We start from the raw sequence: 57,671 nt of genomic DNA on the forward strand, positions 1-57,671 counted from the left end.
CAACTTTTACTATTCATTTTTCATCTTTGAGTTGAATTTTAAAACACATATACACATAACTATGTGAAAATGATTTGTCATTTATTTTTATCTTAATCAAAAGAAGAAAAACCTATGTATCTATGTGTTTAAAAATATGCTCAATCCAATTTTATTCCAATAAAAAAGGTTTGACTTTCGCCAAACCTTATTTATATAAATCATAATCTTACGATTACAACAAAGCGTCTAAACTATCTGCGTAGGTTTGTTTAGGAGCAACTCCTACTTGTTTTCCTACTACTTCACCGTTATGAAAAACCAAAACGGTTGGTATGTTACGCACACCATATTTTGCAGCAAATTCCTGGTTAGCATCTACATCTACTTTACCAACAACTACTTTACCTGCATATTCTTCGCTCAATTGGTCAATGATTGGACCAACCATTCTACAAGGACCGCACCATGCTGCCCAAAAATCTACCATTACTGGTTTATCTGATTTCAAAACTACTTCATCAAAAGTAGCATCTGTTATTGCTAATGCCATAATTTCTTGTCTTTTTAAAATTATTGTCTGAATTGTTTCGTTTCAAACTAGACCACAAATTTAAAAATTAAATACAAATGAAACACCATAACCAAATTAGTTTTCATTATAAATGTATTGTCAATAATTATATTAGTCAGAAAATTAGTAATTATAAGCTTTGCCCTACAGATAATCTAAAAGTCAGTTTTTTACCTTATCTTTAATGATCCAGAAAATTCCACGAGATGAAAACAACTTTACTCCATATAAAAAACTTCTTTCAATCCGTACATTTTAAAAAATATGCCAGGCGTTTTGGTTTTTTCATTTTAGGACTTATTGCCTTACTATTAATCGCTTGTGGCGGATTGTCGATTTATTTTAACCGAAACAAAACCGAAATCATCACTAAGATCAACACCAAAATCAATGAAAACATCAACGGTAAATTTCATATTGGCGATTTTCATTATAAATTTCTAACCGGTTTCCCAAACTTTACTTTAGCCTTAAAAGATGTCGAACTCAAAGACAATCAATGGGCAACACACAAACACACTTTACTAAAAGCCCAGGAAATCGAAGTCCGTTTGAACGTTTGGAGTTTACTGCACAATGAAATCAACATTCATAAAATCCTCATTAACGACGCCGATATTTATGTTTATAAAGCCGAAGATGGTTATTCGAATGCCAATATTTTTAAACCCAAAACAAAAAAATCTCCCGAAGACAAATCCAATAGAGAAACCACTGTTGACCAAATCGACCTCAACGATGTTCATTTTATTTTAGACAATCGTTTGGGACACAAATTGTTTGACTTTGATGTCGCCAGTTTAAAAACAAAAGTAGATTATGATGGAAACGACTGGCAAACCGATGTTTTTCTGGACACACAAATCAAAAGTTTAGCGTTTAATACCGTACACGGAAGTTTTGCAAAAGAAAAAGAACTCAAAGGAACGTTTAATGTTTCTTATTCATCTGCAAAAGAAAAAATTGACGTTGTTACTAAAAATCTTAAAATAGGAACAGATTCTTTTGACATCACTGCTTTTTTTAATTTAACCAAAGGGAATGCGCTTTTTGGAATCAACATTGGCACTACTATTTTATGGCAAAATGCCTCAAATTTATTATCCGGAAACATCAGTTCTAAACTAAACCGTTTTAATTTAAATAAACCAATTGATGTAAACTGCGACATCAAAGGCGATTTTAATGCCGAGGGCGATCCAAGAATTGTCGTTCAGGCAATCATCAAAAACAACGAGCTCAGTATTCCCGACGGATTAATTAAAAACTGCCATTTTAAAGGCATCTTTACCAATAATTTCAAACCAAAAGACGGTTATAACGATGCCAATTCGGCAATTATTTTAACCCGATTTGCGGGTGATTATGAAAACATTCCGCTTACGATTCCGCAATTAACCATTAACAATCTTGAAAAACCGCTCGCTACCGGAAACGTAAATTCTGATTTTGATATCGAAAGACTCAACGAAATCAGCAACGACAAATGGATTCAGTTTACAGCCGGACATGCCAAAGCCAACTTACAATTTCAGTTTGATATTGTCGATTTATACATTACCAAACCCCGTTTTATTGGCAAAATAGATGTCGATGATGCCTCATTTCATTATATCCCGAAAAATGTTCACGCTGTAAAAACCAACATTCATCTGGACTTTACCGAAAAAGCTTTGCTCATCAAACAAATCGCTTATAAACACAATAAGAACACGATTTTCATCGAAGGAAAAATTGACAACTTCCTGAATCTCTATTATGATGCTCCCGAAAAAATGATTGTAAACTGGAAGATTTATTGTCCTAATATCGATCTCAAACAATTTCTGGGTGTTTTGGCGACTTCGCAAAAAACCAAAGCAACGGCCAAAACCACCAAAAGACCCACAATTTCGAATCATTTAAGAACCGTTATTGACAAATGTGCTGTCGTTATCGATATTAAAGCTGATAAAATCAATTACAACAAATTAACCGCGACCCATACAACTGCAACCGTACAAATGATCGATTCAAGATTGGTTATTAAAAACGGTTCGCTGCAAACTTCGGGCGGAAGCATCACTTTTAACAGCGAAGTAAAACCAAGCGGAAAAAACTTTGCTTTTAGCTCAAACGCACAGGTAAACCGGGTTGATATTGCGAGTTTTTTAAAGTCGTTTAACAATTTCGGAATTCAGTCTTTTAGCCCTAGTAACATCAAAGGAAAATTAAGCAGTCAGGCTAATGTAACCGGATTTATCAACAGCAATGGCGAACTCATCACCAATTCTTTGCACGGCAATTTGTCATTCAACGTCAATCAGGGCGCTTTATTAAATTTTGAGCCTATCGTAAAAATTGGCAAGTTTGCTTTTCCGTTCCGCGATGTCAAGAACATTACGTTCAGCGATTTATCTGGTAATCTTAAATTGCGCGGAGAACAAGTCGATGTGAATAATTTCATCATCAGTTCAAGCGTCTTAAACCTCGATGCCGAAGGTATTTATTCTTTTGGACGTGGCACCAATCTCGCCCTCACCATCCCACTCCGAAACTCTAAAAACGACATCAAACTCGCCACCAAAGCCGAACGCGATGCCGTTCGCGACCGCGGAATTGTCCTGCATTTAATTGCACTTGATGACGAAGGAAAAATGAAAATTAAATGGGGGAAGAAGGAGAAGTAGTCAATTTCGAGGAAAGATCTGTTCGCCGCGGCGAAAGCAATCACACTAAAAACTCGCCAAAGATTTGTCACTCTGAGCGAAGTCGAAGAGTCTTTTTAAATTTAAAATTGGAGATTTAATTGATTGAAAGTTTTCAGGGAGCTATTTCCTGCTGTCCACTATATCTTTTGTGGTGAACCCCACCACAAAAGGATGCCGTTCCCATCAGGGCTAGGGGTTTAGGCTTCATGAGAAAGTTCAAGAATTAACTTATAATAATTTGAGAATTTAGATTTTTATAATACTTTCTATAATACTAAATTCCTTTATAAGTAACCGTTTTGCTTCGAATATACAGTCTTTTTGTAACGGTATTCCAAATACAAAAATCATACTTGTAACTTCATTTATTGTATTTTTATACTTTATTGTTTTTACTTCTAATTGATCGGAAGGGTAGCAAAGAAAACCAAACTTACAATCTGTCTTACTGAATGAAGAATAAGCCATAATCTGATGTAAATCATGTCTATAATCATCTTTGAGAGTTTCACTGTTACTAAACTTATTATATAAATTTGATTTATATTTGGCATCAATAAACACCATGAAATCTTCCTTTTGATAAATAGCATCCGGTTCAATATACTTTAATTCCCAAGAATAATGTTTAGAAGTTTTAGAATGAAATTTAGAATTTGAAAATAATCTACCTCCAGTTTCTTTAGCAACTTCTCGGAAAATATATTGAACAAATTTTTCAAAAACATCGCAAAAATCCACTCTCCAAGCAGTACAATCAGTTATATTAAAGCTTAGTACCCTGTTAGCTTGTTCTTTACAAGATTTTACAATTACATTATCAGATGTTTTAACCGTAATGTTATTCGTTATTTTCGGTTTATGATAATATAATTTTTCTTCAATGAAATTTAGCCTTGCTCTTATTGTGTTTTTAATTCTTTGGGGAGTGTTTGGAGAAAGCAACTCACCCTTACAAATGTCAAATACATAGCGTACTTCTGCATACTCACTATGAAACTCGCTTAATATATTTTTTCGGATAGGAAACTTTAATCGATTTTCAATTTTGAATTCATTGTTGATGTATTTATTCCAGTTTATTGGTCCATTTGGTTGATTTGATATTTTTTCAACATTATCAAATTTACACCAAGGCTTAGACAATAAATCTTCAAGGCAAGCAATAAATTTTATTGCTTCTAAATATAAAGGCGGTCGAAAATTTTTACCCGAAGCAAGAGGCAAACTATCAATTACTTCAGGGCTTATTTCTGTACCAAGTAAATTCAGAATTTCAATATAATCTTCAAAACGATCAGTGCCAGCAAATCTTGGCATTACTACAAAATCACCTATTTGTTTACCTGTATCTGGTGCTATTAATGGAATAGCTCCAATGAAGCCAGATGATCGAAAAATTAAAGACGTATTTTGATCAATACCAATTACGAATGGCTGAATACCTAAGAATTTAAATTGAGCTAAATTGTATTCTACAAACTTTTGAAGACTAAGACCAATAACTCTTTTATCAGCAGATTTGAACCATTTTTTTCGCAAAGAAATCCCACTTAACTGTTTGGATTGTTCAGTTAAACAAGGCATTTCAAAAAACACATCTAATAGCTTACTCATTCAAAAAGTGATTGATTTATCCTCGTAGTGAAATAATTATTGAATTCTTCTTTGGCATTTCTAATTAAGCCTTCTTCCAAGTATTCTTTTATTAATGGGAATATCTCATATCTAATCCGGTCCTTCATTTCATCAACATTATTAGCTATAAAATATCCTTGGCCAGGTTGCAGAGATAATTCATTGCTTGTCGCATACCAGTTAAATATTGTACTTATTTTATTGAAGTCTTCAATAAAAAAGTAACTATTCGTTCCTTCTACCTGAATTACTTCTGTGTTATCAATTTTCTTCGAATTACCAGCTATAATTGTCGGTTTTACTGTGTACCAAGCAAATCTTCTTCTTAAAGCAAAATCAACAACTGCTAAACTTCTATCTGCGGTATTCATTGTCGCTATAACATACAAATTCTTTGGCAATTGCTTAATCTTTAAATCTGGTGAAATTTCTATTTTTACGTTTGAAATATCCATTTTATGCTCAAATAGATAAAATATAGGACCTAAAACATTTGCTAAATTTGCTCTATTAATTTCGTCAATTATTAAAAGCACATTTGTATTCTCGTGTTTATTTGCAAATTCAATAGCTTTAACAAACTCCCCTTTAATAATTTCATAACCAATTACATTCGAATTAATCTTCGGTCTTAATCCGCTTATAAAATCTGAATAGCTTGTTTCTGCATGAAATTGAATAAAGAATTTTTCAGCCGTTAATTTTTCACCTAATAGCTTTGCCGTTCTTGTTTTACCTGTTCCAGGAGCTCCTTGAAGAACAATATATTTCCTTTCAGTTATAAGTTTAAAAAGTTCATCAGTTATTTCAGAACTTTTAGATGCTAAAAATGGTTCTAGCGCTTCATCAATTTTAGTTGAAAATTCAGACTTATTATTCCAATTTTTGATTTTTGCATAAATAGCCAAGAAAGCAGATATTATTTTTTTTGTTTCATCTGATTCTAGATCTTCAAGTATTTGTATTGCTGGAAGCACTTTCCCATATCCTTTGCTATTATCTATTGCTTTCTTTAAATGTATAATATCTTTTCTACCGAAAAATTCTTTTGGCAACCCATCTTCTATATTAGAAAAATCCGACTTAATGTACCCATTGTCTGGCTTTATAATTTTAGAAAACAAACGTCTTAAACCTGGATATGATGCTAATTCATAATCATTCTTAAATCCCATTGAACCAACTCCCAGAGCTAGAATCCATGATTTGCCAATATCTCTTGAAGGAAAAATTACAATAGAAAAATCATGATATGGCCCTTGATGTTCTTCTTCTGTGGAAATTATTCCAAAATATGCACGCCCCTTATTAAATGCATCATCTTTTGTGTTATTTCTTTCAATATAATCTTCCCCAATTTCTCCACCGAATTTCTTCGCTTCCTCTTTAATAAATGCTCTTATATTTTCTACGCTCATATTTTATGGTTAAGTAAATTTTTAATAATGAATTGCAATTTTCGTTACGTCTATATAAATTTATTCATCAAATAAGTCTTTTATATTGACCTCTAAAGCTTTAGCTAATCGCTCAACAACTTCAATAGAAACATTTCTCTCTCCTTTTTCAATCGTCGGTAAATAAGTACGATCAATCTCTGCTAGATTGGCTAGCTTTTCTTGAGATAATCCTCTGAGTTTTCTAAGCTCCTTAATTTTGAGTCCGAATTTTTGCTTAATATCCATGTTAACAAAAGTTGCAAAATGTAGACTCTAAAACAACGGAGTATAGTCGGGTTTTTATTTATCTTTGAAATAAAATTCCTATGTTAAGTTTTAATAAAAAGATTCAGCATTTAGAAAATTATTTGTTGCAAGCTCATGAAAATTATGCAAATAACTTAAAAAAAGACATCATTATGTTCATAGATCATTTTACAGATCAAAATAAGCTTTTTTGTCTTTTCTCAATAACATTGACTCTTTAGAAGAAATTGAAAATTGGGTTGATAAATTATGCTTCAGAGTTATTTTCAAGTTTGATTCTGAAGAAGAAGAAATCAACGATTTTATATATGATTATCACAATTTGGTTAATTTAAAAAAAATGATAGAACATTCAATCTTAGAAATCCCAACTGTACTTAATCCACCTATAGAACTTATAGATATAATTTACAATTGTCCTGTTTGTGATTACGAAATTGAAATAGACATGTTTGTAGATGATAATAGTTTTGTAAAATGTGATATTTGCGATCACATAATTAAATTAAAAATTAAAAGAATTTGATTCGTGTATTCTTGAAATTCAAAACGTAATTGCAGAAAGACAAGTTTGATAATTGTTGTAGAGTTACTTGCGGAGATTCCTCATTCTTCGGAATGACAAAGCAGACGGAAAAAGCAAAAAAAATAAAAAAAAGCCACAACAAAGCGGCTTTTATCATTATAAATTATTCAGTATCCAAATAAGGATTTAAAATTTCGGCTAATTCATTGAGCCAATAAAAACCGTCTTCGACTGATTTTGTATCAATTTGCAGCGTTTCACATTCTCGCATTAAAGACATAGCGAGAAGATAATTTACTCTTCGGATTGCTTTTGCGAAACTTTTAGGATCAGTCGCCTGATTGAAAAATTCGTTTAACCGCAATTCTGTTTCTTTTGAAAGGGTGTTTACACTCATAATCTTGCATTTTAGGAAATATAAAACCCGCGCAGGTTAGGTGTCCTACGCTGCAAGAGCGTTGCAGTTGTTTCCAATACCGCCACCATACCACACGGGCACAAAGTTTTTCTGAGATCATAAGTTCTTGCATTTAGGACTGCAAAGATACCAAATAAACATTTTAAAATAGTAAGATTTATCTATCAATTTAAAACATCTTTAATTTTTAGTTTGCTTATTGTTGCGAGCGCTTCGACTTCGCTTTATTTGACAATGTTTATGAGATTTTTTATTGTTTCGTTTGATAAAGCCGGCGGAGCTTTTAGTATGATGGCTTCGTTCCTCGCAATGACAAAAAAGCGCAATTATTTTCTTAATGTTTTATTAACTCACTTGGCTTTTGATTCTAAAAAAGATAGCTTTGAGAAACAATCATTAAATATAAACCGATATGAAAATTCAAATCAACACCGACAAGAACATCGAAGGACACGAAAGATTAGAAGCTTATTTCTCTAGCGAATTAGAAAAAGGTTTAGCGCGTTTTGAGGAAAAAATAACCCGCATCGAAGTACACTTTGGTGACGAAAACGGGGAAAAATTTAGCGTAAACGATAAAAAATGCGTGATTGAAGTTCGTACCGCAAAATTACAACCTGTAACGGTTACAGAACATGCCGATACACTCGAAAAAGCCTTTAGTGGCGCTTTGGCAAAAGCAAAAAAATCTCTTACTACTACTTTCGAAAAAATGAAAGAGTATTAATTTACATACCATCAAATGCAAAAATGGCATTATCTCTAATCCGGATAATGCCATTTTTTATTTCAGCAAAGCGGTCATTTCTTCCCATTGCAATATTTTGACTTTCTCGTTTAATGTGTTTGCGCTATTTACCATGGCTTTGGCAATATCGCTCGCCTCTATTCCTTTGTATTTACTTAAACTTCCCATAAACAACGGATTGATGAATTTAAATATACCTATAAATACTTTTTCCAGAGGTCGGCTTTCTTTTCGGTCTCCTAAAATCATCGATGGTCGAAAAATATAGGTATGATCTAAATTCAGATTGATAATATCGTCCTCCGTCTCGCCTTTCATTTTTGTATAAAATATAGACGATTTTGCATTTGCTCCAATTGCCGAAACTAAAAACACGGCTTTTGCTCCGTTTTCCTTTGCCAGTTTTGCTGCCAGAATGGGATAATCGTGATCGATTTGGTAGTATAGTTTTTTATCGGGCGTTTTCTTTTGCGTGGTTCCGAGTGCGATAAAAACCTCATCGACTGCAATACCTTTTATCGCTTCGGGCAATGAATTAAAATCACCTATTATCGTTTTCAATTTTGGATGCTGAATGTTTAGATCTTTCCTGACCACAATTATTACTTGTTCGTAATGGGTATTATTCAACAAATTTTCGAGAATATGAGATCCTACTAATCCGCTTGCTCCGTATAGAATTGCTTTTTTCATAATAGATAAATTTGTTTCCTCGAAGTTAGAAAATTATCAGCTTACTTTACAATTAACTTTTTAAGCTGAGTTGTTTAAACAGATAGAAACATAGATTTTGGCAGCTTAGAAAATGCATTTTATTTGTTTAAACAAACATCTTGATTTGTATTTAACTCTTTTTTCATTTTACATCCTATGTTTCTATCTGTTTAAATATTTTTTACGCAGATTGCTTCACCTATTCTCTATCACCAGGGTTTGCAGATTTTATCTTCTATTTGTAATTAAGTGTCCCAAACTTTTTGCTCTGAAAGAGCAGTAGCAGTAGCATAGTGCAAAGCACTATGAATGAAATCCAATTGTTGTTTTTAAGCCCTGTAAGGGCGAAAGTCTAATCTCAAAATGTTTTTCTTTTCCGAAAGATATTTTCTAAAAAACATCTATTTTCTTTGAATCCGGATTGTCTATTTGCTTTTGCCCTTTCAGGGCAATTTCTATTTTAATTTAATTCGTAGTGCGTTGCACTACGTTAATGTTTTTAGGCTTTCAGCCTATTTTGCTTTTTTTTTACAGTCTTATAATCTTTTAGTAAATAAACAATCTACAATATATCGCAAAATACGATTAACATAATAATAACGCTTTTTGATATTGTAAGAAGTAATTTTGCTGTCCCAAAAAAGAAATTTGTTTTTTGAAACAAACAAGCTTCTTAATTGAGATTATCCATTACAAATTATTTAAAATGCAATCATGAAAAAGCAACTACTCGTATTATTAATCGCAGTTTTTATAGGTCTTGGTGCCAATGCACAAACAAAACCATCTGAAACCAATGTCCTGGTTTTGATTTATTCTCAAAACGGCGGAACTTATAAAATGGCAAAATCAATTGCCGAAGGAATTCAGGAATATCCAAATACTAAAGCGACTTTAAAGCGTGTTCCTTCTATAAATACAAAAGAGAAACTAAATGCTGATGTAGAGAAATTACCAATTGCTACAATCGAAGAATTGGTTAATTATGACGGAATCGCTTTTGGAAGCCCGGTTCATTTTGCCAATATTAGTGCTGATATGAATTACTTTTTCAGTCAGAGTATTCCGCTTTGGACTTCGAGAGCTTTAGAAGGAAAACCAGCAACGGTGTTTATGTCGGCAGGATCCGGAGCAGGAAAAGAAGCAGCAATTTTATCTTTCTGGAATATTCTGGCTTCGCACGGAATGGTGATTGTGCCAACCGGAATTATGGGAACAGCAACTTTAGACAAAACGGTTCCGCAGGGAAATACGCCTTTTGGAGCAACTTCATTAGCAGGATCAACCGGAACACGTCCGTCGCAAAGCGAACTGAATTTGGCTAAAGAACAAGGAAAAGCTTTGGCAAGAGTAGCTTCGGGATTGAGAAACACAGAGAATATAAAGTCAGCAAAAACCACTTCGGCTGAAACAAAAAGCGATATCAACAAAACTTTAAAAGACAATAACATTGTACTTCCTGAAGCACCAAAACCGGTTGGAAATTATGTTCCGTTTACGATTTCTGATCATAAGGTATACATTAATCAGGTGGCTTTGAAGGACGGGAAGATTTTAAATCCGGGTAAAGTTGGTGCAACAGTTACAGACGATCAGGCAAAAGAAGCGACATATCAAACGATGCTTAATGTAATTGCGGTTCTAAAGGAAGCTTGCGGAGGCGATTTGAACAAAGTAAAACAATGTGTACAATTGACAGGATATTTTAATACAACTCCTGAATATACGCAACATGCGGCACTTATGAATTCGGCTTCGAATCTGGCAGCTTTGGTTTTTGGAGAAAAAGGAAAACACGCGAGAGCAACCATTGGTGCGGCTTCGTTACCGATAAATTCGGCTGTAGAAATTCAGGCGATTTTTGAAATTGAATAAAAAGATATTCTATACTTTACGCTCCTTCGACTTCGCTCAGGATGACAAGAGTACGCTGAGACTGAAAACTGTTTCGCGTGAGGGATAGAGCTAAGCTACCGAAGTAGCAGCGAAAGCCCGACAGCAATAAAAAAGGGGCCGACTAAGCGATTTGCATAGTTGGCCCCTTTTTTTATTGGTGGCACGCCCAGATTATTATTGACGTAAATATTATGATTTTGGTAATGGAGCTCCAACAGCAATGTCACAGCGATGACCTGCTTGTCCGTGTGGAGGGTTCATTCCTTCGGCTACTTTTGCCGGAGTTTCTGTACTTAATAAAGTTGGAACCGCATTGTTATTTGCCGGCGGCGTTACGGTAAAATTTTGTGATACACTTCCGCTTTCTGCTGCATTAGTCGCAGGTTGTTTTGCTGCAGGAGAATTTAAAGGTGCTCCAACCGGAATATCGCATCTGTGTCCCGGTTGTCCGTGTGGCGGATTCATTCCTTTGGCTACTTTTACTGGTGTGGTAGTGGTTGTTGTCACTACATTTTGCTGACCCGGATTTACCTGTACGGTTTGCCCTGGTTGCGCCGTTGTGGTTTGTGTTTGTGTTGGAGCCGAATTTAGCGGTGCGCCAACGGCAATATCACAACGATGTCCCGGCTGTCCGTGTGCAGGATTTATTCCTTTTGTATCGCCCATTACCGTATTAGGATTCGTTGGTGATGCCTGAACTACCGATGGCGTTTTTGTGGTATCTTTTGCTAATCCTAATTTCACCAATTCAGATGCGGGTGTACTTGCCTGTGGTTCTAATTCTTTCTTGCAGGAAGTAAAAATTAGGGAAGTAACAAATATAGAGGAGATAAGTATTTTTGGATTCATGATGTGTCGATTTTAAAGCACTCAAATATACTAAGATTTCACCATATAAGTAATATAAGATTTTCGTTGTTATTTAATCTCGCAAAGGCGCAGAGTCGCAAAGTTTTTTGTTTCACGAAGATTTTACAGAGGAACGCGGAGAATTTATAAATTTTCTGCAATTTACCAGCTTCAATCTGTAAAATCTGCATGAAACCTTCCCTCCTTTAAAAATCATTATTAACTTTAAATCCAAATACAACATACACTATGAAAAAATCAGTTTTACTTTTATTATTCGTTGCAACTTTTGCAAATGCACAAACTTCAGAAAAAGAAAAAGTCAATCAAACTATCGATGCCTGGCATAAAGCTGCCGCTGATGTAAAGTTTGATGCTTACTTTAACTTAATGGCAGATGATGCTATTTTTATTGGAACTGATGCTACTGAGAACTGGAATAAAAAAGACTTTAAAGTTTGGGCAAAACCATTTTTTGACAAAGGAAAAACCTGGAATTTTACGGCTCTTGAACGTCATATCTTTTTTGATAAAACAGGAAAAATTGCGTGGTTTGATGAATTGCTAAATACGCAGATGAAAATTTGTCGTGGCTCGGGGGTTTTGATTAAAGTGGGGAAAGAATGGAAAATTCAGCACTATGTTTTATCCATGACAGTTCCGAACGAAGAAGTTGATGCTGCCATCAAAATAAAAGCACCAATTGAAGATGTTTTGATTACGAAGCTTCGAAAAAAATAAACAATTTCGAACTTTCTTTTTATAATCCTAACTTTTCTAGCACTTTAGCAAGCGAGATAACAAATTAATTATAATACAATTGGCAATTTTAGCTGTAATTTAGAAGTTCAAAATAAGATACTCTCAAAAAAACGGATTGAATATTACAAAATTGACTAAAATAAAAGAACAACCTCTATTTTATTAGCCCTAAAAATCAAAATCTTTATTTTTTTTTAACTTTGACCCCAAAAAAAATAGGGTTAAATAAAGTATTTGAAAAATGAAAATAGAAAAACGCTGGATCATTTCCTTTATTATTATAAGTATTGTTTGTATTACCGGTGCATTTTGGCCAACTGTTACTCAAAATAGCTACGTATTGTCTGAATTTGGCACAACCGATCATATCGTTCCTGCCGATGTTGCCTGGATGTTAACCTCTTGTTGTCTGGTTTTGATCATGACTCCGGGATTATCTTTTTTCTATGGCGGAATGGTAGGCCGAAAAAATGTGATTTCGACTATGCTGCAAAGTTTTATTTGTTTGGGCGTTGTAACACTTTTATGGGTTGTTGTGGCATTTAGTCTCGCTTTTGGTGATCCTGTAGGATTTGGTTCCGGTGATCATTTTTACAGCTTTTTTGGTAACCCGACTACTTTTGCTTTTATGGATTATGTGGGTGTTTTGCCTCATAAGCAACTGGCCAGTACAATTCCGTTTATGTTGTTTGCGCTGTTTCAAATGAAATTCGCGATTATTGCTCCGGCTATTATTACCGGTTCGTTTGCAGAGCGTGTTCGTTTTATATCCTATTTATTGTTCATTAGTTTGTTTACCATATTTATCTATGCGCCTTTGTGCCATTCGGTTTGGTATCCAACAGGAATTTTAGGAAGTTATTTTGGTGTTAAAGATTTCGCCGGAGGAACTGTGGTACATATGAGCTCAGGATTTGCAGCTCTTGCCGGAGTTTTGGTTTTAGGAAAAAGAAAAAACAGTCAGCATATACCAACCAATATTCCGTTTGTATTATTAGGAACAGGAATGTTATGGTTTGGGTGGTTTGGGTTTAACGCCGGATCTGCTCTTGCTGCCAACGGAACTGCCGCAATGGCTTTTGCAACAACAACAACTTCATCTGCTGCTGCAATGTTAACCTGGGTTTTCTTTGACCGAATGAACGGAAGGAAAGTTTCGGCTCTTGGCGCCTGTATTGGCGCAGTTGTAGGATTGGTTGCCATAACTCCGGCAGCAGGATTTATATCGGTTCCTGAAAGTATGTTTTTTGGATTTATAACAGCTTTGGTTTCGAACTCAGTTGTAAATTGTCGTTTATCAAAAAAATTCGATGATACGCTTGATGTTTTTGCCTGTCACGGTGTTGGCGGAATTATGGGAATGATTCTAACCGCAATTTTTGCTCATGGCAAAGATGCAAGTTTACTGCACGGAGGCTGGAATGTATTTGCGCATCATATGATGGCATTGGTTCTGGTTTCTATCTTTACTTTCTTTGGCGCTTATTTCTTATTTAAAGTGACTAATTTTATTATTCCGTTACGTGTTTCTGAAGAAAACGAACATATCGGATTAGATTTATCGCAACATGATGAAACCCTTGATCCAAAATTAAAACCAATTACTGAAGCCCATTACGGGTAAAAAAACATTTATAGTATTAAAATTAGCCCCGAATTCACGAATTTTTCTTCTTCTATTTTGTGATAATAGATTAATTAAAAATTCGTGAATTCGGGGCTAAAAATTTTAAAACCCAATTCAGCTATTTTCATTCGTTTATATTCCTTAATTTTGCTGAAAATTTTTGTAAAAGTGGGAAGTAAAAATAAACTAAAAAGATTCAGAGAAAACGAAACATTTCAAAACGTTTTTCAACCAACCAGAGAAGAAGTTGTAGGCAATTTAATGCCTTTGAGAGGAAAATGGAATTCTGATTTCTTTAAAAATGACAATCCATTAGTTTTAGAATTAGGATGTGGAAAAGGAGAATATTCTGTTGGATTAGCTGAAAAATATCCTAACAAAAATTTTATCGGAATTGATATTAAAGGTGCCCGTTTTTGGAGAGGCGCTAAAACCGCTGTTGAAAACGGACTTCATAATGTTGCTTTTGTTCGAACTCAAATCGAATTAATCAATCATATTTTTGCCGAAAATGAAGTGGATGAAATCTGGATTACTTTTCCGGATCCGCAAATTAAATACAAAAGAACAAAACACAGAATGACCAATTCGGAGTTTTTAAAATTGTATAAAAAAATCCTTAAAAAAGACGGTGTTGTAAACCTTAAAACCGATAGCGAATTCATGCACGGTTACACTCTGGGATTACTTCACGGTGAAGGACATGAGGTTTTATACGCCAACCATAATGTCTACAGAAACGAAGGAAGCCCGGAAGAAGTTACTGCTTTTCAGACTTTTTATGAAAAACAATATTTAGAAATTAATAAGGCAATTACGTATATTCGCTTTAAAATTAAAGACTAACTTTAATTTTAAAAACATATTTCCAACTACATTAAATAACTGAATGGCATTACTTACCCCATTACTTTCAGGTTTTCTTGCCGCTTTCATTGGGATTATTCCACCTGGTTTAATCAATATGACCGCAGCCAAAGTAAATCTTAAAGAAGGAAAAAAGAATGCTTTGTGGTTTGTTGCCGGTGCTATTTTAGTTATCTTTTTTCAGGTTTATGTAGCGGTTTTATTTGCTCAGGTAATTGACAACCGACCTGATGTGGTAACATTGTTACGTGAAGTTGGGTTTGCTATTTTCTCTATTTTAACGATTTACTTTTTGTTTATCGCAAAAGAGCCTAAAGCCAAAAAATCGAAGATTAAAAAGAGCAGTAAAAAAAGTCGTTTCTTTTTAGGAATGCTGCTTTCGGGTCTGAATTTTTTCCCTATTCCGTATTATGTTGTGGTAAGTGTTACTTTGGCTTCTTATCATCTTTTTGTATTCGAAAGCAACATTATTTTTACTTTTGTAATGGGCTCTGTTCTAGGCTCGTTTGCTGCTTTGTACAGCTATATTGGTTTCTTTGGACGAATAGAAAAAAAGACCGATTACTTAATGAAAAACATGAATACCATTATAGGGAGCATCACTGGATTAGTGGCTGTGGTAACACTCTTTAATATCCTGAATTACTATTTCGGGTAAATAATACTACTCCCGATAACTATCGGGATAAAAACATCAAAAGGATTTCTTAAATTAGTTTCACGCAGATTTTGCAAATCCATACAGATCTAAAAGGGAATTTATTTTAATCCGCTTAAATCTGCTAAATCTGGATGAAAATTTATAAATGAGTATTTCAATTTTATGGCTGAAGATAATTTTTTTGAGAGAGTTTATGCAATTGCCAGACAAATTCCGTACGGAAAAGTAACTTCATATGGCGCTATTGCAAAAGCCTTAGGAACAGCCCGTTCTGCACGAATGGTAGGCTGGGCAATGAATGCCTGTCACAATATGGATGATGTTCCAGCGCACAGAGTAGTAAACCGAAAAGGGCTCTTGACCGGAAAACATCATTTTGACGGTACCAACTTAATGCAACAGCTTCTGGAAAGCGAAGGTATTGAAGTTGTTGACAATCAAATTATAGATCTCGAAAAACACTTTTGGACACCTGAGATTACCATATAAGTGATATAAGTTCATTTAAAAGTTCAACTTCTTTCTATTCGTCTAGTTTGTCATCCCGAGGAACGAGGGATCTCCGCAAGAAACTCCGCAAGCAAGATTTTCAATCTTTGTCGAGCTACTAACGGAGATCCCTCGTTCCTCGGGATGACAAAAATGCGCGTAATAACTTTGACAAAGATTCAGAAACTATTTTAAGTCCCAACTAAAATGAACTTACATCACTTATATGGTTTAAATTCTAAATCAAACAAATCACAAAACTCGTTTTATCATCATCAGTTTGGTAGCTTAAATATCCGCCGTGTGCTTCGATGATATTCTTAGAAAGTGTTAAACCAATTCCGGCTCCGTCTTTTCTGGTGGTAAAGAATGGCAGGAATACTTTATCTCTAATTTCGTCATCGATTCCTTTTCCGTTATCCGAAATAATGATAAAAAAGCGATTGTTCTCTGTATAACTAGACAAAAACATCTTCTTTTCTACCTTTTCTTTCAGCGCATAAACACTATTGGTGATTAAGTTAATAATCACTTGTTCCATCTGGTTTTTATCAATCAAAATCGACCTTGAACTATTAATTTCATTGATTAATTCAATATTTTCAGCTTTCAAAATCGGGCTCATAATACGCATACAATCTTCAAAAAGCGCGTTTATTGGCGTCATTTGTTTGTTTGGCGTTGGGAGCATGGCCAGTTTTCTGTAATTCTCTACAAAAACCTGCAAATGGTCACTTCGGTTTATTATTGTCGAAATACTGCTTTTGATGTCATCAAAATCATCTTCTTCGAGTTGCTCCTGATCAACAATTTGAAGTAAATTTTGCGAAAGCGCACGAATTGGCGTTAAGGAATTCATTAATTCGTGCGAAATGATTTTCATCAGATTAATCCAGGCTTCTTTTTCTTTTTTCTCAATCACACGCTGAATACTATCTAGTAAAATGATAAAATATTCTTTATCGTATGTTTTTGTAACCGATGTCTGAAGTACAAAAGTCTGCAAATCCTGACTTTCAATTTTTATCGAAATTGCCGATTTTAATTCGGCAAAACCAGCCTTTTCAATTTCATCACAAAGCGATGGCAAATAATTTTTCAGATATCCCCAATGGCTTACTTTTGGAACTTTAAACAAGTCTGAAAAACAATCGTTCATTAAAAAAATAGCCCAATCATCGTTTTCTTTTTCGAGAATTAAAGTTCCTGTATCAATATTATTCAAAATCGATTTATAGATAAGTTCTCTTGAAGTTTGGTCTTGTTGCTGGTATTTTAAAGTATTATACAAAAGATACAGATTACTGAAATTTTGCTTTTTATACTCTTCCGGGAAATTGGTAGAAAAATCATTTTGCAAAATCGAAAGCAATATTTTATCATAAAACAATGAATGATTTTTGACGAAAAAATACATTTCAAATAAGAGTATGAAAATAAAAAAACCTACTAAGATTGCGTTATAATAAAGTGTTTTATAGATCAGAAAGACGCAAAAGAAAAAGGGTATCATAATAATGAGAACCCTTAAAAACAAAGCGTTGTAAAATTTCCAGTTTTTCATTGTTTAGCTGTTTTTCAGATCGTATTTTTCAATTCTTCTGTACAAAGCAGCCCTTGACAAGCCTAATTCTTCGGCAGCTTTGCTAATGTTTCCATTGTGTTTGAAGAGTGCTTTTTCTACAGCCATTTTTTCCATTTCAGACAACGGGTTTTCATCATTTTCCTGAATCTCTTCAAAGTCCAGAATATCTAAATTGTTTACAGAAATGGTATGGTGATCTGCGAGGATTAAAGCACGTTCGATCTTATTCTCTAATTCACGAATATTTCCTTTCCAGGGATATTTCTCCAGATAAGGCGCAACATTGTCTTCAAAACGCCAATTCTCCTGATTGTATTTTTCGGCAACTTTATCCAGAATAAAATGTGCCATGGGAACAATATCATCTTTTCGTTCACGCAAAGGCGGCAGGTTTATTTCCATGGTATTAATGCGATACAGCAAATCTTCTCGAAAGGTTTTACTTTTTACCTCAGCTTTGATATCATTATTGGTTGCCGAAATTATTCTGACATTTAAAGGTCTTGCCTTACTTTCACCCAAACGAGTCACTGTTTTGGTTTGCAGAACATGCAGTAATTTAGATTGCAGGTGCAATGGTATATTCCCTATTTCGTCCAGAAAAATCGTTCCGCCAGAAGCTGTTTCAAATCTTCCGGCTGTATCTGTTTTGGCATCTGTAAAAGCTCCTTTTGCATATCCGAACAATTCGCTTTCGAACAGATTATCACTCAAAGAACCTAAATCTACATGTACAAAAGGCTGTTCTTTTCGTTCTGAATTTTGATGGATAAACTCTGCAAAAACATATTTCCCTGTTCCGTTTTCGCCCAATATTAAAACATTTGCATCTGTTCTGGCAACTCTTTCGGCAATCGAATAGGCTTGTTTTATTTTAAGCGAATTTCCAACAAAATAGTTCTTTGTGATTTTTTCTTCCACCACTTTTTTATTGTTTTTTCTGCTTTCGATTACCGCTTTATCTATGATCTCAAATAATTTTTCGTTGTTCCAGGGCTTTAAAACATAATCAAAAGCACCAATTTTTATTCCTTCAACAGCCGTTTCAATTTTACCAAACGCAGTCATCAAAATCACAATCGTTTTAGGCGAAAGTGTTTTAATTTCTTTTAGCCAGTGAATACCTTCTCGCCCATCTTCAAAACCAATTCGGTAATTCATGTCTAACAAAACCACATTTATTTCATTTTCATTTAAGATTGAAATGATTTTTTTGGGATTATTTGTCGTAAAAATGGTTTCAAAATGTTTTTTAAGAATCATTTTTGCCGAAAAAAGAATTTCTTCCTGATCGTCAACAATTAATATTTGGGCTTGTTTTTTTCGCATGATTATTATTTTTTGTCCGATAACGAACGGTCAACTGTTCATTATCGAACACTATGTTTTTGGATCATTTTTAAAGCTTCTTTAGAATCAATGCTTTACAGATAATAAATTTTACGGCACAGTATTTACCTATTGACTATCAGTAAATTATTAAAGAAATGGACACAGTAATTCCTCGTAAAAATAGAAAATTTAGATATCTCACAATAGCAATTGGAGTTTTTTTAGTTTTGGCAGCAATTCTCTTTTTTTCATTCAATACCAAAAGAAGCTTGAATGTAAAAGGAGACGAATTAAGCATTCAAAAAGCTGAAAAAGCTTTTTTTGAAGATTTTGTGGTTTTTCAGGCCAAAGTTGAACCTTTGAATGTAATGCTTGTGAATGTTACCGAAGGAGGATCTGTAAAAGAAATTTTTGTCGAAAATGGTGCAATGGTTACCAAAGGGCAATCACTGGCACGTTTGTACAATCCAAATACAGAACTTAATTACCTAACTCAGGAAACCGCTATTATTGAGCAAATTAACAATTTGAACACTGGAAAACTGAACATTAGAAATCAGGAACTAAATTTAACTAAAGACTTGGTTTTAATAGAACATGATTATAATGATGCAAAAAGATTATATGATATGAATGCTAAATTATATGAAAAAGAAGTGATTTCCAGAAATGACTGGAACAACTTTAAAGAAAGTCTTCGTTTTCAGGAAGAACGAAAAAAAACAATTCAGCAAAGTATTCAAAAAGAAAAACAAACCAATCAGATTCAGATTTCACAAATCAACAATTCGATTCAAACCATGGAAAAGAGTCTGGATATTTTGAGAAATAACAAAAAGAACTTTCTAATTATTGCTCCTGAATCCGGCCGATTAACTTCTTTTCAACCTGTTTTAGGAAAAACTTTTCAGGCTGGCGAAAGTATTGGAAAAATAGACTCTAAACAAGGCTACAAATTAACTGCCGACGTTGATGAATTTTATCTTGAAAAAGTACGCGAAGGTCTAAAAGGTCAGGTTGAATTTAAAGGAAAAAATCTTGAAGTGGTAGTAACAAAAGTAATTCCTGAAGTAAAAGGCGGACATTTTATTGTAGAGCTGGCTTTTACATCTAAGGAAAGTATTGTTCTGCAAGACGGATTAAGTTTTGGTGTAAAACTGATTTTATCTGAAAAAAATAAAACACTGGTAATTCCAAAAGGAATCTTTAATCAGGAAACAGCAGGAAAATGGATTTTTGTAGTAAAAGGAAATAAAGCCGAAAGAAGAAACATAAAATTAGGCCGCGAAAACCCTTCGTATTATGAAGTACTTGGAGGCTTAAAAGAAGGCGAATCTGTGATCACTTCGTCCTATGTTGACTATAAAGATGTAGATGAATTATCAATTAGTAATTCGCAGTAAACAGTTTTCAGTCACAGTTCACAGTTCACAATTAACAATTAACAATTAACAACGTTTCAATCATCAATCAAAAAACAATCAATAACAACTAAAATTTTAAAACTATGATAACAATTCAAAATTTAACCAAAGTTTTTAGAACAGAAGAAGTAGAAACTTCAGCTTTAAGCGGAATAACTTTAGAAATTAAAAAAGGGGATTTTTTAACGATTATGGGGCCTTCTGGTTGTGGAAAATCAACTTTACTGAATATTATTGGTCTTCTGGATAGTGCCAGTGGCGGAAGTTACAAACTTTTAGATCAGGAAATGATAGGCCTGAAAGAAAAAGGAAGAGCTGCTGTTCGTAAAGAAAATATTGGTTTTATTTTTCAGAATTTCAACTTAATCGATGAGCTTTCTGTTTATGACAATATTGAATTGCCTTTGCTTTATAATAATGTAAAAGCAGCTGACAGAAAACAAAAAATAGAAGCTATTGCCGAGAAATTAAATATCTCTCATCGATTAAAACACTTTCCGCAACAACTTTCGGGAGGTCAGCAACAAAGGGTTGCCGTTGCCAGAGCTTTGGTAAATGATCCTAAAATTATTTTAGCCGATGAGCCTACCGGAAATCTGGATAGTAAAAATGGTAATGAAGTAATGGAACTTTTAACTGATTTACATGCTAAAGGTGCTACAATTTTGATGGTTACACACTCTGATTATGATGCTTCGTTTTCGCAAAGAACGATCCATATGAAAGATGGTGTTATATTTTCTGAAAAACTAAATCAGAGAAATGTTGATGTTTTTATGGACGCTAAATAAATACAAAATGATAAAATTTATTGTAACAGCAATCGTGATTCTAATGGGATTTGTTTGCAAAGTATTAGCTATGATTTAAAACTTACCTGTACCATAAAACTGTAAGTTAATCCAAAAACGAACTATAATAACTATAAAAAATAAAACATGATTTTTAACTGGTTTAAAATATTTATATATCATTTAAAGCAAAACAAATTGTTTTCGTTTTTAAATGTTCTGGGATTAAGCATTGGTATTGCCGGAGTCATTTTTGCCATTTTATACTGGAATAATGAAAATGCCTACGATCAATGGAATCCGGGAAAAGAAAACACATTTCAGGTTCTGAATAAAATTGGAGCAACAGGAGATATCTGGGCTTCTTCTTCAGTCCCTTTTGGGAAAACCTGTAAAGCAACGATTCCCGAAATTGAGGAAATTAGCTTTTTTAATACCTGGTATAATGATGCTTTGATCAAATCTCAGGGTCAAAACTTTTTTCATAAAAAAATAACTTTAGCAGACAATGGCTTTTTTGACATGTTTCCTTTTCCAATTGTAAAAGGGGCAAAAACAAATATCTTAAAAGATAAAAACAGCGTTGCTATTTCTGAAGAAACTGCAAAACTGCTCTTCAAAAATGATGATCCTATTGGAAAAACTATTAATTACTATAATAAGGATTATGTCGTAAAATCTGTTTATAAAATCATAAGCCCATCGGCTGTAGAACCTAATTATGTTTTTAGCGGTATTGAGCGCGAGGGCGATGATCAAAGCTGGGGGAACTTTAATTACGGCTTAATGATTAAAGTAAAAAAAGGAACTGATGTTGCTACTCTTTTAAAAAAGATGCAAAACGTAAATTATGTCAACAGAACCCTAAAAGATGCTAAGGCAAACGGACAAACTCCTGAACAATATGTAAAAGAAAATGGTGAGATCAAAGTGATTATAGATCAATTGAGCACTGCTCGTTTGCATGGCACAAAATCTTCACAAGGCCGCAATTTCCCTGAAGGCAAAGGAAATCTCCAATTGCTTTATATCATGGTTGGTTTATCTATTTTGATCCTGACTCTGTCGCTGGTAAACTACATTAATTTAGCGACTGCATCAGCCATAAAACGTGCAAAAGAAGTAGGTGTTCGTAAAATTGTGGGGGCAACTAAAAAGCAAATCATTGTTCAGTTTATTTTTGAAACTGCTATAATTGTGATTTTGGCGATTCTTTTTGCTTTGGCAATTGTAGAACTTTCATTACCCTATTACAATACTTTCCTGAAGAAGTCTTTGACTATGAATGGCAGTGAATTTTACCTGCAGCTTATTTTTATATTTGGATTAGTAATCATTCTTGCGGGTATTTTCCCTGCCATTTATATCTCAAATTTTGAAACGCTAAAGGTTTTAAAAGGAAACTTCTCGAGAAGCAAAAGCGGTATCTGGATTCGAAATTCGATGCTTATTTTTCAGTTTGGTATTGCGGCATTTTTTATTATTGGAGCTTTAATCGTGAATTCGCAAGTAGATTATATGATGAATAAAGATCTTGGTTTTAGCGGAAATCAGGTCATCAGAATTCCATTTAACTATTTAGATAACAGCAAAAAAGGAGAAAAATATCAGACTACAAAACAAGAGCTTCTAAAAATATCGGGAGTTAAAGATGTTTCGACTTTTGCAGGTTCGTTTGGAAACAGCACTAATTCAAGTTCCGGTTTTACCTATAATGGTATTTTTGTTCAGCCACGAAATGTCGAAATGGATTTTGGGTTTCTGGATATGATGAAAATAAAGGTGATTAAAGGACGTGATTTATCTCCAAAATTTGCCTCAGACACTATTGATAATTGGTTAATCAATGAAACTCTTGCTAAAACATTAAATCTTAAAAATCCGGTAAATACTATTATCGCTTCCGGTTGGGGAAATGAAAAAGGAAATTTAAAATTCAAAATCGTTGGCGTTGTTAAAGATTTTAATATTACAGGATTGCAGGACAAAGTTCCTCCAATGGTTTTTATCAATCTTAAAACTTTAAAATGGAATAATTTTGATAATGTTTTTGTAAAGGTTTCTCCTGAAAATTTAGAAGAAACTCTATCCAAACTAAAAACCTATTGGCAGAAAAATATTAATGCTGATTATCCATTTGATTATGAATTTGTAGATAAAGGTTTTGCTAAAACATATCGGGAACAAGTACAGCAAAAAAATCTGTTTTTTATCTTAAATCTGGTTGTAATTATCATTGCGATCTTTGGATTGTTTGCTTTAGCCTCTTTTTCGATGGAAAGAAGACTGAAAGAAATCGCGATTAGAAAAACATTAGGAGCAGAAACAGATGCATTATTAAAGGAGCTTTCTAAGCAATATGTTGGCTTTTGTTTACTAGGATTTGTAATTGGCATTATTCCGGCATACATTTTGCTAGAGAAATGGCTGGAGAACTTTGCTTTCAGAATTGGAGTCTCAGTAATCCCATATAGTATCGCTTTGATTTCATTGATGCTTTTGACTTTAATAATAGTTTTGGCAAAAGCCTATCAGGTAACTAAAATTGATATCTTAAAATATCTAAAATACGAATAAACTTGTAGACCATTTTTTTTAAGAAACCCGACAGACCTCCTGAATCTGTCGGGTTTCTTTTTACTTTTTATTTTGCAACAACTGAATCAGAATAAAGCAGTTTATCTAAATTCTCATCGCGGCTGTATACATCCGGGAAAAAATTTATTTCGCCATTGTCCTGAACCCAGGCGGTAAAATATCCTATATAAACCGGAATTTTATGTTTAAGCATACAAGTAGTTTCTTTTTCGCCACTCATCGCTTTATCAATTTTGTCTACTGGCCAGTCCGGATCATCTTTTAAAATAGCGAGTGCCAGATTTTTTGCTTCTTTCACATTAATGCAACCGTGACTGAAAGTACGGTTCTCAAATTCAAACAAACTTTTTGCAGGTGTATCGTGCATGTAAATATCATTTGGATTTGGGAACATAAATTTCACCAGTCCTAAAGAGTTTTTAGGTCCTGGTTTTTGTCTCACTTTCCCTCCATTCCATTCCATATTATGTTCGGCTAAATAGTTTTTATTGCTTGCAATCTGAAGTTTTAATTCGTTTTGAATAATACTATTGGGAACATACCAATAAGGGCTAAAAACAATTCGATCCATATTACCACTGAATATAACCGTTTCACTAAGTCTGTTGCCAACGAAAATATCTGAAACGAGTGCATATTTCCCGTCTTTCACATAAAACATTCTAAACGACGGAATATTCACCATCACATATTCGCTTGCTTTAGACAAATTAGTCGGAATCCATCTGCATCTTTCCATATTCAGCATAATTGTTTTAATTCTTTTACTGATTGGTTCATTCAACTGATTGATATGATCTCTCGTTATGGCGTAGTTTAATTTAAGGTTGTATCTTTTTTTATAATTCAGTACACCTGCCATTAATTCTTCATCATATACATCACTTTTAGAATCGCGTTTAAGATCTCCAACAACAAACAAACGCTGTCTGATTTGTTTTATGGCAACAGCTGTATCATCTGGTCTTAAATCTTTGTAATTAGCACTGTCAATCGTAATTTTCTGCCAAAGATTATCGGTTTCGATTTTTCGATATTTTTTTAAGGCATCTTTTAGTTTGTAGTATTGATTAAATAAAAGATTGTCATCTTCATTCAATCGATTTGTATCGACAATCAGAGAATCTAAAATTTTAGAATAAGAAATACTTTTAGCCGGTAAATACCAGCCAATTTTCTTTAGAGTTGCAGGATCTACACCAGAATAAACATTACTGGCATAGAAAATATACATACTGGTCAGGAGTAATTCTGTTTCTAATTGCGGAGGAGTAATATTATCGGTTTCATTAAACGCCTGATCAATTACTTCCTTATAAGGCATTTTGCTGTCTATTCCCTGATCTTTAAGGACATTTACTTTTTGGTACAATAATGATGCAAATTCAGTGATGCTTTTATCATCATACCAAATCGATTTATATTGTTTGTTTTTATAAACATCCTCAACATCTTTCTGATATTTTTTTAGTTTGGGATATTTTTTAAAAAAAGCATTTATAGACGCCGCATCTATGGTAAGAACCGAAACGTATTTGTGTTTTACAACAGCTTCTTTACTTTCTGTTTTTCGTGAGAATGAATTAAATGAAAATGCAAAAAAGCTGATCGCAATAATAATTGTAGAAAAAGTAAAATTTCGCATATTTTTAAAGTTTAGGTGATAGAAAATAACTTTTTAAAAATTACGGAAAACCCAATAAGCAATCCTAAAAAACAAGTTTTCACATACTTTTTTAATAACTGGAGATCATTGATTTGGGTACTCAAATATAAAGAAGTTTTATGAGAATCTACTTCCAAAAGGAAGAAAATTTATACAAAAAAGCAATCATACCGGAAATTGAAATCTATTGAATTTAAGATTAAATGGTGCAAATAACATTTCCTTATAATTTTGAATAATCTCTACATCAATAATTACAATTCAAAATCGCTTAATTCCGAACTTAATCTGTTATCTTTGCACCCTGAATTCAGTTTAAATAAGCATAATCTTTAAAACTGTCTTTTTAGAACAAAAAATAGTACATCAAAATGAAATTAGATAGAAAAGAAATCCTTAAAGCTCTGGAAACAATCACCATAGCCGGCGAGGGAAAAAATATGGTTGAAAGCGGTGCTGTAGCCAATGTTATTACTTTTGGAGATGAAGTTGTGGTTGATTTAGTTCTTCACACTCCGGCAATGCACATCAAAAAAAGAGCTGAAGACGATATTAAAAAAACAATTCATGAATTAATTTCTCCTGAAGCAAAAATCAAAGTAAACATTAAAGTAGAAACTCCTGAGAAAAACGAAATAAAAGGTCGTGCAATTCCGGGAATTAAAAATATTATTGCCGTTGCCTCTGGTAAAGGTGGCGTTGGAAAATCAACAGTTACGGCTAATCTTGCTGTAACACTGGCTAAAATGGGATTCTCTGTTGGAGTTCTTGATGCTGATATTTACGGACCTTCGATGCCAATTATGTTTGATGTTGAAAACGAAAAACCGGTTTCGATTACTGTTGACGGAAAATCAAAAATGAAACCTATTGAAAGTTATGAAATCAAAATACTTTCTATTGGATTCTTTACTGCACCAAGTCAGGCTGTGATCTGGAGAGGCCCAATGGCTGCAAAAGCTTTGAATCAAATGATTTTTGATGCAGATTGGGGCGAATTAGATTTCATGTTGATCGATTTACCTCCGGGAACAGGAGATATTCATCTTTCGATTATGCAGTCATTACCAATTACCGGAGCTGTTGTGGTTAGTACACCACAGGCAGTAGCACTTGCAGATGCTAAAAAAGGTGTTGCGATGTTTATGCAGGACAACATTAATGTTCCTGTTTTGGGAATTATAGAAAATATGGCGTACTTTACACCAGAAGAATTACCTGACAATAAATATTATATCTTTGGTCAGGAAGGAGCAAAAAACCTTGCCGAAGATTTAGAAGTTCCATTTTTAGGAGAAGTTCCAATAGTACAATCTATTCGTGAAGCAGGAGATTACGGTCGTCCGGCAGCTTTACAAACAGCTTCTCCAATAGAAAAAGTATTTGAGGAAATTACTCGTAATGTGGTACAGGAAACCGTAAACAGAAACGAAAGTTTACCCGCAACTGAAGCTATTAAAATTACAACAATGGCTGGTTGCTCGGCAGTAAAAAAATAATTAGATAATTAAGATAATGTGACAATTAGATAGTTTTAAAGAATTTTCTAATTGTCACATTACCTAATTGACACATTAATATTATGACAACAGAAGAATTAACAAGCAACGTATTATTAGCTCTTGACGAAATCAGACCTTTTTTAAATTCTGACGGAGGAGACATTACGCTAATTTCAATAGACGATGACAAACATGTTACCGTTCGTCTTGAAGGAGCATGCATTAGCTGTAGTGTAAATCAAATGACACTAAAAGCGGGAGTTGAAACTACCATAAAAAAATATGCCCCACAGATCGAAACAGTGGTAAATATAATGTAGCAAAAAACCGACTATTTTAGCTTTTTTAAATTTTGCTTATTAACAAGAATAATAGTGCTTTGAACAGTTTAACTGAAGAATACTCAGAAAAACATAAAAAACAAAGTCTTATATTGTGGATTTAACAAAAAACAACGCAAAGATTTAAGGGTTTTAGTTAAGGAATTATTACTTATTTAACTTAAATTTGTAACATAACCCCAAAATCCGAAACTGATGAAGAATTTTTACGCGCTGTTTTTATTGTTGTTTTGTGTTTCTGCAAATTATGCACAACAAACTACTCAAACCCTAATTGTTGATAAAGCCTGGCTAAATGAGTCTGAAGAATGGTCCGATTTTCAATATGCAGGTCAGATTGTATTTTCGACTAATGCGAATGAGGAAGAAGGAAGCCTGAAAATAGGAAACTATGATTTACTATACGATCTTTGCAGCGGAAAAGCTAAGTTTTCTAATAAAACAACTTATAGTACTGCTCAATTCTCTCATCCAAGAAAAGTATCTGTTACAACAGATAAACAAGGGGTAATGAATTCAACTTACGAAGGCACTTTAGTTTTTCAGTCAGACAAAGATTATTACTCTGTTATCGCAATAGTAACGATACTGGAGAAAAAAGGAAATATTCTTGGTGTAAAAATGCGCCTTAAAGAAGGCAACAAAAAAGAATACGCATTTAGCATCAAAAACAGTTAATATAATTAGGGATTTTTTCACGTTATAGAATCCTAACCAGTAAAATTCCAAATAATTAAAATGGATGTATTAATAAAGATCAAGGATCGAGAAGGAGTTATACACGAGTTACAGGCTCCAACTGATATGGCAATGAATATAATGGAGTTATGCAAAGCATACGAACTTCCTGTTGAGGGAACCTGTGGCGGAATGGCCATGTGTGCTTCTTGCCAGTGTTATGTTCTGAATGATGTTGCATTACCTGAAATGGGAGATGAAGAAGAAGCCATGCTGTCGGAAGCATTTTATGTTAAATCGAATAGTCGTTTAGGCTGTCAGATTCCAATTACTACAGAATTAGAAGGGCTGGAATTAGAACTGGCACCGGAATATTAAGAATAAAAAAAAGCGAGAATCAATACATTCTCGCTTTTTTGTTTTTATTCGTTTTTTAAATGATCTGCAGGATTAAAAGGTTCAAATTCTCTTTCTGAAAATGCCTCTGTTAAAATTCCGGACGAACATAACCAGGTAATTGTTTCTTCGAGTGTATTTCCGGCTTTATAGATCATTTCACTGTAGCGGGGTAAAATATAATATTCGTTTTTTAATACAATAATTTCATCTCCGTCAAAAGTATCTCCAATTCTAATTGAGCTCAATACTTCATCTTTTGTCAAAATATCTTTTCCTTCATCCCAAAACCAATATTCTGCGATGCGTTTTCTCCATTCTTCCAGGGTTACTATTATGGTTTCAGGAAGAAATATCCTTACATATGTTCCGCCCAGAATACCGCTTCCATATTGTGAAACATATTCTTTATAATCTTCATCAAAAAGAACATTTAATGTTTTTTCGCAGGCCAGAATCTCTGCTGCATCAGCTGTAAACAGATCGGTTTTATTGGTCTGATAATTTGGGATTATTTTATAGTTGTCGAAATTCATAAAATCTAATTTTAACTGCTAAGTTAGCAATTAACAAACTATTTTCTCACAAAAAAACCGTAATTACATTACTGCAATCACGGCTCTTTCTTTATAACAATTTTCTTTAATCTCTGATTATACTAAACCTGCCTGAATTAAATATTCGGCGATTTGAATGGTGTTTGTTGCTGCACCTTTTCTTAAATTATCTGCAACAATCCACATGTTTAAAGTATTTGGCTGGCTTTCGTCACGACGAATTCTTCCCACAAAAACATCATTTTTACCTTCTGCATATAATGGCATTGGATATGTAAAGGTGTCTAAATTATCCTGTACCACTACTCCATCTGTATGGTGCAAAATTTCACGAACTTCATTTACATCAAAATCGTTTGTAAACTCAACATTTACGGCTTCGCTATGTCCGCCAACTACTGGTACACGAACTGCAGTTGCTGTAACTCTAATTGTATTGTCACCAAGGATTTTTTGAGTTTCACGAACTAATTTCATTTCTTCTTTAGTGTATCCGTTTTCCTCAAAACTATCGCAATGTGGAATCGCATTTCTGTGAATTGGATATTTATACGCCATATCACCCTGAATTCCTGCGTACTCGTTTTCTAATTGTTTTACTGCTTTTACACCCGTTCCGGTAATTGATTGGTAAGTAGAAACAATGATTCTTTTGATATTGTATTTTTTATGCAATGGAGCCAAAGTCAAAACCATCTGAATAGTTGAACAGTTTGGATTTGCAATAATTTTATCTTCTTTAGTCAAAATATTAGCATTGATTTCAGGAACTACCAATTTTTTAGTTGGATCCATTCTCCATGCCGATGAATTATCAATAACTGTTGTTCCGGCTGCTGCAAATTTTGGTGCCCATTCTAATGAGGTATCTCCTCCTGCAGAAAAAACAGCAATATCTGCTTTCATATCTACAGCAGTTTGCAAACCAACAACTTTATATTTCTGACCTTTATATTCTATCTCTTTTCCAACTGATTTCTCAGATGCAACAGGAATTAATTCTGTAACAGGAAAATTTCTTTCTGCTAATACTTTAAGCATTATTTCGCCAACCATACCAGTGGCACCTACAACGGCTATTCTCATTTTTATATTTTTAGTATGAATTAATCTAATTTTACCATGCAAAAGTATACATAATAAAAATCAAAACAAGGTGCTTAACAAAAAATAACAAAATGTTACAAAACAAACAATCATAAAAAAACCGCCTCAATTAAGAAGCGGTTAAGTTAGACTTAGTGTAGCGGTATTATATTTTATTTATTTTTTAATAAATCTCTAATTTGCGTCAATAATTCTTCTTGTGTAGGCCCTGCAGGTGGCGGTGGTGCAACATCTTTCTTTTTTGCATGATTGATTGCTTTAATGATGATGAACAATACAAAAGCAACAATTATAAAATTAATTACAGCGGATATAAACAGTCCATATTTTACCCCTCCAAAAGCAGTTAATTCTTCGATTGTCGATAGATGTGCTGCATCTAAAGCCGGTTTTAGTAACAATGGCGTAATTACATCTTCAATAAATGAGCTTACGATTTTACCAAAAGCAGCTCCAATGATAACCCCCACAGCCAGATCGACTACGTTGCCTTTCATTGCAAATTCCTTAAATTCAGAAAATAATCCCATAATTGATTCTTTTTATTATTAATATCTGATACCGAAAATACGTAATTTTCTTTAAAGTTTGTTAAAATTATCTAAAAAACACCCGTTTTACTCGTTGCGAGATACTGGTCATGATCTCATACGGAATTGTTTTAAGTGCTGCTGCCATTTCGATAACGGTTGGACTTTCTCCAAAAATAACTACAGAATCTCCTTCTTTACAATCAATATTACTTACGTCTACCATTAGCATATCCATACAAACACTGCCTAAAATAAATGCTTTTTGGTTTTTAATGGTAACATATCCAACCTCATTCCCCCATAATCGGGAAATTCCATCAGCATAACCAATTGGGATTGTGGCAATTCTTGTTTCTTTCTCAGCCATAAAACGACGACCATATCCCACACTGTCTCCGCCAGGAATGGTGCGAACCTGAGAAATAATCGATTTTAAAGTTCCAACGTTTTCCAGATATTTCTGCTCAGCAGGATCGTTTGAAACGCCATACAAACCAATCCCCAAACGAACCATATTGTATTGTGCATCCGGAAAATTACTAATTCCGGAAGTATTCAAAATATGACGAATTGGGTTAATATTTAATTCTGAAATTAATCTCGATGACAGCTTGTCGAATAAATTGATTTGTAAATTAACAAAATCAAAATGTTTTACTTCGTCACTTGTGGCAAGATGCGATAATACACTTTTTACTTTTACTGTAGCGTTTCCTTTTAGCGTCTGAATTAATTCGTCGAGAGTATTTTCTTCAAACCCCAAACGGTGCATTCCGGTATCTAATTTAATATGAATTGGAAAATCTTTCAAATGCTTTTCCTGTGCAATTTTCAGGAAAGCTTTTAATCCTTTTACACTATAAATCTCAGGTTCTAAATTGTATTGAATGATTGATGGAAAACTTGTCGATTCCGGATTTAAAACCATGATAGGCAGTTTTATTCCGCCATTTTTTAACAGAATTCCTTCATCGGCGAAAGCCACTCCCAAATAATCTACTTTAAGATGTTCGAGCAATTTTGCAATTTCCAAACCTCCGTTTCCGTAACCAAAGGCTTTAACCATTACCATGATTTTTACTCTATCTGCCAATTTCGATTTATAATAATTCAAATTGTGACTTATAGAATCCAAATTGATTTCCAGAACTGTTTCATGCGTTTTTTCTTCAAGCAACGACACGATTTCTTCAAACTGAAATGATCTTGCGCCTTTTATCAATATGGTTTCATTACTAAAATTTAAGCTTTCGATTTGTGAAATAAATTCGGCTGTATTTTGAAATGTAATACAATTTGAAAATTTAGCTGCAAAAGAAGAAATAGTTGCCCCAATGCCTATAACACGATTTATTTTATTGTCTGAAATTAACTGTGCAACTTTAGAATATAACTCTTCGTTAGAAAAACCGCTTTGAACAATATCCGATAAAATAATGGTTTTAGAAGCATTTTTCTTTTGCTGGCTTTCCAGAAAATCCAAAGCGATTTTAAGCGATTCGAAATCTGAACTGTAACTGTCATCAATAATACTGCAATTGTTAATTCCATTTTTAACCTCCAGACGCATTTGTACCGGATACAGATTTTGAACTCTATTTTGAATGGTTTCTGAATCGTATTTGAAATAAAGCAAAACCAATAAACAGGAAATAGCATTTTCTATAGAAGCCGAATCGCTAAACGGTATCTCTAAATTGAAAGTATCATTTTTGTATTGATATTGAATTTTCGTTATCTCGCCTTTGTTTTCTTTTTTCAGAATAAAAACATTTGCCGTTGAATCAGTGAAGCTCCATGAAAAAAGCTTTCTGTCTTTTAATGGATTTTCAATACAAAACAAATCCAAGCATTCTTCTACAACTTTATTCTTCTGATAAATGATAACTGTTGATTCTTTAAACAGTAGCAGCTTTTCATTGATTTTCTGCTTTAGATTCTCAAATCCTTCATCATGTGCAGAACCAATATTGGTCAAAACGCCAATGCCGGGTTTAATGATTTTTTCAAGTTTCACCATTTCGTTTATGGTAGAAATTCCGGCTTCAAAAATTCCCAAATTATGCTTTTCATTAATGGCAATTACAGACAACGGAACTCCAACCTGAGAGTTATAACTTTTAGGGCTTCGGATGATATTATAATCTGGGCTCAACAAGAAATTCAGCCATTCTTTTACTATCGTTTTACCGTTACTTCCGGTCAATCCGATAATAGGGAAATTGAATAAACTTCTATAATAGGCCGCAAATTGCTGTAATGCATTTAAACTATTTTTAACCAGCAAAAAATTGGCTTTATCCTTAGCATTTTCAGGAATATATTGCACTACGAAATTCTGAACTCCTTTTTCAATAAGCTCAGGAATGTACAAATGAGCATCATTGTTGACACCTGACAAGGCAATAAACAAGGTTTTTGATCCGTTTTGTAATGAACGGCTGTCAATCGAAATATGATCAACAAAAACATCAGTATCAGAACCTGTCCATTCGGCATCAAGAACCGGGATAAGGCTTTTTAAATTTATGCTCATTTAGAATTTCTTTTTGTCAAATTTAAAAAAAGGTTTGCCACTAATTTCACAAAATTTCACTAATTATTTAGTCTGAAGATTTGGGATCTCCCCAAAATAATTGATTAAAATTTGCGTAATTGGAGGCAAAAAACATTATTTGATTATATTTGTTTATACAGCATTAAATATAACGTTTTGAAAAAAATCCTCCCTTTATTCTCCTATATTCTACATCCGATTTTTATCTCGATGTATGCTACTTTATTCTATCTTTTTTGTAAAAATGATGCTTTTAGCAATCAGGAAAAATATTATGTTTTATTTCAGATTCTAATCATTACGATTTTAGTTCCTATATTGTTTTTCCTGTTACTTCGTTCAACAGGAAATGTAAAATCTGTGATGTTACCTGAAACTTCCCAACGCAGAATTCCTCTTGTTTTACAATGTTTTTTGTATATTTTACTGGTAAAACGAAGTATTGTAATTGCACGATATCCAGAGCTACATTTCTTTTTTCTTGGTGCTTTGTTTAGTACAATTTTGGCTTTAATATGTTCTTTGTTTAAAATTAAGGCAAGTTTACATATGCTGGCTATAAGCGGATTTACCATTTTTGCTATTGGACTGAACATGCATCTTCAATTGCAAAATCCTTACTGGGCTGCTTTTTTAATTTTAATGACGGGAGTTGTGGCTTCATCGCGTTTAGAAATGGAAGCCCATACACCAAAAGAAATATTGATTGGCTTATTGATTGGTGTTTTACCGCAGGTACTCTTTTTATTTTTGTGGTTATAGGATGTAAAAGATCAAACCAATATTCATTGCTTTCATTTTTACATTCTCGCCAGAAATCGTCTGAACAGATTTATCAAACAATCCGTTTAGACCATAATAACAGTAAACGTTCCAGGTATTGTAACCCGCAGAAACATAAACTCCGTACTGAAACTGATTGACATCTTTATTGTTGGAGATTTTATACGTTGTTTCTCCATCTTTTAAAATGGATTTATCTGAGAAAACATAACTTAGTTTTACTCCACTGTAAATTCGCCAAAATCTGTAACTTTCATAAGTAGAGTTTCTCCATCTGAATTCGATTGGAAGATCGACTGAATATTGTTTATAGCGATTAGAAACAAACTCTCCATAACTGTTTACCCCATAAATTTGTTTGCCATCTCCATCTTTTGAAATGGTCAGATTTTGATAAAAATTCTGGTAACTCAATCCTAAACCTGCTGCAATAGCAATAGTTCTTTTTTTATTGATTGGCATATCACGCAGGAATCCTCCTGAAAGCCCTGCCGAGAATTTATTTTGTTTTAAACCTGTAGGTCCATCCAGCAAAAGATTGTAGGTAACCGAAAAATAAAACTGATCTTCACGATATAAAGAATCTATTTTAACAATAGGTTTTATTTCAGGTTTGACATCTTGCGCAAAAGAACTGAAAAACGATACTAAAAACAAACAACTAAAAAGTAATCGCATATCGTATTTTGGTTTTAAAGAGTTTTTCAAGTAAACGTTTTTTAGAGTAGATTTATTTTACTTACAAATATAATATAATGCCAGTTCAGGATTCAATTAGATTGCAATAATTCTCTTTTTGATTAAGAATAAAATCATTTGTTGCACTTTTTTCAACAAATAAACAACAGAATTAAAAAAATGAATCCATTTTACTTTGATCTTTTATACCTTTGTGCAAAATGAAAAGAAAACAGCTCATATTAAGTGTTTCTTTGGCCGTTACAGTATTGTTCTCGATACTGTTTCAGTCTATACACAGTTATGAGCATATTGTAAAGCAGCTTTCAGAAAAACAATGCCATCACGATTATAATGATCCAAATGGCGAAATAACGCATCAGCACCATAATTATGACTTGTGTTATGTATGTCATTTTGCTTTTGGAAGTTATATTGTTCCGGATCAGTTTGCTTTTCAGTTTCCTATTTTCAACAACGAAATTCCTTATTTTTTCTCTCTTTCAGAAAAGGTATTTTCATTTTCAGAAAGTCCGTATTTACTACGTGGACCTCCTGCAGTTATAGTTTCTTAAGTTTCGAAATAACCGAAATAAATTTAAAATCTTTTAATCTAATTCAAAAAAATTAGGGAATTTCCCCATCCTGAAACTATCAGGATCGGCAAATTTTACTATTGTTTTTCGTTTTGCTTTAAAAGACAAAATCAATTAACTATAGCATCATTTTCAAATGAAAAAATTAATAATAGCCCTTATATTAGGGTTTACGGGCTTTCTTTCAGCTCAAAATTCAGTTTCAGGAACAGTAACAAATCTTGAAAACAAACCTTTATCTAATGTGTCTGTTTATGCACCAGAGTTACACAGAGGAACAACTACTGACGCAAACGGAAAATATGAATTTAAAAATCTTCCAAACGGAAGTTTTCGTCTGACTTTTACTTTTGTTGGATTTACCACCCAAAGTAAATCAATTGCTAAATTATTAAAAGAAAACACTGTAGACATTATTCTTACCGAATCTGTTTTTGAAATGGATGAAGTAGTGGTTTCAACTCCTTTCAACAAATTGCAATCGCAAAACGTAATGAAAGTCGAACATGAAAGTATCAAAACCTTACAGCAAAAAGGGACTTCAACTTTAATTGAAGGTTTGGCTACAATTCCGGGAGTTTCTCAGATTTCTACCGGAACTTCTATCGGGAAACCTGTAATTCGAGGATTAAGCGGAAATCGTGTTTTGGTTTATTCTCAAGGTGTTCGTATCGAAAATCAACAATTTGGAGACGAACATGGCTTAGGTTTAAATGATGCCGGAATCGAAAGTGTCGAAGTCATCAAAGGACCGGCATCTTTATTATATGGTTCTGATGCTTTGGGTGGCGTTTTATACTTTAATCCTGAAAAATTTGCCGATGCGAATACGTTTAAAGCTAATTTTAGTCAAAAATATTTCACGAATACACAAGGAAGCAATTCTTCTATTGGATTAAAAACATCTACTGATAACTGGAAATTTTTAGTTCGCGGAAGTTTTAACACACATTCTGATTATAAAATTGGTGATAACGGCGATCGTGTAACAAACACGCGTTATAACGAAACCGATTTTAAAACCGGAATTGGATACAGTAACTCTAGTTTTTCCAGTGTTTTAAGATACAACTATAACAAACTTGATCTTGGAATGCCGGATAATGGAATCGCTGAACAATCTACAAGCAAAAACACGGAGTTCCCGAGACAAGGAATTTTCAATCATTTATTGAGTTTAAACAACGTTATCTTTTTTCAAAATTCGAAATTAGATGTTGATTTAGGTTATATCGCGAATGACAGAAGTGAATTTGAAGACAGTAACGAGGCGTCACTTCATATGAAACTGAACACTTTTAATTACAATGCGAAATACCATTTTCCGAAATTTGGAAAAATCGAGACTATTATTGGTGTACAGGGAATGTATCAAACAAACAAAAATTCCGGAGAAGAATACTTAATTCCGGATGCCACTACAAAAGATTTTGGTGTTTTTGGAACTGCAAATTACGAATGGGACAATAGTGTTGTACAGGCCGGATTACGTTTTGACAACCGAAACATTACCTCTACCGCGCATGGAACTGAAGGCGAAGAAGGTTACTTTCTGCCTTTAGACAGATCTTTTGACAGTTTTAATGCTTCTTTAGGATATAAAACAAAACTGGCTGAACCGTTAACACTTCGACTGAATGTTGCTACTGGATTCAGAGCTCCAAATTTAGCTGAGTTAACTTCAAACGGGGTTCACGAAGGAACAAACCGATATGAAATTGGAAATGCTGATTTGAAAACAGAACAAAACGTTCAGACGGATTTGAATTTAGAATATAAAAACACACATTTCGAATTTTTCATTAACGGATTTTACAATCACGTAAACAACTATATTTTCACTTCGCCAACGGGAGAAGTTCGTGATGATAACGATGTTTTTGCTTATATTCAGGACAATGCAAAATTGTATGGTGGTGAAGTTGGTTTACACTTTCACCCTCATCCATTAGACTGGTTGCATTTTGAAACGAGTTTTGAAACGGTAACCGGTAAAAAACAAAACAACGATTATTTGCCTTTAATTCCTGCCAACAACTGGAACAATACTTTAAGAACTGAATTTAAAATCAAAAACTGGTTCGAAGAAGGATATGCTTCTTTAAATGTATCTTCGACTTTTAGTCAGGATAATGTAAGCGGTTTCGAAACGGCATCAAAAGGATATACACTAGTAAACTTAGGGTTTGGCGGAACGGTAAAATTAGGTAAACATGCTTTTGATGTTAACCTGAACGGAAATAACTTATTCGATAAAAAATATATTGCACACCTTTCAAGATTGAAAACTGACGGTATACCAAACATTGGACGAAATATTGTTTTGGGAGTTAACTTCAATCTGTAACATTTTTAAACCATATACGACATATAATTAAATTGGTTAAACCTTAACTAAATGAGCCCGTATGTCTTATATGGTTTAACTTTTTATCGTTATTATTTCACAACAAAAAATGCTATTTTTGTTACAACCGTTAAACAAAAACTATGAAAAAAACATTTCTTCTAATGGCACTTACAACTGCAGGAATTTCGTTTGCACAAAATAAAATTCAATATCCACAAACCAAAAAAGGCGAAACTGTTGACGTCTATTTTGACACAAAAGTTAGTGATCCTTATCGTTGGCTTGAAGACGACAAATCAGCCGAAACCGGTGCCTGGGTAAAAGCTCAAAACGAAGTTACTTATGGCTATTTAGATAAGATTCCGTTCCGTGATGAACTTAAAAAACGCATGGAAAAATTATGGAACTATGAAAAAATCAGCGCTCCATTTGTGGAAGGAAAATTTACTTATTACTCAAAAAACAACGGTCTTCAGAATCAGTCTGTTATTTACAGAAAAGGACAAGATGGTAAGGAAGAAGTTTTCTTAGACCCAAACACATTCTCTAAAGACGGAACAACTTCTCTTGGAGGTTTAGATTTCTCTAAAGACGGAAACAAAGCTGCTTACTCTATTTCTGAAGGTGGAAGCGATTGGAGAAAAGTGATTATTATTGATGCATTATCTAAAAAAGTTCTGGAAGACACCTTAGTTGATGTAAAATTTAGCGGTATTTCATGGCATGGAAACGAAGGGTTTTATTACTCTAGTTATGATAAGCCAAAAGGAAGCGAATTATCTGCAAAAACAGATCAGCACAAATTGTATTTCCATAAACTGGGAACTTCTCAAAAAGACGATAAAGTTATTTTTGGTGCAGATGAAAAACGCAGATACGTTGGCGGATATGTTACCGAAGACAGCCATTATTTAGTAATCTCGGCATCAAATTCTACTTATGGAAATGAGTTATACATTAAAGATTTAACCAAACCAAACAGTCCGATTGTTACAATTGTAAACAACTTTAACAGCGACAATCAGGTTATTGAGAATGAAGGGACAAAATTGTTTATCGAAACTGATTTAAACGCACCAAACAAACGTGTGGTTACTGTTGATGTAAGCAATCCAAAACCTGAAAACTGGAAAGATTTTATCAAAGAAACCCAAAACATTCTTTCGCCTTCAACCGGTGGTGGATTTTTCTTTGCTAATTACACTAAAGATGCCGTTTCGTTTGTACAACAATATGATTATAGCGGAAAGTTAATCCGTGAAATTAAACTTCCTGCTGTAGGAACTGCAGGTGGATTTGGAGGAAAAAAACAAGAAAAAACACTATACTACAGTTTTACAAACTATACAACGCCGGGAACTATTTATTCATTTGAACCAAAATCTGGTAAATCTGAAATATATCAAAAACCAAAAGTTGATTTTAAGAGTGAAGATTACGAGTCTAAACAAGTTTTCTATACTTCAAAAGACGGAACAAAAATTCCAATGATTATCACGTATAAAAAAGGATTAAAGCTAGACGGTAAAAACCCAACAATTCTTTACGGTTATGGTGGATTCAACATTAGTTTAACTCCAAGTTTCAGTATTGCTAATGCTGTATGGTTAGAAAATGGTGGTGTTTATGCTGTTGCTAATTTAAGAGGCGGTGGTGAATATGGTAAAAAATGGCATGATGCCGGAACTAAATTGCAAAAGCAAAATGTATTTAATGACTTTATTGCTGCAGGTGAATACTTAATTGCCCAAAAATATACTTCATCAGATTTCTTAGCTATACGCGGAGGTTCAAACGGAGGTTTATTAGTTGGAGCAACAATGACGCAACGTCCGGATTTAATGAAAGTGGCATTGCCGGCTGTTGGTGTAATGGATATGTTACGTTACCATACTTTTACTGCCGGTGCTGGTTGGGCTTACGATTACGGAACAGCTCAGGACAGTAAAGAAATGTTCGAATACCTTAAAGGATATTCTCCGGTTCAAAATGTTAAAACAGGAGTTCAATACCCTGCAACTATGGTTACAACAGGAGATCATGATGACCGTGTAGTTCCTGCACATAGTTTTAAATTTGCTGCTGAACTACAGGAAAAACAAACAGGAAATAATCCGGTTTTAATTCGAATTGATGTAAAAGCAGGACACGGAGCAGGAAAATCTGTTGCTGCAACTATTCAGGAAAATGTAGACATTCAGGCATTCACGCTTTACAATATGGGCTTTAAAGCTTTACCTAAGAAGTAATCTTTAAACTAATTTTTTTTAGCCACGAATTCACGAATTAATTTTGTGAATTTGTGGCTTTATTTTTTATGTTTCACGCAGATTTTGCAGATTTAGACAGATCTAAGCTGATTTAATCAATAAGAATCTGTGTGCATCTGCTTAAATCATTTTAAATCTGCGTGAAAAAATAATTCGTGAATTCGTGGCAAATTTTCTTTTAAATTTGAGGAACTTAAAACTTAAACCATGAGAATTATAAAATGGGGAATTATAGGCTGTGGAAATGTAACCGAAGTTAAGAGTGGTCCGGCTTTTCAGAAAACACCAAATTCAGCTTTAGTAGCTGTTATGCGAAGAGATGCTGCCCTTGCAGAAGATTATGCCAAACGCCATAATGTCCCTAAATGGTATTCTAACGCTGTTGATTTAATCAATGATCCCGAAGTTGATGCTGTTTATATTGCTACGCCGCCATCATCTCATAAAGAATATACTATTTTATGCGCCAAAGCCGGAAAACCGGTTTATGTTGAAAAACCTATGGCTCTGACTTTTGAAGAATGCAACGAAATGATAAGCGCTTGTAAAGAACATACTGTACCATTGTTTGTTGCTTATTACAGAAGGAGTCTACCTCGTTTTTTAAAGATAAAGAAACTAATCGATCAAAATAAAATTGGAACGGTAAGACATGTAAATTGTGTTTTATATCATCCGTTTGAAGAACGCTACGATGACGAAATCAATTTACCTTGGACCGTTTTACCTCATATTTCCGGTGGCGGAATTTTTGTTGATTTGGCTTGTCATACTTTAGATTTTCTTGATTTCGTTTTAGGTCCGATAAAATCTGTTCGCGGACATGCAACTTCGCAGCTTAAAGCATATCCGGCCGAAGACTCGGTTTCAATGTCTTTTTTATTCGAAAATGGAATTCATGGAACAGGTTTATGGAATTTTGCCAGTTTTGAACGTTACGACAATACAGACATTGTAGGCGATAAAGGGAAAATTTCTTTTTCTACTTTTGGAAATGATCCCATTCATATTCAGTATTCAAATGGAGAAAAAGAAAGCATAACAATTGAAAATCCGCTTCATATTCAACAACCTTTTATCGAAACAGTTGTTGAAGAGCTTTTAGGTAAAGAAGGTTTTTCTCCGTCAAAAGGAACATCAGCCGCCAGAACAACCTGGGTTATTGACGAAGTTTTGAAGGAGTTTAGGAATTCGAAATAGAGAACATTTTATTTTAAAAGATAAAAAAAGAGGAGATCCATACTGAATCTCCTCTTTTTTAAAAAACTAAAAACTGCTATAAAACTATAGACTGTATTTGATACCTAAAGTCAAACCAATACCAGAAATACCAACATAAGAACTTAAATCGTCTGTTGCTTTTGTATTATCAAAACCAGTAGGATTTGTTAAGCTGTTATTTGAGTTTGAATCGATTTTGCTGTGGTAATTAGTATGATTAGCAGAATATGAAGCTGCTCTGAATGAAGTTGAAGTATTTAATTTGTCTACTCCGTTTTCAGTATATTCAGTAGTTTCTTTTGTTTTTCCATGTACAGTAAAGTTACGGTACTCTAATTCAGCAAAAGCAGAAATATGTTTTCCTAATTTATAAGAAGTACCAATAGCTGCCATAAAACCAATTGTAGCATTAGGTTTTACAACATCTTTTGAATAAGCATCTGTTGCAGCCACCTGATTAGCCCCTACAAACGTTGTGTACTGTCTATCAGTCTTAATATCTAAAGTACCGTGAATTGGTACAATAACCCCAACTTTAGTATATGGTTCAAAACCGTGAGCTTCTCCTAAAAACATTACAAGAGATGGTGCTAAATCGAAAGCTTTAATTTGTCCTTCAGCAGTAAAACTTACATATGTCGCAGCAGGGCTAGCAGCAGGATTGTATGAAATAAGTCTGTTAGTAGTCTGAGCCATAGTTTTGCTGTTACTGATATAATAGTTTGCAGCCATCTCAACTCCTAAACGTGCAGAAAAACGGTAACCCGCTGTAATTCCACTTCTAAAACCTTGTCCAAAAGAACCTGTTACACTTTCTCTGGATACCAATTTGTTATTTGCTAATGTACCAGCATAAACATCTCTGTTTGGTGCTTGTCCTCCTACTTCAGGAAATTCTGTAGAAGCAGTTTGATTAAAATAAGATCCACCCAACTTAAAATACCAACTTTCTGGTTTATCCGCTTTTTCTGTTTGTGCCATTGTAGCCATAGAACAAACTAATAATCCTAGTAAAAATAGGTTCTTTTTCATAATTTTGATTTAATTAATTTCTACAAACATAGATTATTTTAACATAATCTTATAATTTGCAATGTTAGACTTTGGAACGAAATCGTTGTAATTTTAATCTAAATTACTAAAAAACTATTATGCATGCATAATTTTAACACTAAAAAAATGCATACTCTTAAATTTTAACTGTTAAAATTTAATTCAGCTTAAAATTTACCTGCATTTTCTCTAATTCTATCAATAGCTCGGTGGAAATTCTTACTTTTAGCCTACGACTTGGCATCGTTAACCTGGTCACTACTTTTATCTCTTCTACCTCATTTACTTCCTGAATTTTAGTTTCCTCAATTGCAGCATCTTCGTTTTCGTTCTCTTCTACAAAAACAGCATCATCTGTTTCTTCAAAATCAGCAGGGGTTTCAACCTCAACCAGGCGTTTAATTTTCTCTAATTCCATGACTTCAAAAGTCACAGAATTCTCTCCTTTATTCTCATTAAACAAATGACTTAATTTATGTATAAATTCAGCCTGTAGATCTTTTATATTCAATAATAAAATCAATTTTTTAGCAAAGGCTTCCAGAATATCCTGCAATTGTCTAATTTCAACAAACTGCATTCTTGGATCAGATTTTTTTCCTGTGTCATGATTTACCCAACCATCCTTTATTAATATTTTCAAATAAGCAAAATTGTTTTGAATCAGGAAATGGCGAAACTTAAGATACTCTTCTCCAAAAATCTTGAACTCATAACTTTCATCATATCCTTCCAGATTAAACACAGCCCAGCCTTTTCCGTTTTTGGCTACACGATGTTGTACATTATTAATGATTCCGGCAAAGTTTAGATTTTTACCTACATATTCATTCATACTTTTTAATGCTTCTAAACGGGCATTACAAAAGTATTTCATCTCAAACCTAAAATCATCCAGCGGATGTCCTGAGATATAAATTCCAACAACCTCTTTTTCTTTTGCCAGTTTTTCCATTGTGCTCCAGTCTTCACACGGAGGCACAACCGGCTCTGCAATTTGTACTTCGCTTGCTTCTCCAAACAAACTTACCTGTGATGAATTTTCATTTTCCTGAAATTTCGATCCGTAACGCATTGCTTTCTCATAAAAGGTAATTCCATCACCATCATCATGAAAATACTGCGCTCTGGTTGTTCCTTCAAACGAATCAAAACCTCCTGCTAATGCAAGGTTTTCAATTGCTTTTTTGTTGGCAGCACGCAAATCAATTCGCTTCGCCAAATCAAATATGGATTTGTATCTTCCGTCTTTTCTGTTTTCTACAATAGTTTCTACCGCACCGGAACCAACACCTTTAATAGCACCCATTCCAAAACGAACCGCATAATTATCATTTACGGTAAATTTATAGTACGATTCATTTACATCTGGACCTAAAACTTCTAAGCCCATACGTTTACATTCTTCCATAAAAAAGGAAACCTGCTTAATATCGTTCATGTTATTCGAAAGTACCGCTGCCATATATTCCGCAGGATAATGCGCTTTTAAATAAGCAGTCTGGTAGGCAATCCACGCATAACAAGTCGAGTGCGATTTGTTGAAGGCGTAACTCGCAAAGGCCTCCCAGTCTTTCCAGATTTTCTCCAGAATCTTGGCATCATGACCTTTTTTTGCCGCCTGTTCGACAAATTTAGGTTTCATTTTATCCAGTACATCCTTTTGTTTCTTACCCATCGCTTTACGCAATACGTCGGCTTCACCTTTTGTAAAGTCTGCCAGAGACTGCGACAAAAGCATTACCTGCTCCTGGTAAACGGTAATTCCGTAGGTTTCAGACAAATATTCAGCACAGGCATCTAAGTCGTATTTGATTTCTTCGTCACCATTTTTTCTTCGAACGAAAGACGGAATATACTCTAAAGGCCCCGGACGATACAGGGCGTTCATCGCAATTAAATCTCCAAAAACCGTTGGCTTAAGGTCTTTCATGTATTTCTGCATCCCGGGTGACTCGTATTGGAAAATACCAACTGTTTCTCCTCTCTGGAAAAGCGCATACGTTTCTTCATCATCAATCGGAAAAGTGTCGGGATCCAGATCAATTCCAACTCTGTATTTTACCAGTTTTACGGTATCTTTTATCAGCGTAAGGGTCTTTAGACCCAAGAAGTCCATTTTCAACAATCCGGCACTTTCTGCAACCGAGTTATCAAACTGTGTTACATATAGATCCGAATCTTTTGCGGTGGTAACGGGAACATAATTCGTAATATCCGACGGCGTAATGATAACCCCGCAGGCGTGAATTCCCGTATTACGCATCGATCCTTCCAGAATTTTTGCCTGCTGAATGGTTTCTCCTGCCAAATCATCTTCATTGGCAATCGCGATTAACTCTTTTACATTATCAAATTCATCAGAACGAAGGGCTTTTTTAACTTCTTCTTCGCTTTCAGAAATAAAACGCGCCAAATTCCATTTTGACGGCATCATTCCCGGAATCAGTTTCGCAATTCTGTCAGCCTCGAATAATGGTAAATCCAATACACGAGCTGTATCACGAATCGCTGATTTAGTTGCCATTTTACCATAAGTGATAATTTGTGCTACCTGCTTTTGACCATATTTATTGATTACATAATCCATTACACGTCCACGACCCTCGTCATCAAAGTCGATATCAATATCGGGCATCGATACACGGTCAGGATTTAGGAAACGCTCAAAAAGTAAGTCGTATTTAATGGGGTCAATATTGGTAATTCCGAGACAATACGCAACGGCTGAACCCGCTGCAGATCCACGACCGGGACCTACCGACACATCCATTTTTCTTGCTTCGGCAATGAAATCCTGTACAATCAAAAAGTAACCCGGATATCCTGAATTCGAAATCGTTAACAATTCAAAATCCAGACGTTCCTGAATTGATTCGGTAATTTCGCCATATCTTCTTTGAGCTCCTCTCATTGTAAGATCTCGCAAATAAGCATTTTCACCACGAACACCATTGTCTTTCTCATCTTCAGGATCAACAAACTCATCTGGAATATCAAACTTCGGAAGCAATACATCACGATACAATGAATATCCTTCGACCTTATCTATAATTTCCTGAATGTTGATAATCGCTTCGGGCAAATCAGCAAAGAGCTTTTTCATCTCGTCTTGCGACTTGAAATAATATTCCTGATTTGGAAGTCCGTAGCGATAACCACGTCCACGTCCAATAGGTGTTGCCTGCTTTTCACCGTCTTTTACACAAAGTAAAATATCGTGCGCATTGGCATCTTCTTTATTTAGATAATAGGTATTATTGGTTGCAATTAATTTGACGTTGTGTTTTTTCGAAAACTCAATCAGGGTTTTATTTACACGATTTTCATCTTCCTGATTGTGACGCATAACTTCTAAATAGAAATCATCACCAAATTGTGCTGCCCACCAAATCAAAGCTTCTTCGGCCTGGTTTTCACCAATATTCAGGATTTTACTTGGAATTTCTCCGTATAAATTCCCTGACAAAACCATGATATCTTCTTTGTATTTTTCAACAATATTCTTGTCAATCCTCGGAACATAATAAAAACCGTCAGTATAGGCAATCGAAGCCATTTTGGCCAGATTATGATATCCTGCTTTGTTTTTAGCCATTAAAACAACCTGATAACCGTTGTCTTTTTTGCTTTTGTCTAAATGATTTTCACAAATATTAAACTCACAACCCACAATTGGTTTTACCTCAGTTTCTGTTGGTTCTTCACCCGCTTCAACTAAAGCTTTGTTTTTTCCGGATGCCGCTTTGTTATGGTTCATAACGGCGCTCACAAAGTGAAAAGCCCCCATCATGTTTCCGGTATCGGTCATGGCAACCGCCGGCATTCCGTTTTTGGCAGCAGCCGCAACAATATTTCCAATTCCGATAGTAGATTGAAGTACCGAAAACTGTGTGTGATTGTGCAAATGCGCAAATTTCGCTGCTTTGAAATCCGCTTTATCTTCTTCTGAAACGACATTTTGCGTATCTTCTCCAGCTAAAGCTTTAAGCTGTTCTCTGATTTTATCAGAAGCCGCTTTTAAATTGATGTGCTTTAAACCAATCAGTTTAAATTCCTGTGGATTTCTATCCTGAAATTCTTTGAAATATTCCTTAGGAACGTCTAATTCTTCTTTTGTAAAAACTTCTCTTCTAACCAATTCAAGAAAACAACGCGTAGTTGCCTCAACGTCGGCAGTTGCGTTGTGCGCCTCTGCGAAAGGCTGATCGAAAAGATAACTGTGTAATTCGGTCAGGGTTGGAAGTTTGAATTTTCCTCCACGACCTCCAGGAAGCTGTAATAATGAAGCAGTAACTTCAGTACAAGTATCTAAAACCGGCATTGAACTCATAGGGGAATCTACTCCCATTCTATGAAATTCGGCTCCCATAATATTAACGTCGAAACCTAAATTCTGACCTACAATAAATTTGGTTTTACTTAATGCAATATTGAATTTTTCCAAAACTTCGGCTAGCGAGATTCCGTCGGCTTCTGCCAATTCAGTCGAGATTCCGTGAATACGCTCAGCATCATACGGAATATTAAATCCTTCCGGTTTTACAAGGTAATCCTGATGCTCTACAAGCTGTCCCATTTCATCATGAAGCTGCCATGCAATCTGAATACAGCGGGGCCAGTTATCAGAATCGGTTATCGGGGCATCCCATCGTTTTGGTAATCCGGTTGTTTCGGTATCGAATATTAAATACATAAGTTTAAATAGCAAAAATTAAAGCTCCAAACCATACGTTTTTCCAATATAAACACCTGATTATATGGAATATAAAAAACCGCTTTATGAATTATGGAGGAAGTTCAAATTTACGCTTTTTTTTGGCTTCAAGAAATAAAGAATGAAACAAAAAGCATTAATCAAAATCATTATTACAAACTGTTAAAAACCAATAAAAATGATAAAAATTCGATTCGTTAATGCTAAAAAATTCGATTATTCATTTTGGATACTCATTACACCAAAATGAACACTTTTAAACATCACTCTGTCCTGAACTTTGCCTTATCAATTTAAAACAAATTATTATGAAAACTATTTTTATTACAGGCGCTTCTTCAGGATTAGGAAAAGCTGCGGCAAAATTATTTCAGGCAAAAGGATGGAATGTAATCGCGACAATGAGAACTCCGGAAAAAGAAACTGAACTTTCTAATTTAGAAAATGTAACGCTTTTACCATTAGATGTTACTAACTACGACCAAATACAAAACACAGTAAAAAAAGCGCTTGAACTAAGCGATATTGATGTTGTTTTTAATAACGCCGGTTATGGCTTAATTGGCCCTCTGGAAAGCTTTAATGACGACCAGATCACTAAGCAGCTTAATACCAATTTACTGGGAGTTATTCGTGTTACTAATGCTTTTATTCCGTATTTCAGAGAAAGAAAAAGTGGTTTATTTATCTCAACGACTTCTATTGGCGGTTTACTTTCTTTTCCTTTAGGATCTGTTTATCACGCAACAAAATGGGGACTGGAAGGCTGGAGCGAAAGTATGGCTTATGAATTAAATCCGTTTGGGATCAATATTAAAACAGTTTCTCCGGGTGGTATCAAAACAGAATTTCTGCACGGTTCTCTTGATACCGGAGTAAAACCTGAATATCAGGAAATGACAGACAAAATTTTTGAAAATGTAGCAGTAATGTCTCAAATGGGATCGACTCCGGAACAAATTGCCGATGTAGTTTACGAAGCCGCTACTGACGGAGAAATCAAACTGAGATATGTAGCCGGAGAAGATGCCAAAGCTATTTACCAACAAAGACTGGAACTAGGAGATGAAGTTTTTCGCGCTGCTTTTGGTAAACAATTTTTGGGAGCCTAATTTATTACTGATACCGTTCAGGTTTTGATAATCTGTGCGGTATCAGTTTTTCAATTTTTTATAACTTTATGTCATGGAAAAGAAAAACAATAATCCGGAAAGGATTTCCTCTATCTCGCAATTTCATAGCTTATTAAAACTGCCAAAGCCTCTTCATCCTATGATAAGCCTGGTTGATAATACTCAGGTTGTTATTAATCCCGATTTAACAAACACTGCTATTCTGCTTGACTTTTATAAAATATCCTATAAATTTTCTGCTAACGGAAAAATGGGTTACGGTCAGGGTTATTATGACTTTAACGAAGGCGGTTTAATGTTTGCTTCTCCCAATCAATTGATTATTACTGATGAAGAAGGAGTAGAATATGGCGGCTACACCCTGCTTTTTCATCCGGATTTTATTCGAAATTATCCGCTAGGTAAAAACATCAAAAAATACGGTTTCTTTTCTTATGATACCAATGAAGCCCTACATCTTTCTGACAGCGAAAAAACAACTATTACAGGACTTTTAAACAGTATTAACAATGAACTTCATACTGCCATTGATGAAATGAGTCAGGATGTAATTGTTTCTTATATTGATGTTTTGTTAAATTATAGTAACCGTTTTTACAAACGTCAGTTCATTACCCGAAAAACGATCAACAATGATTTATTACTTAAAGTAGAAAATACTCTGAATGATTATTTCAATAATGCCGAAACGCTAAAAAGAGGATTACCTACAGTAGATTTTCTTGCTTCACAAATTAACGTTTCAACTCATTATTTAAGTGACATGCTCCGCAATTTAACGGGACAAAATGCACAGCAGCACATTCATTCAAAACTAATTGAAAAATCAAAGGACTTCCTGATTACTACCAATCTTTCGGTAGCAGAAATCGCATATCAATTGGGTTTTGAATATCCTCAGTCGTTTAGTAAACTTTTCAAAAAGAAAACACATCTGACTCCTTTAGAGTTTAAAAATTCCCTGAACTAGACCTTACAATTATACTTAAATCATTTTCGTCTTCAACTCTGTTTTTATCTCAAAACAGATAAAATTTCATAAAAATACACTTCTTGGATGTCGTAGTATTCAGACTGTTTATTGAATCTAAATAACGGTCAAAAAATGCATTTAAAAGCTTTCAAAAACTAAAAAAGCATCTTTTTTCAAAAGAAATCAAAACTAACAATTATTACTATTTTAATTCAATTTGTTACATTTTTTCAAACAAAACAGCGCATTCTGTAGTGATTTTGAAATAAATTTGCAAACTATTAAAATAAAAAACAACGAATAAAAATTAAAGTATAAAAAGAAAAACAAAAGTAGTTTCTAATTCTTTTTTCTGTCAAATTTTAATTCATAAATGCCGTTTAGCAATTTGTATTTTAGTTTGGGTATCGTATATAATGAAATATCGAAATTGACGCCTTTGTATCTTTTTTTACTTTTGTTTTGCTATTATAATGAACAGGAAATTGCTGTAGTTATAGAAATTACAATTAAAAAAAATAAAAAATGAGTAAGACATTATTTGACAAAGTATGGGATTCACATGTAGTGCGTAAAATTGAAGATGGACCAGATGTGTTTTTTATTGACCGTCATTTCATTCATGAAGTTACGAGTCCTGTTGCTTTTTTAGGATTAAAGTCAAGAGGTGTTTCGGTATTATATCCTGAACGTACTTTTGCAACTGCAGATCACAATACCCCAACTATAAACCAACATTTACCAGTTCAGGATGCTTTATCAGCCAATCAGCTTAAAGCTCTTGAAGACAATGCCAACGAATACGGAATTTCGCACTGGGGATTAGGTCATCAAAAAAATGGTATTGTACACGTAGTAGGTCCTGAAAACGGAATTACTTTGCCAGGTGCTACTATTGTATGTGGAGATTCGCATACATCTACTCACGGTGCTTTTGGAGCTATTGCTTTTGGTATCGGAACTTCTGAAGTGGAGATGGTGCTTTCTACTCAATGTATTATGCAGCCTAAACCAAAGAAAATGCGTATTAACGTAAATGGTCAGTTAAGCAAAGGTGTTGGTCCAAAAGACGTTGCCCTTTATATTATTGCTCAGTTAACCACTTCTGGAGGAACAGGTTATTTTGTTGAATATGCTGGTGATGTTTTCGAAAATATGACAATGGAAGGTCGTATGACGGTTTGTAATTTAAGTATCGAAATGGGTGCGCGTGGCGGAATGATTGCTCCTGACCAAACTACTTTCGATTTCCTTGAAGGAAGACTATACGCACCAAAAGGAGAAGCCTGGACAAAAGCTGTTGAATACTGGAAAACACTAAAAACGGATGCTGATGCTGTATTTGATGCTGAGTTAAACATCAAAGCTGAGGACATCGAACCAATGATTACTTATGGTACTAATCCTGGAATGGGAATTGGTATCTCAAAACATATTCCGTCTGCAAAAGAAGTTGAAGGTGGTGAGGAGACTTACAAAAAATCTTTAGCTTACATGGGCTTTGAAGAAGACGACGTTATGATTGGAAAACAAATTGATTACGTTTTCCTAGGAAGTTGTACAAACGGACGTATTGAAGATTTTAGAGCTTTTACCGAAATTGTAAAAGGTAGAAAAAAAGCAGATAATGTTACCGCTTGGTTAGTTCCGGGTTCTCATGTTGTTGAAGCTCAAATTAAAGAAGAAGGTTTATTAGATATCTTAACCGAAGCTGGTTTTGTATTACGCCAGCCGGGTTGTTCTGCATGTTTAGCTATGAACGATGATAAAGTTCCTGCAGGAAAATATGCTGTAAGTACTTCAAACCGAAACTTTGAAGGTCGTCAGGGTCCTGGTTCAAGAACTTTATTAGCAAGTCCAATTATGGCTGCTGCTGCTGCTGTGACAGGAAAACTAACAGACCCAAGAGAGCTTTTTTAAAGATTTAGGAATGAAGATTAACGATTTTTGATTTCAGATTTCGATACACTTCATTAAAAAATCTTCTAAAATTTCAATTTACATTTTACAAAAAACAGTAACGATTACAATTTTAAGATGCAATAACAAATCTAAAATCAGAAATCGTTAATCTAAAATCAAAAATCAAAATGGCATACGATAAATTTAATATACTTACCAGCAGTGCAGTGCCACTGCCAATTGAAAACGTCGACACAGATCAGATCATTCCGGCTCGTTTCTTAAAAGCTACAAAACGTGAAGGTTTTGGAGACAACCTTTTTAGAGACTGGAGATATAATGGTGATGATACCCCAAAAGCTGATTTCGTTTTAAACAATCCGACTTACAGCGGAAAAATCCTTGTGGGTGGAAAAAACTTTGGTTCTGGATCTTCAAGAGAACACGCTGCGTGGGCAGTTTACGATTACGGTTTTAGAGCTGTAGTTTCTAGTTTCTTTGCAGATATCTTTAAAGGAAACTGTTTAAATATTGGTGTTTTACCTGTTCAGGTTAGCCCTGAATTTGCTGAAACTATTTTCAAAGCTATCGAAGCTGATCCTAAAACAGAATTGGAGATCAATTTACCAAACCAAACCATTACTTTATTGTCAACCGGACAACAAGAATCGTTTGCTATTAACGGATATAAAAAGAACAATATGATTAATGGCTTTGATGACATTGATTATTTACAAAATATTAAAGAAGATATTAAAGCTTTCGCAGATAAGCTTCCTTACTAACAAACAACCAACAAAAATGCAGTTACTCAGGCTCGGCTTTAAAGGTTGACTCTGGTAACTGCTTTATAATTTTTAAAAACTGTCTAATTCAATATTCAAACAGTATTTTAAAGTGATATCATATTTGAAATGGAAAAAAGAAAAATTGAAATAATGGATACAACGCTCCGTGATGGTGAACAAACCTCAGGAGTATCTTTTTCTGCTGCAGAAAAACTAACCATTGCCCAATTATTGCTGGAAGAATTAAATATTGATAGAATCGAAATTGCCTCAGCTCGTGTGAGCGAAGGAGAATTTCAGGCCGTAAAAGGTATTACTTCATGGGCTGAAGAAAGAGGATATATTAACCGAATTGAAGTACTTTCGTTTGTTGATGGAGGTGTTTCGATTGAATGGATGAAAAAAGCCGGCGCCAAAGTACAAAATTTGCTGACTAAAGGCTCAATGAACCATTTAACGCATCAGTTAAAAAAAACTCCGGAACAGCATTTTTCTGAAATTGCCCAAATCATTACATTAGCAAAAGATAACAATATTGAAACCAATGTTTATCTGGAAGACTGGAGCAACGGAATGCGAAATTCTCCTGACTATGTTTTTCAGTTTCTGGATTTCCTATCCACTCAACCTATTAAACGAATTTTACTTCCGGATACTCTAGGTGTTTTAATTCCGTCTTTGACTTTTGAATTTATTTCAAAAATCAGAGCTAAATATCCAAACATTCATTTTGATTTTCATGCGCATAACGATTACGATTTAAGTATTGCTAATGTTATGGAAGCCATAAAAGCCGGAATCAACGGACTTCACGTAACGGTAAACGGAATGGGAGAACGTGCCGGAAATGCACCGCTCGAAAGTACTGTTGCTGTAATAAATGACTATCTGCCAGAAGTAAGCATCAACATCAAAGAAACTTCTTTATACACTGTAAGTAAATTAGTTGAAACGTTTACCGGCTATAGAATACCTGCCAACAAACCAATCGTGGGTGATAATGTTTTTACACAAACCGCAGGAATTCATGCCGACGGTGACAACAAAAACAATTTATATTTTAATGATTTGCTTCCGGAACGCTTTGGAAGAAAACGAAAATATGCTTTAGGAAAAACTTCAGGAAAAGCCAATATCGAAAAAAATCTTCAGGAATTAGGCTTAAAACTAAATCAGGAAGATCTGAAATTGGTCACCCAAAGAATTATCGAACTGGGTGATAAAAAAGAAACCGTAACTAAGGAAGACCTTCCGTACATTATTTCGGATGTTTTGGACAGTCATACTTACGAAGAAAAAATAAAAATCGAGTCCTATATATTGGTACACTCAAAAGGAATGCGTCCGTCAACGACTTTGTGTTTAAAATTTGGTGATGAAATTATCGAAGAAAATGCGCAAGGCGACGGTCAGTTTGATGCTTTTATGAATGCTTTATCCAAGATTTACAAAAGCAAAAAATTAACGCTTCCAAAACTGATCGATTACGCAGTTAGGATCCCGCCGGGAAGTAGTTCTGACGCCTTGTGTGAAACCATTATTACATGGGTCAACAACGGAAAAGAATTCAAAACCCGCGGATTAGATTCTGATCAAACTGTTGCAGCGATTATTGCAACACAAAAAATGTTGAATGTAATTGCTTAATATAAGGGACAAAGGTTCAGAGGAACAAAGGGACAAAGGCTAAAAAAAAGTTTTCATCCCAACACCTCTGGACCTTTGAACCTCTGAACCTCTGAACCTTTGAACCTTAATAACACATATAGAATGAAATTAAACATAGCCCTTTTAGCCGGAGACGGAATCGGACCAGAAGTAATAAATGAAGCTGTAAAAGTATCTGATGCTATTGCAAAAAAATTTAATCATGAAATAACCTGGACTCCAGCTTTGACCGGAGCTTGCGCAATTGACGCAGTTGGAGTTCCTTACCCAGATGAAACGCACGAAGTTTGTATGAAAGCCGATGCTGTTTTATTTGGAGCAATTGGACACCCAAAATATGATAACGATCCTAGTGCACCTGTTCGCCCGGAGCAAGGATTATTGTTGATGCGTAAAAAATTAGGATTGTTTGCTAACGTACGCCCAACATTTACTTTTCCTTCTTTAATTGATAATTCTCCTTTAAAAAGAGAAAGAATCGAAGGAACAGATTTAGTTTTCTTAAGAGAATTAACTGGTGGAATTTACTTTGGTGAAAAAGGAAGAAAAGACGATGGAGAAACTGCATTCGACAATTGCGTTTACACAAGAGCCGAAGTGCAGCGTTTAGCTAAAAAAGGTTTTGAATTAGCGATGACACGTAGCAAAAAATTATGCTGTGTTGACAAAGCAAACGTTTTGGAAACTTCTCGTTTATGGAGAGAAACAGTTCAGGCTATGGAAAAAGATTATCCGGAAGTTACGGTTTCTTATGAATTTGTTGATGCCGTTGCCATGCGTTTGGTTCAATGGCCAAACTCTTATGATGTATTAATCACAGAAAATTTATTTGGAGATATTTTAACAGATGAGGCTTCTGTAATTTCAGGTTCAATGGGATTAATGCCTTCTGCTTCTGTTGGAGAGCATACATCATTATACGAACCAATCCACGGATCTTATCCTCAGGCAACTGGATTAAACATTGCAAATCCATTGGCAACTATTTTATCTGCAGCCATGATGTTCGAAGATGCTTTTAGCTTAAAAGACGAAGCTGAAGCCATTAGAGCTGTTGTTAACAAATCTCTAGAACAAGGAGTTGTTACAGAAGATTTGGCAGCTAAAGGATCAAAAGCTTACAAAACAAGCGAAGTTGGAGACTGGCTTGTAGCGAATTTATAGTTTATTTTGTTTCAGGTTTCAAGTTTCCCAACCTGAAACCTGAAACAAATAAAAACCTGAAACAAAATTTTACAAACAAAAAAAGGGATCAACTTTCGTTGATCCCTTTTATATATTTAGAAAAAAATATTAATATCCTCCTCTGTTACCACCACGGTCATTTCCACCACGGTTGTTTCCGTAACCTCCGCGAGAATCACCTCCACGGTTGTTATTGAAGCTTCTTCTTTCACCTTCAGGTTTTGGTTCAGATTTATTAACTACAATTGCACGACCTTGAACAGTAGCTCCGTTCAATTCATCAATTGCTTTTTGAGCTTCCGCATCGTTTGGCATCTCTACGAAACCAAAACCTTTGCTTCTTCCAGTAAATTTATCAGTGATGATTTTAACTGAATCTACTGCTCCGTAAGCCTCGAAAGACTCTCTTAAATCTGCTTCCTCAATACTGAATGGAAGGCTTCCAACAAAAATGTTCATATGTACTTATTTATAATAATGTAGCAAATGTAGTCTTATTTTTCTGTAATCTACTATATATTAGTTTATTTATGTTTTTATTTAGATTTAAAAAAACAGAAAACAATAAAACCAACCAATTGTAAATTAAAAACTTAAAATTTAGTTATATAAATTTGGGGTAATTGGGATTTTATAGAAAACACCTTCTGTAAAACTCATACCTGGTTTTTCAATATTTTTTTCATCAACGTTTACTGCGTAAAACTTAAACGTTCCTGAAATAGTCTGATTTTGAGCATTATATTCTGTTATAACAATTTGTCCACTCCCCTTATTCGTACCTGTTGTAAATTGAGGCGTTTCATCCAAAAAAACATTTGAATAGGAGGCAGTTGTTGTATCGTCAATACCCAAAATATAAGTCCCGGGCACCGGATAAGGTACCCGAAGGTTTACACCATCTGTTTCTAACAAACCTCTAATAACAAAAGATCCGTTTTTTGTATATGCCGAGTAAGCTTTAGCTCTCCAAAAGACATTATCTTTTAACCCCTGAAAAGCAGGTGTATTAAATTTTACATCTTCTGTACAAGATATAAATAAAAAAACGGTCAATAATAAATAATAGTATTTTCTCATAAACTAATGCTTTTTAAGCAAAAGTATCTCATTTAACACAAACAACTGAAAAAATAACAGCTAAAAAACAATAAAAAAACAGCCTGTAATTACTCCTGATATATTTAATAAAGTTTAAAACAGTTAATTCATAAAAAAATTATATCTTTGCGCCCTTAATTAACAGAGGTCGAGTACCTCAAAATTTAATCAATAAGATTATGTCAGTAAAAATTAGATTACAAAGACACGGTAAAAAAGGAAAACCTTTTTACTGGGTTGTAGCTGCAGATGCACGCTCAAAAAGAGATGGTAAATACTTAGAGAAAATCGGTACTTACAATCCAAACACTAACCCAGCAACTGTTGAGTTAAACCTTGACAGCGCAGTTAAATGGTTACACAATGGTGCACAACCAACTGATACTGCAAGAGCTATCCTTTCTTACAAAGGTGCTTTATTAAAACACCACCTTGATGGAGGTATCCGTAAAGGAGCTTTAACTCAAGAGCAGGCAGATGCAAAATTAGCTGCTTGGTTAGAGGCTAAAGCTGGAAAAGTTGATGCTAAAAAAGACGGTTTATCAAAAGCGCAAGCTGATGTTAAAGCTAAAGCTTTGAAAGCAGAACAAGAAGTTAATGCTAAACGTTTAGCTGCTGCAGCTCAGGCTGAAGCTGATGCTATCGCTGCTGCAAATGCAGTTGAAGAAGTTGCTGAAGTAGAATCTACTGAAGAAGCTCCTGCTGCTGAAGAAAATAACGAAACAACTGAGGCATAATTTTAATTAGCGGTAATGCGTAAAGAAGATTGTTTTTATTTAGGTAAAATCGCTAAAAAATTTAGTTTCAAAGGTGAAGTTCTGGCTTATTTAGACACAGACGAACCTGAGTTATACGAAAATCTGGAATCAGTGTTTGTTGAATGCAACAAACACCTGGTTCCTTTTTTTATTGAAACAAGTTCTTTACACAAAAACGATTTTCTCAGAGTTCGTTTTGAAGATGTAAATACAGAAGAAGAAGCAGATGCTTTAATTGGCAATGCCATTTACCTTCCTTTAACCATGTTACCAAAACTTTCCGGTAACAAATTCTATTTTCACGAAGTAATTGGTTTCGAAATTGAAGACCAACGTTTAGGCGTTTTCGGAAAGATAGCTTCTATTAATGATTCTACGGCTCAGCCTCTGTTTGAAGTTTTGAATGGTGACGTAGAAATCTTAATTCCAATGATAGACCATTTTCTGGTAAAAATCGATCGTGAAAACAAAAAAGTAATCATGAACCTTCCTGAAGGATTGGTAGAGATGTATCTTTAATTTAGATTGTTCGATTTTTAGATTTCTTTCTTTTATCTAAAATATAAAATTATTTAATCTTCAATCATTAACACATGTTCACATTTAAGCAATTTACAATAAATCAAGACCGTTGCGCTATGAAAGTTGGCACTGATGGCGTTTTATTAGGCTCTTGGGCTCCAATTCACCATAATCCTTTTAGTGTTCTGGATATTGGCGCAGGAACCGGAATAATTGCCTTAATGATTGCTCAGCGCACACAAGCCGAACAAATTGATGCCCTTGAAATTGATGAAGAGGCATATGAACAAACAGTAGAAAATTTTGAAAATTCGCCCTGGGGAGATCGTTTATTTTGCTTTCATGCCGGTTTGGACGAATTTATTGAAGAGCCGGAAGACGAATATGACCTGATTGTTTCAAATCCGCCTTTTTATTCCGAGGACTATAAAACCGAAAGCGAACAGCGAGACTTAGCCCGTTTTCAGGACGCAATGCCTTTTGAAGAACTAATTGAAGCTGCAGATTTATTACTGTCTGAAAATGGCATATTTGCCGTGATCCTTCCTTTTAAAGAAGAAGAAAAATTTATTGCGCTGGCAAAAGAAGCTGAGCTGTATCCCATAAAAATTACAAGAGTAAAAGGAACTCTTAAATCAGAAATTAAACGCAGTTTATTGGCTTTCAGCAGATATGAAAGTACCGAAATTAAAATCGATGAACTAATTATCGAAGTAGACCGACATGTTTATACTCCGGAATATATTGAATTGACTAAAGATT

Annotated in this window: 50 protein-coding genes (2 of these 50 only partly in view); 31 read left to right on the top strand and 19 right to left on the bottom strand. The window is 34.3% G+C overall.

Features of this window, described 5'->3' with window-relative positions:
* Window positions 1-35: the 3' portion of an ATP-binding protein gene (locus tag A4F88_RS21340; protein WP_068844791.1), read on the top strand. It extends 2,053 nt beyond the left edge of the window; the window shows 35 of its 2,088 coding nt (coding positions 2,054-2,088); its start codon lies off the left edge, out of view; its stop codon occupies window positions 33-35.
* Window positions 36-214: 179 nt separating this feature from the next.
* On the opposite strand, the gene trxA is transcribed toward A4F88_RS21340, so the two are convergent.
* Entirely contained in the window at window positions 215-532 is a 318-nt protein-coding gene (gene trxA, locus A4F88_RS21345) for a thioredoxin (RefSeq protein WP_068844792.1), read from the bottom strand.
* Between the two features lie 227 nt (window positions 533-759).
* Between trxA and A4F88_RS21350 the strand changes: the two genes are divergently transcribed.
* The gene (locus A4F88_RS21350; protein WP_068844793.1) at window positions 760-3,222 is read left to right on the top strand and encodes an AsmA family protein; all 2,463 of its coding nucleotides are present in this window, start codon (window positions 760-762) and stop codon (window positions 3,220-3,222) included.
* 267 nt (window positions 3,223-3,489) lie between these two features.
* Here the strand turns inward: A4F88_RS21350 and A4F88_RS21355 are convergent, their stop codons facing one another.
* From A4F88_RS21355 to A4F88_RS21365, 3 genes are read right to left on the bottom strand one after another with little or no spacing between them, the layout of a single operon-like run.
* Entirely contained in the window at window positions 3,490-4,860 is a 1,371-nt protein-coding gene (locus A4F88_RS21355; RefSeq protein ID WP_068844794.1) for a hypothetical protein, read from the bottom strand.
* Window positions 4,857-6,299, bottom strand: coding sequence for an McrB family protein (locus A4F88_RS21360; RefSeq protein WP_068844795.1), 1,443 nt, complete (start codon window positions 6,297-6,299; stop codon window positions 4,857-4,859). Before A4F88_RS21360 ends, A4F88_RS21355 begins: the two co-directional genes overlap by 4 nt.
* 60 nt (window positions 6,300-6,359) lie before the next feature.
* Window positions 6,360-6,566, bottom strand: a complete 207-nt coding sequence (locus A4F88_RS21365) for a helix-turn-helix domain-containing protein (protein WP_068844796.1) — start codon at window positions 6,564-6,566, stop codon at window positions 6,360-6,362.
* Window positions 6,567-6,777: 211 nt separating this feature from the next.
* On the opposite strand from A4F88_RS21365, the gene A4F88_RS21370 reads away from it, so the two are divergent.
* Window positions 6,778-7,113, top strand: coding sequence for a hypothetical protein (locus A4F88_RS21370; RefSeq protein ID WP_068844797.1), 336 nt, complete (start codon window positions 6,778-6,780; stop codon window positions 7,111-7,113).
* A 163-nt stretch (window positions 7,114-7,276) separates the two neighbouring features.
* On the opposite strand, the gene A4F88_RS21375 is transcribed toward A4F88_RS21370, so the two are convergent.
* On the bottom strand, window positions 7,277-7,510 hold the full coding sequence (locus A4F88_RS21375) for a hypothetical protein (protein ID WP_068844798.1): 234 nt from the start codon (window positions 7,508-7,510) through the stop codon (window positions 7,277-7,279).
* A gap of 433 nt (window positions 7,511-7,943) precedes the next feature.
* On the opposite strand from A4F88_RS21375, the gene A4F88_RS21380 reads away from it, so the two are divergent.
* Window positions 7,944-8,258: an HPF/RaiA family ribosome-associated protein gene (locus tag A4F88_RS21380; protein ID WP_068844799.1), complete on the top strand. Its 315-nt coding sequence runs from the start codon at window positions 7,944-7,946 to the stop codon at window positions 8,256-8,258.
* 57 nt (window positions 8,259-8,315) lie between these two features.
* Here A4F88_RS21380 and A4F88_RS21385 read toward each other — a convergent pair whose 3' ends face one another.
* Window positions 8,316-8,972, bottom strand: coding sequence for an oxidoreductase (locus A4F88_RS21385; RefSeq protein WP_068844800.1), 657 nt, complete (start codon window positions 8,970-8,972; stop codon window positions 8,316-8,318).
* Between the two features lie 735 nt (window positions 8,973-9,707).
* Between A4F88_RS21385 and wrbA the strand changes: the two genes are divergently transcribed.
* Window positions 9,708-10,868, top strand: a complete 1,161-nt coding sequence (gene wrbA / locus A4F88_RS21390; protein WP_068844801.1) for an NAD(P)H:quinone oxidoreductase — start codon at window positions 9,708-9,710, stop codon at window positions 10,866-10,868.
* 210 nt (window positions 10,869-11,078) lie between these two features.
* Here wrbA and A4F88_RS21395 read toward each other — a convergent pair whose 3' ends face one another.
* Window positions 11,079-11,738: a hypothetical protein gene (locus tag A4F88_RS21395; RefSeq protein WP_068844802.1), complete on the bottom strand. Its 660-nt coding sequence runs from the start codon at window positions 11,736-11,738 to the stop codon at window positions 11,079-11,081.
* Window positions 11,739-11,987: 249 nt separating this feature from the next.
* Here A4F88_RS21395 and A4F88_RS21400 point away from each other — a divergent pair, with 249 nt between their 5' ends.
* The 5 genes from A4F88_RS21400 (at window position 11,988) to A4F88_RS21420 (ending at window position 16,144) form a co-directional block, all read left to right on the top strand.
* On the top strand, window positions 11,988-12,479 hold the full coding sequence (locus tag A4F88_RS21400; protein WP_068844803.1) for a nuclear transport factor 2 family protein: 492 nt from the start codon (window positions 11,988-11,990) through the stop codon (window positions 12,477-12,479).
* Window positions 12,480-12,741: 262 nt separating this feature from the next.
* Window positions 12,742-14,124 (top strand): ammonium transporter, encoded by a 1,383-nt coding sequence (locus A4F88_RS21405; protein WP_068844804.1) that lies wholly within the window; start codon window positions 12,742-12,744, stop codon window positions 14,122-14,124.
* A 171-nt stretch (window positions 14,125-14,295) separates the two neighbouring features.
* Window positions 14,296-14,973 carry a tRNA (guanosine(46)-N7)-methyltransferase TrmB gene (gene trmB, locus A4F88_RS21410; RefSeq protein ID WP_056206595.1) on the top strand — a complete coding sequence of 226 codons (678 nt, stop codon included), beginning with the start codon at window positions 14,296-14,298 and terminating at the stop codon, window positions 14,971-14,973.
* Between the two features lie 43 nt (window positions 14,974-15,016).
* Entirely contained in the window at window positions 15,017-15,652 is a 636-nt protein-coding gene (locus A4F88_RS21415; RefSeq protein WP_068844805.1) for a LysE family transporter, read from the top strand.
* A 165-nt stretch (window positions 15,653-15,817) separates the two neighbouring features.
* Window positions 15,818-16,144, top strand: a complete 327-nt coding sequence (locus tag A4F88_RS21420; protein ID WP_068844806.1) for an MGMT family protein — start codon at window positions 15,818-15,820, stop codon at window positions 16,142-16,144.
* A 238-nt stretch (window positions 16,145-16,382) separates the two neighbouring features.
* On the opposite strand, the gene A4F88_RS21425 is transcribed toward A4F88_RS21420, so the two are convergent.
* Complete coding sequence (locus A4F88_RS21425) at window positions 16,383-17,708, bottom strand: sensor histidine kinase (RefSeq protein WP_068844807.1); 1,326 nt, start codon at window positions 17,706-17,708, stop codon at window positions 16,383-16,385.
* Window positions 17,709-17,711: 3 nt separating this feature from the next.
* Entirely contained in the window at window positions 17,712-19,058 is a 1,347-nt protein-coding gene (locus A4F88_RS21430) for a sigma-54-dependent transcriptional regulator (RefSeq protein WP_068844808.1), read from the bottom strand.
* A 158-nt stretch (window positions 19,059-19,216) separates the two neighbouring features.
* On the opposite strand from A4F88_RS21430, the gene A4F88_RS21435 reads away from it, so the two are divergent.
* The 3 genes from A4F88_RS21435 (at window position 19,217) to A4F88_RS21445 (ending at window position 23,853) form a co-directional block, all read left to right on the top strand.
* Window positions 19,217-20,464, top strand: coding sequence for an efflux RND transporter periplasmic adaptor subunit (locus A4F88_RS21435; RefSeq protein ID WP_068844809.1), 1,248 nt, complete (start codon window positions 19,217-19,219; stop codon window positions 20,462-20,464).
* Window positions 20,465-20,568: 104 nt separating this feature from the next.
* The gene (locus A4F88_RS21440) at window positions 20,569-21,276 is read left to right on the top strand and encodes an ABC transporter ATP-binding protein (RefSeq protein ID WP_068844810.1); all 708 of its coding nucleotides are present in this window, start codon (window positions 20,569-20,571) and stop codon (window positions 21,274-21,276) included.
* Between the two features lie 147 nt (window positions 21,277-21,423).
* Window positions 21,424-23,853: an ABC transporter permease gene (locus A4F88_RS21445; protein WP_068844811.1), complete on the top strand. Its 2,430-nt coding sequence runs from the start codon at window positions 21,424-21,426 to the stop codon at window positions 23,851-23,853.
* Window positions 23,854-23,920: 67 nt separating this feature from the next.
* On the opposite strand, the gene A4F88_RS21450 is transcribed toward A4F88_RS21445, so the two are convergent.
* On the bottom strand, window positions 23,921-25,519 hold the full coding sequence (locus tag A4F88_RS21450; protein WP_068844812.1) for a L,D-transpeptidase family protein: 1,599 nt from the start codon (window positions 25,517-25,519) through the stop codon (window positions 23,921-23,923).
* Between the two features lie 392 nt (window positions 25,520-25,911).
* Here A4F88_RS21450 and A4F88_RS21455 point away from each other — a divergent pair, with 392 nt between their 5' ends.
* The 4 genes from A4F88_RS21455 (at window position 25,912) to A4F88_RS21470 (ending at window position 28,439) form a co-directional block, all read left to right on the top strand.
* On the top strand, window positions 25,912-27,039 hold the full coding sequence (locus A4F88_RS21455) for an Mrp/NBP35 family ATP-binding protein (RefSeq protein ID WP_068844813.1): 1,128 nt from the start codon (window positions 25,912-25,914) through the stop codon (window positions 27,037-27,039).
* Window positions 27,040-27,122: 83 nt separating this feature from the next.
* Window positions 27,123-27,362: a NifU family protein gene (locus tag A4F88_RS21460; protein ID WP_068844814.1), complete on the top strand. Its 240-nt coding sequence runs from the start codon at window positions 27,123-27,125 to the stop codon at window positions 27,360-27,362.
* Between the two features lie 216 nt (window positions 27,363-27,578).
* The gene (locus A4F88_RS21465; RefSeq protein ID WP_068844815.1) at window positions 27,579-28,061 is read left to right on the top strand and encodes a hypothetical protein; all 483 of its coding nucleotides are present in this window, start codon (window positions 27,579-27,581) and stop codon (window positions 28,059-28,061) included.
* A 60-nt stretch (window positions 28,062-28,121) separates the two neighbouring features.
* Window positions 28,122-28,439: a 2Fe-2S iron-sulfur cluster-binding family protein gene (locus A4F88_RS21470; RefSeq protein WP_026982672.1), complete on the top strand. Its 318-nt coding sequence runs from the start codon at window positions 28,122-28,124 to the stop codon at window positions 28,437-28,439.
* A gap of 44 nt (window positions 28,440-28,483) precedes the next feature.
* Here A4F88_RS21470 and A4F88_RS21475 read toward each other — a convergent pair whose 3' ends face one another.
* From A4F88_RS21475 to A4F88_RS21490, 4 genes are all read right to left on the bottom strand, one after another.
* Window positions 28,484-28,993, bottom strand: a complete 510-nt coding sequence (locus A4F88_RS21475) for an SMI1/KNR4 family protein (protein WP_068844816.1) — start codon at window positions 28,991-28,993, stop codon at window positions 28,484-28,486.
* A 117-nt stretch (window positions 28,994-29,110) separates the two neighbouring features.
* On the bottom strand, window positions 29,111-30,100 hold the full coding sequence (locus A4F88_RS21480; RefSeq protein ID WP_068844891.1) for an aspartate-semialdehyde dehydrogenase: 990 nt from the start codon (window positions 30,098-30,100) through the stop codon (window positions 29,111-29,113).
* Window positions 30,101-30,273: 173 nt separating this feature from the next.
* Window positions 30,274-30,651 (bottom strand): large conductance mechanosensitive channel protein MscL, encoded by a 378-nt coding sequence (gene mscL, locus A4F88_RS21485; RefSeq protein ID WP_068844817.1) that lies wholly within the window; start codon window positions 30,649-30,651, stop codon window positions 30,274-30,276.
* Between the two features lie 67 nt (window positions 30,652-30,718).
* Window positions 30,719-33,190 carry a bifunctional UDP-N-acetylmuramoyl-tripeptide:D-alanyl-D-alanine ligase/alanine racemase gene (locus tag A4F88_RS21490; protein WP_068844818.1) on the bottom strand — a complete coding sequence of 824 codons (2,472 nt, stop codon included), beginning with the start codon at window positions 33,188-33,190 and terminating at the stop codon, window positions 30,719-30,721.
* A gap of 177 nt (window positions 33,191-33,367) precedes the next feature.
* On the opposite strand from A4F88_RS21490, the gene A4F88_RS21495 reads away from it, so the two are divergent.
* Window positions 33,368-33,973, top strand: a complete 606-nt coding sequence (locus A4F88_RS21495; protein ID WP_068844819.1) for a hypothetical protein — start codon at window positions 33,368-33,370, stop codon at window positions 33,971-33,973.
* On the opposite strand, the gene A4F88_RS21500 is transcribed toward A4F88_RS21495, so the two are convergent.
* Window positions 33,968-34,672, bottom strand: a complete 705-nt coding sequence (locus A4F88_RS21500; RefSeq protein ID WP_068844892.1) for a porin family protein — start codon at window positions 34,670-34,672, stop codon at window positions 33,968-33,970. The genes A4F88_RS21495 and A4F88_RS21500 overlap by 6 nt on opposite strands.
* A gap of 221 nt (window positions 34,673-34,893) precedes the next feature.
* Between A4F88_RS21500 and A4F88_RS21505 the strand changes: the two genes are divergently transcribed.
* The 4 genes from A4F88_RS21505 (at window position 34,894) to A4F88_RS21520 (ending at window position 41,088) form a co-directional block, all read left to right on the top strand.
* Window positions 34,894-35,247: a hypothetical protein gene (locus A4F88_RS21505; RefSeq protein ID WP_068844820.1), complete on the top strand. Its 354-nt coding sequence runs from the start codon at window positions 34,894-34,896 to the stop codon at window positions 35,245-35,247.
* 157 nt (window positions 35,248-35,404) lie between these two features.
* Complete coding sequence (locus tag A4F88_RS21510) at window positions 35,405-37,615, top strand: TonB-dependent receptor (RefSeq protein WP_068844821.1); 2,211 nt, start codon at window positions 35,405-35,407, stop codon at window positions 37,613-37,615.
* 143 nt (window positions 37,616-37,758) lie between these two features.
* Complete coding sequence (locus tag A4F88_RS21515; protein WP_068844822.1) at window positions 37,759-39,867, top strand: prolyl oligopeptidase family serine peptidase; 2,109 nt, start codon at window positions 37,759-37,761, stop codon at window positions 39,865-39,867.
* A gap of 228 nt (window positions 39,868-40,095) precedes the next feature.
* Window positions 40,096-41,088: a Gfo/Idh/MocA family protein gene (locus A4F88_RS21520; protein ID WP_068844823.1), complete on the top strand. Its 993-nt coding sequence runs from the start codon at window positions 40,096-40,098 to the stop codon at window positions 41,086-41,088.
* Window positions 41,089-41,172: 84 nt separating this feature from the next.
* On the opposite strand, the gene A4F88_RS21525 is transcribed toward A4F88_RS21520, so the two are convergent.
* Entirely contained in the window at window positions 41,173-42,141 is a 969-nt protein-coding gene (locus A4F88_RS21525; RefSeq protein WP_068844824.1) for an outer membrane beta-barrel protein, read from the bottom strand.
* Between the two features lie 178 nt (window positions 42,142-42,319).
* Window positions 42,320-46,858, bottom strand: a complete 4,539-nt coding sequence (dnaE, locus tag A4F88_RS21530; protein ID WP_068844825.1) for a DNA polymerase III subunit alpha — start codon at window positions 46,856-46,858, stop codon at window positions 42,320-42,322.
* Window positions 46,859-47,187: 329 nt separating this feature from the next.
* On the opposite strand from dnaE, the gene A4F88_RS21535 reads away from it, so the two are divergent.
* The 6 genes from A4F88_RS21535 to leuB all read left to right on the top strand — a co-directional run bounded on the left by A4F88_RS21535 (window position 47,188) and on the right by leuB (window position 54,507).
* Window positions 47,188-47,991: an SDR family oxidoreductase gene (locus A4F88_RS21535; protein ID WP_068844826.1), complete on the top strand. Its 804-nt coding sequence runs from the start codon at window positions 47,188-47,190 to the stop codon at window positions 47,989-47,991.
* A 73-nt stretch (window positions 47,992-48,064) separates the two neighbouring features.
* The gene (locus A4F88_RS21540; protein WP_068844827.1) at window positions 48,065-48,982 is read left to right on the top strand and encodes a helix-turn-helix domain-containing protein; all 918 of its coding nucleotides are present in this window, start codon (window positions 48,065-48,067) and stop codon (window positions 48,980-48,982) included.
* A gap of 528 nt (window positions 48,983-49,510) precedes the next feature.
* Entirely contained in the window at window positions 49,511-50,905 is a 1,395-nt protein-coding gene (gene leuC / locus A4F88_RS21545) for a 3-isopropylmalate dehydratase large subunit (protein WP_068844828.1), read from the top strand.
* A gap of 170 nt (window positions 50,906-51,075) precedes the next feature.
* A complete protein-coding gene (gene leuD, locus A4F88_RS21550; RefSeq protein ID WP_068844829.1) occupies window positions 51,076-51,672 on the top strand; it encodes a 3-isopropylmalate dehydratase small subunit in 597 nt (198 codons plus the stop codon).
* Window positions 51,673-51,801: 129 nt separating this feature from the next.
* Window positions 51,802-53,322: an alpha-isopropylmalate synthase regulatory domain-containing protein gene (locus tag A4F88_RS21555; RefSeq protein ID WP_068844830.1), complete on the top strand. Its 1,521-nt coding sequence runs from the start codon at window positions 51,802-51,804 to the stop codon at window positions 53,320-53,322.
* Window positions 53,323-53,445: 123 nt separating this feature from the next.
* Window positions 53,446-54,507, top strand: a complete 1,062-nt coding sequence (gene leuB / locus A4F88_RS21560; RefSeq protein ID WP_068844831.1) for a 3-isopropylmalate dehydrogenase — start codon at window positions 53,446-53,448, stop codon at window positions 54,505-54,507.
* 129 nt (window positions 54,508-54,636) lie between these two features.
* Here the strand turns inward: leuB and A4F88_RS21565 are convergent, their stop codons facing one another.
* Entirely contained in the window at window positions 54,637-54,987 is a 351-nt protein-coding gene (locus A4F88_RS21565) for an RNA recognition motif domain-containing protein (RefSeq protein ID WP_068844832.1), read from the bottom strand.
* Between the two features lie 141 nt (window positions 54,988-55,128).
* Window positions 55,129-55,608 (bottom strand): DUF6252 domain-containing protein, encoded by a 480-nt coding sequence (locus tag A4F88_RS21570; protein WP_068844833.1) that lies wholly within the window; start codon window positions 55,606-55,608, stop codon window positions 55,129-55,131.
* Window positions 55,609-55,808: 200 nt separating this feature from the next.
* Between A4F88_RS21570 and A4F88_RS21575 the strand changes: the two genes are divergently transcribed.
* The 3 genes from A4F88_RS21575 to A4F88_RS21585 all read left to right on the top strand — a co-directional run.
* Window positions 55,809-56,366, top strand: coding sequence for a 30S ribosomal protein S16 (locus tag A4F88_RS21575; RefSeq protein WP_068844834.1), 558 nt, complete (start codon window positions 55,809-55,811; stop codon window positions 56,364-56,366).
* Between the two features lie 15 nt (window positions 56,367-56,381).
* Complete coding sequence (rimM, locus tag A4F88_RS21580; protein WP_068844835.1) at window positions 56,382-56,906, top strand: ribosome maturation factor RimM; 525 nt, start codon at window positions 56,382-56,384, stop codon at window positions 56,904-56,906.
* A gap of 74 nt (window positions 56,907-56,980) precedes the next feature.
* Window positions 56,981-57,671, top strand: the 5' portion of a protein-coding gene (locus A4F88_RS21585) for a tRNA1(Val) (adenine(37)-N6)-methyltransferase (RefSeq protein WP_068844836.1). It continues 17 nt past the right edge of the window; only the first 691 of its 708 coding nucleotides appear in the window; the start codon lies at window positions 56,981-56,983; its stop codon lies off the right edge, out of view.

Origin of the sequence: Flavobacterium chilense (genome assembly GCF_001602525.1) — a bacterium.
GTDB lineage: Bacteria > Bacteroidota > Bacteroidia > Flavobacteriales > Flavobacteriaceae > Flavobacterium > Flavobacterium chilense.

Coding starts and splice junctions, on each gene's coding strand:
- trxA (WP_068844792.1), bottom strand. CDS start 532: ATGGCATTAGCAATAACAGATGCTACTTTTGATGAAGTAGTTTTGAAA.
- A4F88_RS21350 (WP_068844793.1), top strand. CDS start 760: ATGAAAACAACTTTACTCCATATAAAAAACTTCTTTCAATCCGTACAT.
- A4F88_RS21355 (WP_068844794.1), bottom strand. CDS start 4,860: ATGAGTAAGCTATTAGATGTGTTTTTTGAAATGCCTTGTTTAACTGAA.
- A4F88_RS21360 (WP_068844795.1), bottom strand. CDS start 6,299: ATGAGCGTAGAAAATATAAGAGCATTTATTAAAGAGGAAGCGAAGAAA.
- A4F88_RS21365 (WP_068844796.1), bottom strand. CDS start 6,566: ATGGATATTAAGCAAAAATTCGGACTCAAAATTAAGGAGCTTAGAAAA.
- A4F88_RS21375 (WP_068844798.1), bottom strand. CDS start 7,510: ATGAGTGTAAACACCCTTTCAAAAGAAACAGAATTGCGGTTAAACGAA.
- A4F88_RS21380 (WP_068844799.1), top strand. CDS start 7,944: ATGAAAATTCAAATCAACACCGACAAGAACATCGAAGGACACGAAAGA.
- A4F88_RS21385 (WP_068844800.1), bottom strand. CDS start 8,972: ATGAAAAAAGCAATTCTATACGGAGCAAGCGGATTAGTAGGATCTCAT.
- wrbA (WP_068844801.1), top strand. CDS start 9,708: ATGAAAAAGCAACTACTCGTATTATTAATCGCAGTTTTTATAGGTCTT.
- A4F88_RS21395 (WP_068844802.1), bottom strand. CDS start 11,738: ATGAATCCAAAAATACTTATCTCCTCTATATTTGTTACTTCCCTAATT.
- A4F88_RS21400 (WP_068844803.1), top strand. CDS start 11,988: ATGAAAAAATCAGTTTTACTTTTATTATTCGTTGCAACTTTTGCAAAT.
- A4F88_RS21405 (WP_068844804.1), top strand. CDS start 12,742: ATGAAAATAGAAAAACGCTGGATCATTTCCTTTATTATTATAAGTATT.
- A4F88_RS21415 (WP_068844805.1), top strand. CDS start 15,017: ATGGCATTACTTACCCCATTACTTTCAGGTTTTCTTGCCGCTTTCATT.
- A4F88_RS21420 (WP_068844806.1), top strand. CDS start 15,818: ATGGCTGAAGATAATTTTTTTGAGAGAGTTTATGCAATTGCCAGACAA.
- A4F88_RS21425 (WP_068844807.1), bottom strand. CDS start 17,708: ATGAAAAACTGGAAATTTTACAACGCTTTGTTTTTAAGGGTTCTCATT.
- A4F88_RS21430 (WP_068844808.1), bottom strand. CDS start 19,058: ATGCGAAAAAAACAAGCCCAAATATTAATTGTTGACGATCAGGAAGAA.
- A4F88_RS21435 (WP_068844809.1), top strand. CDS start 19,217: ATGGACACAGTAATTCCTCGTAAAAATAGAAAATTTAGATATCTCACA.
- A4F88_RS21440 (WP_068844810.1), top strand. CDS start 20,569: ATGATAACAATTCAAAATTTAACCAAAGTTTTTAGAACAGAAGAAGTA.
- A4F88_RS21445 (WP_068844811.1), top strand. CDS start 21,424: ATGATTTTTAACTGGTTTAAAATATTTATATATCATTTAAAGCAAAAC.
- A4F88_RS21450 (WP_068844812.1), bottom strand. CDS start 25,519: ATGCGAAATTTTACTTTTTCTACAATTATTATTGCGATCAGCTTTTTT.
- A4F88_RS21455 (WP_068844813.1), top strand. CDS start 25,912: ATGAAATTAGATAGAAAAGAAATCCTTAAAGCTCTGGAAACAATCACC.
- A4F88_RS21460 (WP_068844814.1), top strand. CDS start 27,123: ATGACAACAGAAGAATTAACAAGCAACGTATTATTAGCTCTTGACGAA.
- A4F88_RS21465 (WP_068844815.1), top strand. CDS start 27,579: ATGAAGAATTTTTACGCGCTGTTTTTATTGTTGTTTTGTGTTTCTGCA.
- A4F88_RS21470 (WP_026982672.1), top strand. CDS start 28,122: ATGGATGTATTAATAAAGATCAAGGATCGAGAAGGAGTTATACACGAG.
- A4F88_RS21475 (WP_068844816.1), bottom strand. CDS start 28,993: ATGAATTTCGACAACTATAAAATAATCCCAAATTATCAGACCAATAAA.
- A4F88_RS21480 (WP_068844891.1), bottom strand. CDS start 30,100: ATGAGAATAGCCGTTGTAGGTGCCACTGGTATGGTTGGCGAAATAATG.
- mscL (WP_068844817.1), bottom strand. CDS start 30,651: ATGGGATTATTTTCTGAATTTAAGGAATTTGCAATGAAAGGCAACGTA.
- A4F88_RS21490 (WP_068844818.1), bottom strand. CDS start 33,190: ATGAGCATAAATTTAAAAAGCCTTATCCCGGTTCTTGATGCCGAATGG.
- A4F88_RS21500 (WP_068844892.1), bottom strand. CDS start 34,672: ATGCGATTACTTTTTAGTTGTTTGTTTTTAGTATCGTTTTTCAGTTCT.
- A4F88_RS21505 (WP_068844820.1), top strand. CDS start 34,894: ATGAAAAGAAAACAGCTCATATTAAGTGTTTCTTTGGCCGTTACAGTA.
- A4F88_RS21510 (WP_068844821.1), top strand. CDS start 35,405: ATGAAAAAATTAATAATAGCCCTTATATTAGGGTTTACGGGCTTTCTT.
- A4F88_RS21515 (WP_068844822.1), top strand. CDS start 37,759: ATGAAAAAAACATTTCTTCTAATGGCACTTACAACTGCAGGAATTTCG.
- A4F88_RS21520 (WP_068844823.1), top strand. CDS start 40,096: ATGAGAATTATAAAATGGGGAATTATAGGCTGTGGAAATGTAACCGAA.
- A4F88_RS21525 (WP_068844824.1), bottom strand. CDS start 42,141: ATGAAAAAGAACCTATTTTTACTAGGATTATTAGTTTGTTCTATGGCT.
- dnaE (WP_068844825.1), bottom strand. CDS start 46,858: ATGTATTTAATATTCGATACCGAAACAACCGGATTACCAAAACGATGG.
- A4F88_RS21535 (WP_068844826.1), top strand. CDS start 47,188: ATGAAAACTATTTTTATTACAGGCGCTTCTTCAGGATTAGGAAAAGCT.
- A4F88_RS21540 (WP_068844827.1), top strand. CDS start 48,065: ATGGAAAAGAAAAACAATAATCCGGAAAGGATTTCCTCTATCTCGCAA.
- leuC (WP_068844828.1), top strand. CDS start 49,511: ATGAGTAAGACATTATTTGACAAAGTATGGGATTCACATGTAGTGCGT.
- leuD (WP_068844829.1), top strand. CDS start 51,076: ATGGCATACGATAAATTTAATATACTTACCAGCAGTGCAGTGCCACTG.
- A4F88_RS21555 (WP_068844830.1), top strand. CDS start 51,802: ATGGAAAAAAGAAAAATTGAAATAATGGATACAACGCTCCGTGATGGT.
- leuB (WP_068844831.1), top strand. CDS start 53,446: ATGAAATTAAACATAGCCCTTTTAGCCGGAGACGGAATCGGACCAGAA.
- A4F88_RS21565 (WP_068844832.1), bottom strand. CDS start 54,987: ATGAACATTTTTGTTGGAAGCCTTCCATTCAGTATTGAGGAAGCAGAT.
- A4F88_RS21570 (WP_068844833.1), bottom strand. CDS start 55,608: ATGAGAAAATACTATTATTTATTATTGACCGTTTTTTTATTTATATCT.
- A4F88_RS21575 (WP_068844834.1), top strand. CDS start 55,809: ATGTCAGTAAAAATTAGATTACAAAGACACGGTAAAAAAGGAAAACCT.
- rimM (WP_068844835.1), top strand. CDS start 56,382: ATGCGTAAAGAAGATTGTTTTTATTTAGGTAAAATCGCTAAAAAATTT.